52 protein-coding genes and 1 tRNA gene (2 of these 53 only partly in view) are annotated in these 56,108 nt (G+C 62.4%); 14 read left to right on the top strand and 39 right to left on the bottom strand.

What is annotated here, in order from left to right; translation table 11 throughout:
- The 5 genes from RYZ20_RS03975 to RYZ20_RS03955 all read right to left on the bottom strand — a co-directional run.
- Positions 1-427: the beginning of an ABC transporter permease gene (locus tag RYZ20_RS03975; protein ID WP_317670579.1), read on the bottom strand. 707 nt of this gene lie to the left of the window's left edge; 427 of the gene's 1,134 nt are visible here — the first part of the coding sequence; the start codon lies at positions 425-427; its stop codon lies beyond the left edge, outside the window.
- Complete coding sequence (locus RYZ20_RS03970) at positions 424-1,350, bottom strand: ABC transporter ATP-binding protein (RefSeq protein ID WP_317670577.1); 927 nt, start codon at positions 1,348-1,350, stop codon at positions 424-426. The genes RYZ20_RS03975 and RYZ20_RS03970 overlap by 4 nt, the downstream gene beginning before the upstream one ends.
- Positions 1,347-2,297: an HlyD family secretion protein gene (locus RYZ20_RS03965; protein ID WP_317670575.1), complete on the bottom strand. Its 951-nt coding sequence runs from the start codon at positions 2,295-2,297 to the stop codon at positions 1,347-1,349. Before RYZ20_RS03965 ends, RYZ20_RS03970 begins: the two co-directional genes overlap by 4 nt.
- Positions 2,294-2,929: a CerR family C-terminal domain-containing protein gene (locus RYZ20_RS03960; RefSeq protein WP_317670573.1), complete on the bottom strand. Its 636-nt coding sequence runs from the start codon at positions 2,927-2,929 to the stop codon at positions 2,294-2,296. Before RYZ20_RS03960 ends, RYZ20_RS03965 begins: the two co-directional genes overlap by 4 nt.
- Before the next feature lie 94 nt (positions 2,930-3,023).
- Entirely contained in the window at positions 3,024-3,689 is a 666-nt protein-coding gene (locus RYZ20_RS03955) for a response regulator transcription factor (protein WP_317670571.1), read from the bottom strand.
- 263 nt (positions 3,690-3,952) lie between these two features.
- Here RYZ20_RS03955 and RYZ20_RS03950 point away from each other — a divergent pair, with 263 nt between their 5' ends.
- Positions 3,953-4,471: a hypothetical protein gene (locus tag RYZ20_RS03950; RefSeq protein ID WP_317670568.1), complete on the top strand. Its 519-nt coding sequence runs from the start codon at positions 3,953-3,955 to the stop codon at positions 4,469-4,471.
- 10 nt (positions 4,472-4,481) lie between these two features.
- Positions 4,482-6,995, top strand: a complete 2,514-nt coding sequence (locus RYZ20_RS03945) for a PAS domain S-box protein (RefSeq protein WP_317670566.1) — start codon at positions 4,482-4,484, stop codon at positions 6,993-6,995.
- A gap of 296 nt (positions 6,996-7,291) precedes the next feature.
- On the opposite strand, the gene RYZ20_RS03940 is transcribed toward RYZ20_RS03945, so the two are convergent.
- Positions 7,292-7,423 carry a hypothetical protein gene (locus tag RYZ20_RS03940; protein ID WP_317670564.1) on the bottom strand — a complete coding sequence of 44 codons (132 nt, stop codon included), beginning with the start codon at positions 7,421-7,423 and terminating at the stop codon, positions 7,292-7,294.
- Between the two features lie 258 nt (positions 7,424-7,681).
- Between RYZ20_RS03940 and RYZ20_RS03935 the strand changes: the two genes are divergently transcribed.
- Entirely contained in the window at positions 7,682-8,281 is a 600-nt protein-coding gene (locus RYZ20_RS03935) for a hypothetical protein (protein ID WP_317670562.1), read from the top strand.
- Between the two features lie 332 nt (positions 8,282-8,613).
- Here the strand turns inward: RYZ20_RS03935 and RYZ20_RS03930 are convergent, their stop codons facing one another.
- Both RYZ20_RS03930 and RYZ20_RS03925 read right to left on the bottom strand, forming a co-directional pair.
- Positions 8,614-11,226: a hybrid sensor histidine kinase/response regulator gene (locus tag RYZ20_RS03930; RefSeq protein WP_317670560.1), complete on the bottom strand. Its 2,613-nt coding sequence runs from the start codon at positions 11,224-11,226 to the stop codon at positions 8,614-8,616.
- Positions 11,227-11,244: 18 nt separating this feature from the next.
- Positions 11,245-11,751: a putative pterin-binding protein gene (locus RYZ20_RS03925; protein WP_317670559.1), complete on the bottom strand. Its 507-nt coding sequence runs from the start codon at positions 11,749-11,751 to the stop codon at positions 11,245-11,247.
- A gap of 245 nt (positions 11,752-11,996) precedes the next feature.
- Here RYZ20_RS03925 and RYZ20_RS03920 point away from each other — a divergent pair, with 245 nt between their 5' ends.
- Positions 11,997-12,584: a response regulator transcription factor gene (locus RYZ20_RS03920; protein WP_317670558.1), complete on the top strand. Its 588-nt coding sequence runs from the start codon at positions 11,997-11,999 to the stop codon at positions 12,582-12,584.
- Between the two features lie 132 nt (positions 12,585-12,716).
- Here RYZ20_RS03920 and RYZ20_RS03915 read toward each other — a convergent pair whose 3' ends face one another.
- Entirely contained in the window at positions 12,717-12,923 is a 207-nt protein-coding gene (locus tag RYZ20_RS03915) for a hypothetical protein (RefSeq protein WP_317670557.1), read from the bottom strand.
- Between the two features lie 366 nt (positions 12,924-13,289).
- On the opposite strand from RYZ20_RS03915, the gene RYZ20_RS03910 reads away from it, so the two are divergent.
- Entirely contained in the window at positions 13,290-15,236 is a 1,947-nt protein-coding gene (locus RYZ20_RS03910; protein ID WP_317670556.1) for a methyl-accepting chemotaxis protein, read from the top strand.
- Here RYZ20_RS03910 and xylB read toward each other — a convergent pair whose 3' ends face one another.
- The 12 genes from xylB to RYZ20_RS03850 all read right to left on the bottom strand — a co-directional run bounded on the left by xylB (position 15,237) and on the right by RYZ20_RS03850 (position 29,844).
- The gene (gene xylB / locus RYZ20_RS03905) at positions 15,237-16,670 is read right to left on the bottom strand and encodes a xylulokinase (protein WP_317670555.1); all 1,434 of its coding nucleotides are present in this window, start codon (positions 16,668-16,670) and stop codon (positions 15,237-15,239) included. It lies immediately after the preceding gene.
- Positions 16,671-16,692: 22 nt separating this feature from the next.
- The gene (locus RYZ20_RS03900; protein WP_317670554.1) at positions 16,693-18,231 is read right to left on the bottom strand and encodes an FGGY family pentulose kinase; all 1,539 of its coding nucleotides are present in this window, start codon (positions 18,229-18,231) and stop codon (positions 16,693-16,695) included.
- Positions 18,232-18,246: 15 nt separating this feature from the next.
- Complete coding sequence (locus tag RYZ20_RS03895; protein WP_317670553.1) at positions 18,247-18,912, bottom strand: HAD family hydrolase; 666 nt, start codon at positions 18,910-18,912, stop codon at positions 18,247-18,249.
- Position 18,913: 1 nt separating this feature from the next.
- Positions 18,914-20,389, bottom strand: a complete 1,476-nt coding sequence (locus RYZ20_RS03890; protein ID WP_317670552.1) for a mannitol dehydrogenase family protein — start codon at positions 20,387-20,389, stop codon at positions 18,914-18,916.
- A 29-nt stretch (positions 20,390-20,418) separates the two neighbouring features.
- A complete protein-coding gene (locus RYZ20_RS03885) occupies positions 20,419-21,180 on the bottom strand; it encodes an L-iditol 2-dehydrogenase (protein ID WP_317670551.1) in 762 nt (253 codons plus the stop codon).
- Positions 21,177-22,175 carry an ABC transporter ATP-binding protein gene (locus tag RYZ20_RS03880; RefSeq protein ID WP_317670550.1) on the bottom strand — a complete coding sequence of 333 codons (999 nt, stop codon included), beginning with the start codon at positions 22,173-22,175 and terminating at the stop codon, positions 21,177-21,179. Before RYZ20_RS03880 ends, RYZ20_RS03885 begins: the two co-directional genes overlap by 4 nt.
- Positions 22,176-22,187: 12 nt before the next feature.
- Positions 22,188-23,018, bottom strand: a complete 831-nt coding sequence (locus tag RYZ20_RS03875; protein ID WP_317670549.1) for a carbohydrate ABC transporter permease — start codon at positions 23,016-23,018, stop codon at positions 22,188-22,190.
- A gap of 3 nt (positions 23,019-23,021) precedes the next feature.
- On the bottom strand, positions 23,022-23,894 hold the full coding sequence (locus RYZ20_RS03870; protein WP_317670548.1) for a carbohydrate ABC transporter permease: 873 nt from the start codon (positions 23,892-23,894) through the stop codon (positions 23,022-23,024).
- 72 nt (positions 23,895-23,966) lie between these two features.
- Positions 23,967-25,274 carry an ABC transporter substrate-binding protein gene (locus RYZ20_RS03865; RefSeq protein ID WP_317670547.1) on the bottom strand — a complete coding sequence of 436 codons (1,308 nt, stop codon included), beginning with the start codon at positions 25,272-25,274 and terminating at the stop codon, positions 23,967-23,969.
- Positions 25,275-25,476: 202 nt separating this feature from the next.
- Positions 25,477-26,427, bottom strand: coding sequence for a sugar-binding transcriptional regulator (locus RYZ20_RS03860; RefSeq protein WP_317670546.1), 951 nt, complete (start codon positions 26,425-26,427; stop codon positions 25,477-25,479).
- Positions 26,428-26,550: 123 nt separating this feature from the next.
- Entirely contained in the window at positions 26,551-28,752 is a 2,202-nt protein-coding gene (locus tag RYZ20_RS03855; RefSeq protein WP_317670545.1) for an NADP-dependent isocitrate dehydrogenase, read from the bottom strand.
- A gap of 192 nt (positions 28,753-28,944) precedes the next feature.
- Positions 28,945-29,844 carry a LysR substrate-binding domain-containing protein gene (locus tag RYZ20_RS03850; RefSeq protein WP_317670544.1) on the bottom strand — a complete coding sequence of 300 codons (900 nt, stop codon included), beginning with the start codon at positions 29,842-29,844 and terminating at the stop codon, positions 28,945-28,947.
- Between the two features lie 114 nt (positions 29,845-29,958).
- Between RYZ20_RS03850 and RYZ20_RS03845 the strand changes: the two genes are divergently transcribed.
- Complete coding sequence (locus RYZ20_RS03845) at positions 29,959-31,170, top strand: acyl-CoA dehydrogenase (RefSeq protein WP_317670543.1); 1,212 nt, start codon at positions 29,959-29,961, stop codon at positions 31,168-31,170.
- The gene (locus RYZ20_RS03840) at positions 31,170-32,285 is read left to right on the top strand and encodes a CaiB/BaiF CoA transferase family protein (protein WP_317670542.1); all 1,116 of its coding nucleotides are present in this window, start codon (positions 31,170-31,172) and stop codon (positions 32,283-32,285) included. The genes RYZ20_RS03845 and RYZ20_RS03840 overlap by 1 nt, the downstream gene beginning before the upstream one ends.
- Positions 32,286-32,356: 71 nt before the next feature.
- Here RYZ20_RS03840 and RYZ20_RS03835 read toward each other — a convergent pair whose 3' ends face one another.
- From RYZ20_RS03835 to RYZ20_RS03805, 7 genes are all read right to left on the bottom strand, one after another.
- Complete coding sequence (locus RYZ20_RS03835; RefSeq protein WP_317670541.1) at positions 32,357-33,313, bottom strand: ABC transporter ATP-binding protein; 957 nt, start codon at positions 33,311-33,313, stop codon at positions 32,357-32,359.
- The gene (locus RYZ20_RS03830; protein WP_317670540.1) at positions 33,310-34,290 is read right to left on the bottom strand and encodes an ABC transporter ATP-binding protein; all 981 of its coding nucleotides are present in this window, start codon (positions 34,288-34,290) and stop codon (positions 33,310-33,312) included. The genes RYZ20_RS03835 and RYZ20_RS03830 overlap by 4 nt, the downstream gene beginning before the upstream one ends.
- A 4-nt stretch (positions 34,291-34,294) precedes the next feature.
- Entirely contained in the window at positions 34,295-35,188 is an 894-nt protein-coding gene (locus RYZ20_RS03825) for an ABC transporter permease subunit (RefSeq protein WP_317670539.1), read from the bottom strand.
- Position 35,189: 1 nt separating this feature from the next.
- A complete protein-coding gene (locus tag RYZ20_RS03820; protein ID WP_317670538.1) occupies positions 35,190-36,197 on the bottom strand; it encodes an ABC transporter permease subunit in 1,008 nt (335 codons plus the stop codon).
- Between the two features lie 98 nt (positions 36,198-36,295).
- On the bottom strand, positions 36,296-37,891 hold the full coding sequence (locus tag RYZ20_RS03815; RefSeq protein WP_317670537.1) for an ABC transporter substrate-binding protein: 1,596 nt from the start codon (positions 37,889-37,891) through the stop codon (positions 36,296-36,298).
- A gap of 297 nt (positions 37,892-38,188) precedes the next feature.
- Positions 38,189-38,839 carry an acyl-homoserine-lactone synthase gene (locus tag RYZ20_RS03810; protein WP_317670536.1) on the bottom strand — a complete coding sequence of 217 codons (651 nt, stop codon included), beginning with the start codon at positions 38,837-38,839 and terminating at the stop codon, positions 38,189-38,191.
- A 73-nt stretch (positions 38,840-38,912) separates the two neighbouring features.
- Entirely contained in the window at positions 38,913-39,557 is a 645-nt protein-coding gene (locus RYZ20_RS03805; protein WP_317670535.1) for a helix-turn-helix transcriptional regulator, read from the bottom strand.
- 69 nt (positions 39,558-39,626) lie between these two features.
- Between RYZ20_RS03805 and RYZ20_RS03800 the strand changes: the two genes are divergently transcribed.
- A complete protein-coding gene (locus RYZ20_RS03800) occupies positions 39,627-40,043 on the top strand; it encodes an autoinducer binding domain-containing protein (RefSeq protein ID WP_317670534.1) in 417 nt (138 codons plus the stop codon).
- A gap of 193 nt (positions 40,044-40,236) precedes the next feature.
- Here the strand turns inward: RYZ20_RS03800 and modC are convergent, their stop codons facing one another.
- Genes modC through modA form a run of 3 tightly spaced genes read right to left on the bottom strand, consistent with a single transcriptional unit; the run spans position 40,237 to position 42,790 of the window.
- Positions 40,237-41,352 carry a molybdenum ABC transporter ATP-binding protein gene (modC, locus tag RYZ20_RS03795; RefSeq protein WP_317671336.1) on the bottom strand — a complete coding sequence of 372 codons (1,116 nt, stop codon included), beginning with the start codon at positions 41,350-41,352 and terminating at the stop codon, positions 40,237-40,239.
- Complete coding sequence (gene modB / locus RYZ20_RS03790; RefSeq protein WP_317670533.1) at positions 41,349-42,047, bottom strand: molybdate ABC transporter permease subunit; 699 nt, start codon at positions 42,045-42,047, stop codon at positions 41,349-41,351. Before modB ends, modC begins: the two co-directional genes overlap by 4 nt.
- Positions 42,044-42,790, bottom strand: coding sequence for a molybdate ABC transporter substrate-binding protein (gene modA / locus RYZ20_RS03785; RefSeq protein WP_317670532.1), 747 nt, complete (start codon positions 42,788-42,790; stop codon positions 42,044-42,046). Before modA ends, modB begins: the two co-directional genes overlap by 4 nt.
- 155 nt (positions 42,791-42,945) lie before the next feature.
- Between modA and RYZ20_RS03780 the strand changes: the two genes are divergently transcribed.
- The 5 genes from RYZ20_RS03780 (at position 42,946) to rplI (ending at position 46,797) form a co-directional block, all read left to right on the top strand.
- Positions 42,946-44,469 (top strand): aldehyde dehydrogenase family protein, encoded by a 1,524-nt coding sequence (locus RYZ20_RS03780; RefSeq protein ID WP_317670531.1) that lies wholly within the window; start codon positions 42,946-42,948, stop codon positions 44,467-44,469.
- A gap of 60 nt (positions 44,470-44,529) precedes the next feature.
- Positions 44,530-45,450, top strand: coding sequence for a DMT family transporter (locus RYZ20_RS03775; RefSeq protein WP_317670530.1), 921 nt, complete (start codon positions 44,530-44,532; stop codon positions 45,448-45,450).
- A 157-nt stretch (positions 45,451-45,607) separates the two neighbouring features.
- Positions 45,608-45,961: a 30S ribosomal protein S6 gene (gene rpsF / locus RYZ20_RS03770; protein WP_317670529.1), complete on the top strand. Its 354-nt coding sequence runs from the start codon at positions 45,608-45,610 to the stop codon at positions 45,959-45,961.
- A gap of 20 nt (positions 45,962-45,981) precedes the next feature.
- Positions 45,982-46,206, top strand: coding sequence for a 30S ribosomal protein S18 (gene rpsR, locus RYZ20_RS03765; protein WP_317670528.1), 225 nt, complete (start codon positions 45,982-45,984; stop codon positions 46,204-46,206).
- 12 nt (positions 46,207-46,218) lie between these two features.
- Complete coding sequence (rplI, locus tag RYZ20_RS03760; protein WP_317670527.1) at positions 46,219-46,797, top strand: 50S ribosomal protein L9; 579 nt, start codon at positions 46,219-46,221, stop codon at positions 46,795-46,797.
- A gap of 132 nt (positions 46,798-46,929) precedes the next feature.
- On the opposite strand, the gene RYZ20_RS03755 is transcribed toward rplI, so the two are convergent.
- The 8 genes from RYZ20_RS03755 to RYZ20_RS03720 form a co-directional block, all read right to left on the bottom strand.
- Entirely contained in the window at positions 46,930-47,226 is a 297-nt protein-coding gene (locus tag RYZ20_RS03755) for a hypothetical protein (RefSeq protein ID WP_317670526.1), read from the bottom strand.
- 240 nt (positions 47,227-47,466) lie between these two features.
- Positions 47,467-48,351, bottom strand: a complete 885-nt coding sequence (locus tag RYZ20_RS03750) for a glycoside hydrolase family 26 protein (protein WP_317670525.1) — start codon at positions 48,349-48,351, stop codon at positions 47,467-47,469.
- A 27-nt stretch (positions 48,352-48,378) separates the two neighbouring features.
- Positions 48,379-50,202 (bottom strand): glycosyltransferase family 2 protein, encoded by a 1,824-nt coding sequence (locus RYZ20_RS03745; RefSeq protein ID WP_317670524.1) that lies wholly within the window; start codon positions 50,200-50,202, stop codon positions 48,379-48,381.
- Complete coding sequence (gene galE, locus RYZ20_RS03740; RefSeq protein WP_317671334.1) at positions 50,199-51,191, bottom strand: UDP-glucose 4-epimerase GalE; 993 nt, start codon at positions 51,189-51,191, stop codon at positions 50,199-50,201. Before galE ends, RYZ20_RS03745 begins: the two co-directional genes overlap by 4 nt.
- Positions 51,192-51,193: 2 nt before the next feature.
- Positions 51,194-52,240: a UDP-glucuronic acid decarboxylase family protein gene (locus RYZ20_RS03735; RefSeq protein ID WP_317670523.1), complete on the bottom strand. Its 1,047-nt coding sequence runs from the start codon at positions 52,238-52,240 to the stop codon at positions 51,194-51,196.
- A gap of 329 nt (positions 52,241-52,569) precedes the next feature.
- A complete protein-coding gene (locus RYZ20_RS03730; RefSeq protein ID WP_317670522.1) occupies positions 52,570-53,976 on the bottom strand; it encodes a tetratricopeptide repeat protein in 1,407 nt (468 codons plus the stop codon).
- 156 nt (positions 53,977-54,132) lie between these two features.
- Positions 54,133-55,467: a trigger factor gene (tig, locus tag RYZ20_RS03725; protein WP_317670521.1), complete on the bottom strand. Its 1,335-nt coding sequence runs from the start codon at positions 55,465-55,467 to the stop codon at positions 54,133-54,135.
- 148 nt (positions 55,468-55,615) lie between these two features.
- Positions 55,616-55,699, bottom strand: a tRNA-Leu gene (locus RYZ20_RS03720).
- 230 nt (positions 55,700-55,929) lie between these two features.
- Here RYZ20_RS03720 and RYZ20_RS03715 point away from each other — a divergent pair.
- Positions 55,930-56,108, top strand: the start of a protein-coding gene (locus RYZ20_RS03715; protein WP_317670520.1) for a Hint domain-containing protein. The gene runs 337 nt beyond the window's last position; only the first 179 of its 516 coding nucleotides appear in the window; its start codon is at positions 55,930-55,932; its stop codon lies off the right edge, out of view.

The following is a 56,108-nucleotide window of genomic DNA, read 5'->3' as shown; positions in this document are numbered from 1 at the left end:
TGCCAAGCGTGGAAATCGCGCCCGAGGCGACCGAGGGGTCGGTTGCATCGGCCTCGATCAGGATCGTCGGATTGTCGCCCAGCTCGACGCGGCGGCCAAAATCGGACGGCACGGTGACGACGAAAGACACCTCGCCCTCGGCCATCATCTTTTCGGCCTCGGCCGCTTCGGCATCAGGCGCGACAAAGCGGTAATAGCCCGTCAGCTCCAGCGCCGAGACGATCGCGCGGGTGTAGCGGTCCTGCGTGGGGGCGACGAGGGCGGCGGGTAGCTCTTTCGGGTCGGTGTTGATGGCAAAGCCGAACAGCATCAACTGAATGAGCGGAATACCCAGCATCATCGCGAAGGTCACGCGGTCGCGGCGCATCTGGATCGTCTCTTTTGACAAAAGCGCGCCAAGGCGGCGGAAAGAGAAAAACCGGCTCATGACATATTATCCGTCGAGGCGCCCATGAACTGAATGAACACGTCTTCAAGGCTGGTGGGGGTGGGGTCGAAACGGTTGCCGGTCTCTTGGGCTATGCGCGCGACGGTGGCTTGCAAAGCCGCCGCATCGGACCCTACCACATGAAGCGAATTGCCAAAGGGCGCGACCTGATCGACACCCGCTTGCCCGCGCAAGGCCCGCGCGGCCTGCGCCAGCCTTGGCCCTTCAAGAACATAGGTCACAAGCCCCGCGCCTTTAACCACTTCGTCCACCGTGCCGCGCGCAACCAGCTTGCCATAAGAGATATAGTTGATCCGGTGGCAGCGCTCGGCCTCGTCCATATAGTGCGTCGAAACAAGCACGGTCAGCCCGTCGGCGGCAAGCTGGTGGATCTCATCCCAGAAATCGCGCCGCGCCTTTGGGTCAACGCCCGCGGTCGGTTCGTCCAGCATCAGAAGGCGGGGGCGGTGCATGATGCAGGCGGCCAGCGCAAGGCGTTGTTTCCAGCCGCCAGAAAGGGCGCCTGCAAGCTGATGGCGGCGGGACGCAAGCCCCAGATCCTCTAGCGTTTCGCGCACCGCGGTGCGGGCGTCTTTCAGCGAGTAAAGGCCCGCAACAAAACGTAAATTCTCTTCGATTGTCAGGTCTTCATAAAACGAAAACCGCTGCGTCATATAGCCGATCTCGCGCTTGATCGCGATGCTTTCGCGCAAGATGTCATAGCCCAGAACGCGACCCTCGCCCGCGTCGGGCGTCAGAAGCCCGCACATCAGCCGGATCGTCGTTGTCTTGCCCGATCCGTTCGGCCCCAGAAACCCCGCGATCTCGCCGCGCGCCACCTCAAGCGAGACGTCGTCAACAACCGTGCGCGCGCCGAAACGCTTGGTCAGGCCGCGAACCGTGATGGCCGGGGCTTCGGTCATTGCGCGTCTCCAAGGGCGACATCGACAATCTGGCCGGGTTTCAACCCGTCTGGCGTGGTCGGCACGGCCTCGACCAGATAAACCAGTTTTTGGCGGTTCTCGAGCGAGTAGATCACCGGCGGCGTGAACTCGGGCGCGTTCGAGACATAGCTCACGCGGGCCGACAGCCCGTCGGAGCAATTGTCGCAATGCACGGCCAGAATGTTGCCCGTGCGGATCTGCGCTATCTCGGTTTCGGGCACATAAAGACGCAGCTTCACGGCACCATCGGGCAAAAGCGTCAGCGCGGGCGCGGCGGGGCCAGCGATCTCGCCGGCTGATCGGATCACATCATGAATTATCCCTGCAGCAGGGGCAGTTAGCGCGCGTTGTTCAAGGTGCCAGCGGGCCAGATCGCGCGCGGCATGGGCGCCCTCGACGGCGGCGCGGGCGGCGGCGATCTCCTGCGCGCGGGCGGGCAGGCGGGCAACCGCCAAAAGTGCCTCGGCCTCGGCCAGCTTGGCCTGGGCGACCTCGGCGGCGGTCACGGCGTCGTCGCGCTGTGCCTCGGTCGCGGCACCGCGTTCGGCAAGGTTGACGATCCGGTCGCGGGTGCGCGTGGCCTCGGTCGCAAAGGCGCGCGCCGATGAAAGCGCGGCCTCGAGCGCGCGGATTTCCTCGGGGCGCTTGCCTTCTTGCAGGTTGGCCAGCGTGCTTTCGGCCTTGGCGAGCGCGGCTTCGGCTTCGGAAAGCGTGATTTCCGCGTCGCGCTGCTCCAGCGTGAAGAGCGCCGCGCCCGCCGCAACCCTGTCACCGCGCGCGACCTGCATTTGTGCAATCCGCGCGGTCGCGACAGGGGCGATGCGGGTATATTCGCCCTCGACATAGCCGGTCGCGAAAGGGGCAGGGGGCAGGCAGGCCGAGAACAGAAGGCTCAGGCCGGGAAGAGAACAGATCAGGGCGCTCATTTTTGGCTCCGCTCAAGCATGGCATGAAGGTTGGCGGTCAGCACCGCGATGATCGCTTCGGCCTCGGGCGGACCGATGGTGGCCCAGCCAAGACGCTTGGTCACAAAAGGGCGCGCGATGCGGAAATAGGCGGCTTGCCCGATCAGCGAAAATGCGGTCAGGCGAATCTCGTCGCTCTCGGGCGGGCGGCCGGTGGCGGCGGCCCAAAGCGCACAGATCTGCCGGTGTTTGGGCTCGAAGAACTCGGCGTAAAGCTGATCTGACACGGCGCCCGGCTCCATCAACTCGCGCAGCATGAAGGCGACAAGGTCTTCGGCGGCGGGGGAGGTCGCCATGAAGGACACAAAGGCGCGGACCAGCGCCTCAAGCCGGGTGCGCGCCTCGGGGGCGGTCAGATCGGGCAGGGGGGCAGGGTCGCCCACCGCCTGCGATACCCGCGCGCCGACCTCTGCCGCGCAGGCCGTCCGCAACCCCGCTTTGCTGCCGAAATGATAGGCGATCGAGGCGATATTCGTATCAGCCATCGCGGCAAGGTCGCGCGTCGAGGTTGCCTCGAACCCCTTATGGCCAAAAAGGTTCAGGCCAGCGCGGATCAGCCGTGAGCGGGTGTCTTGTGGTGTTTGCGGCGTCATGCAGTAATCTTAATCAAACGATTGATTAAAGTCCAGCGCAACAAAAAAGCCACCGCAAATCTGCGGTGGCTTCACGCGGGGCAGGCCCGATGTATCAAAGAATGTGGCGCGCCTGCGCAATCATCACCGCATGGGTGCGGTTGTTCGCGCCGAGTTTCGCGAAAATCGAGCGCATGTGCATCTTGACCGTCACTTCGCTCAGGCCGACCTCGCGCGCGATCTGCTTGTTGGTTTTGCCCGCCGCGACAAGGCCCAGCAGGTTGGTCTCTTGCGTCGAAAGCGCGCTTTGCTTGTTGCTGCGACCGGGCAAACCGCGCCCGCCGACATTGGGCGAGCTCATCAGGCTGACCGGCAGGAACACCTGCCCCGAGTTCACCAGGCGCAGCGCGGCGGCCAGAGATTTGAGCGGCAGGGTTTTCGGGATATAGCCGCGCGCCCCCATCTCGATCGCGGACATCACGAAGTCGGGCAGCGCATTGCCCGAGAAGATGACCACCGCGGTATCCTGCGCCAGATCCAGCAGGCGCCGGACCGAGTCCAGCCCCGACATGCCGGGCATCAGGACATCCAGCAGGATGATGTCGAAACTCTTGCCCTGCTCGATCGCTTCGATCACGCTGTCGAAGGTTTCGACGACCTGCACATGAAAGTCGTTGCCTTCTTCCAGAATGGTCGCGACCGCGTCCCCCATCAGCTGATGGTCGTCAGCGATCAGGACCTGAATTTTCTTGTTCGGCGTTTCTGGCACCATATCGGGCATAGCTGTTATCCGGTTTACCATTTCTTCAGGTCTTTCAAACCAATCGCCCCTATCTTTCGATCTAAACCGCCAGATGAGTTCATTTCAACCTGTCTATACTTAAGAGTTTATAAGGTAAGCAGAACTATACTTAAGAGACCGTTAATATCTTAAGATACCTTGCCCGAAATAAGGGTGCATTTACACATTTCATACAGGGTAAGGCAGGTGGGCTAGCGGATCAATCCGCGCCCTTCTGAAATGTATTGGGGCGTAGAAGGTTGATGACGGCGTATGTGTCTCGCGTGTTTTTCACCCTGTTAGGGGCTGCTTTCGCGGCCGGTTTTGCTCATGCCGATCATCTGTTGCCGCCCGCCAATCCCGAGCTTGTGGTGATGGTCGCGGGGCCGGATGCGGCAAAAACCGCGCGTCATGTTCTGACGCGTGCCGAGCTGGACCGGTTGCCGCAGGTCAGTTTTGCCAGCCGCAACCTCTGGTCGACCGAGGAACACGCCTATTCGGGGCCAACCTTGCAAACGGTGATCGAGGCATCCGGCGTGCCGCGCGCCAAGCGGGTGGTTGCGCGCTCGATCACGGATTACCGCTCGATCCTGAGGGACGACGACATCTGGGGGGAGGCGCCGATCATCGCGACGCGGATCGACGGCGAGGTCTTTGGCCTGCGCAAGGGTGGACCCTTCTGGATCGTTTACCCTTACGACACCGCTCTGGCGCATACTGCGCATGATTTGATCGCGGGAAGTGTCGGGCAACTGATCGAGCTGAAAATTGAACCGGAGTAACGATCCTCTCATGGTAGGGACCCAGGAATACAAGACCGAACGCTCCCGGATCAGCCAGCGGCTGATTGTTGCCGCTGTTTTTGTCGTGCCCTGTTTCGTGGCGCTCGTGTTGCAGACATTCGTTGTGCTCAAAGGCTCGAACGACCTGCGCTATACGCAGCTCGAGAACTCGACATGGATGGTAGCCGAGCTTGAGAGCGACTATAAAAACCTGCTGCTGACCTCGGGCGACATCATCGCTGCGGAAGAATTCGGACCGGCGCAACTCTCCCGGTTCCAGACCAGCTTTGACGTCTATTTCAACCGTTTCTACCTGATGCAGTCGTATCTGCATGATTTCGGCGCCGGTCTGGTGGAAAAGCGGGCGATCAACGAGCAGCTTGCCCGGATAGGCCGGAATCTGCAGGCGGCAACCCCTGTGGTCGATGCGCTTGAGGTCGGGGATGTCGGGCAGCTGCGCGAGCTCCAGAGCGCGCTGCGTGAGGTTGCTCCCGACATTCGCGGCGTGGTCGTCGATGCCCTGACCGAGATCAACGACAAAAGCCGTTCAGACCGGCTGGCGCGCGAGGATCTGATCGGCGAGTTTGTGATGCTCAGCTTCCTTGTGCTGGTCATGCTGGCGGGGCTCGTGGTGCTTCTGGGGCGCTCGTTCCGCGACACCATCCGCCGCAGCGAACAGTTCTTCCAGATGGGCGAGATGTTGCAGGCCGCCTCCGAGGCTTCGATCGACGCGATTGTCATCACCGACCAGAACGGGCGGGTCGTGCGCTTCAACCGCGCGGCCGAACGGATCTTCGGCTATACCCGCGAAGAGGCGGTAGGAGGCTATATCTCGCAGCTCTTCATGCGGCGCTACGGGCCGGATGTGCGGCGCGAAAGCTCGGAGCTATTGCGCCGTGTCACCGACCGCGGCCTGATCCGCAACCTCGCACGCCGCCGCGATGGCGAGATCATCCCCGTCGAGATTTCCGTGATTTCCGAAATCGATGCGGAAGGGGTGCCGATCTATATCGGGTTCGCGCGTGATGTCACGCAGATGGTCGCGGAACAGCGTCGCCTGCGGCAGGACCGGCGACGCGCGCGGCGTGAAGCGCAGGACAAGACGCGCTTTGTCGCCTCGGTCAGCCACGAGCTGCGCACGCCTTTGCAAAGCATCGTCGGCACGCTGGATCTGCTCAAGCGCGAGCTCGACTCGGACGAGACGCAGGAAATCCTGAATACGGCCAGCGAGGCGGCGCAAACCGCCTTGGACAAGATCGAATTCGTCAGTGAATTCAACGAATACGATATGCAAAAGCTGCATCGCGAGCCGCAGTTTTTCGACCCGGTCAAAACCATCAATGACGCGATTTCCAGCTTCCTGCCATCGGCGCGGGTGCGCGGGTTGGACTTGCGGTTAAGCAACCAGCTCCGGCTGCCGCTGACGCTGCGGGGTATGCCGGTCGCCTTCCGGCAGGCGATCTGGCATCTGCTGAGCAACGCGATCAACTATTCCGAGGAGGGGCTGGTCGAAATCCGGCTTATGCTGACCGAAACCGGACGCCTGCGTGTCGAGATCGAGGATCAGGGCGTCGGGCTGAGCGAGGAAGAGCAGGACGAGATTTTCGAGGAGTTCGTCTCGCTCGGGTCGCCTCTGGCCAGCGCGCATGGCATCGGGCTTGGATTGTCGATCGTGCGCCGCGCGGTGGATGCGATGCAGGGGATCGCGGGACTGGCCAGTATCGTTGGCGAAGGCAGCGTGTTCTGGTTCGAAATTCCGGTCGAGCTCGATCAGTCGATGCTCTCGCCCCCTGACGCGCGCCGCCCGCGCGAACTGCGGGTGCTGGTCGTCGATGACCACCCGATCAACAGGAGCCTGATCGCGCGGATGGTGCGGCTCTTGGGCCATCACGCGGAAGAGGCCGCCGGCGGGCGTGAGGCAATCCGTCTGGCGCGCGACTCGCGCTATGATGTGATCCTGATGGATCTGAATATGCCCGAGGTCGACGGGCTGGACGCGACGCAGGAAATCCGTGCGGCCGGTGCCTCGAACGACAGCGCGGTGATTATCGTAACGGCGAATATGCTGCCCGGCGACAAGGAACGGATCATGGCAGCCAGCATCGGGCACCTTCTGCTCAAGCCTGTCAGTCTTGAAATGCTGGCCGAAATCCTGAGCGAGGCCGTGCCCGGCGCGCGAATGAGCGGCCATATCGGGTCTGATCCCTCGGAGGGAGAGACCGACATCAAGGCCGAGCTGATCGAGGTTATGGGCGAGAAACGCGCCGCCACCCTTCTGGCCGAGTTCCGCAACGAATGCCGCGAGTTGCTTGATTTCGCGCAGGCCGGTGGCCGCGAGAACCGCTCGAAACTGAGCTTCCTTGCGCATCGTTGTGCGGGCGGCGCGGCTGTCTTGGGCGCCAAAGAGTTGCGCACGGTTCTTTGTCGGCTTGAAGAGGCTGCGGTGAACGGGTCGCAGGCGTCGATAGATGCGGCCATTGCCGAGAGCGAGGTTTTGCTGGCGACCCTTCCCGAGACCCTTTGATCGGGTCTCGACGCAGCGTCCCCCTGCCGCGCCGCAGGCAGGCTTGATCCAACGCGGAAAGCTGCCTCCCCGCCCAGGCGGTGAAATATCTGGATTGTCCCCTTCATTGCCGGGACAAGGGGGCGTGTCACCGTCAGCCCTATCCCCGTTTCGCTGGTGCCGGTTTCACTTGCAAGACAGACCAGGGGCTTGAAATCCTTGCGCGTGCCTTTCCGGGATGCCCTGGCCGGTATCCTTGACCTCGAGTTGCCGTCGCCCCGAGCGGTCCTCTCCGGCCCGAGAGGTCAGGCGCAGCGTTACCCTTCCCTCGGCGTATATTTGACCGCGTTTGGCACAAGATTGCCGGAGATCAGCCCAAGGCGGTCGCGCTCGGCCATAACCCATTGTGCCTCGTATTCGCACTCGGTCTGAAGCGTGTTGTCGTGCAAGATAGGCGAAAATCTCGACCATCCAGGCGACAAAGTCGCGCATGGAAACGGATCTGGTGAGCGGCCCCGGCGTGAAAGCTCGGGGCAGGGGAACCTGTTACAAACCTGAGCCAAAGGTGGGTTTTACGCATGAATGTATATTGCGATAATCCTTTAGGCGACATTGGTATACTAAAGATTTACGGCCCTTCCCAACGATACGTTGAAGAGAAGGGTTACCGGGCCGTAACCTTAAACAAAGGATAACGGAGCGTAATGATGGCTTGGGTAAACCTGAACAAGGATGCGGCGACGGAGGATCTCTTCGAGACCCTGCTGCGGCGCATGGGCGATGTTTCGCGCCGGTTTGTTGACGCTATCGGCCCCGATGATCGCACTCCCGCAATCACAGATACGCGCCTCACCCGCGAAGTGATGCCCCGGATGCACGCGCTGGACCTTGATCTTGAGCAATCCATCTATGTCGTCGCGAGCGACTCGCCATTCATGCAGACGGTGCTTGGCTGGCTGGTCTGGCAGGGCGGAGAGACAGTGACATGCCGCTCGGTCTCGCCGCGCGACCGGCTGTGGTATGCGCCCGAAGGCAGCTACGCGCTGATTGATGTCGACGCTCTTGGTGGCATCGTCGAGGCATGTGACGACATCTTGCGCCTGCGCAAGCACCGCCCAGACATCATGGTTATCCTGCTCTCGCACGACTTCTTGCGCCACGAGTTCGGCAAGGAAAGGCTCCCGCTCGCGGACGCATGTTTGCGGCTACCCTGCTCGTTTGCCAATCTCGAACTGGCGATGGTGGAGGCCGAGCTGAACAATCAGGCCTGGCAATTGCGCGTCGAAGATCTTGGGGCAGATGCCTGATAGAATGCTTGGTGCGACTGTGTGGTTTGTGTTTTCTTTAAGCGTTTCGGTGGTCGTCGGGGCATTGGCCGGAACGGTAGCGATACGCATGGGCGGTGATCTGGCATTCGGGCTGTTGATCTATGCTTTCGCGGGGGGGCTGTTGTTTTTCCTGCTCTCCATGGCGATGCGGATCAGTCGGCGATATAGATCCCGCTCGCGCTAGCTCCTTGTCCTGAAGGGGCGCGGCACACCGAAGAAGTTCCAGCAGTTGTGCGCATGTTCTGGCAGTTGTCCGGGGCACGACCGTGGGCGTTTAGAGCGGTCAGATGCGACGTGGAGGCCACCGGCGATCAGGCCGATTGGGCCGTATGCCCGGTTGCGTCCGAGGCGTCCATGATATTATTTACCCGCTTGGCAGCGTCCACCCAGGTTTCAGTCACCTCGTCGTAGCCTTCGAGCGCGGCTTCCATATCGCCTTCGCGTGAGAGGTTTTCCTGATGTTTTAACGCCATATGGAGGAGCTCCAACCCCATCAGGGCGGCAGCGCCGGAGAACTTGTGAGCGATGCTCGCGTGGGTTTGCAGATCGCCGTCCTCAAGCGTCTTTTTCAGGGTTGCGATATGCAGCTCGCCTTCGGTCACGAATTTCTCGCAAACCTGACGGAATTTCTCGGACCCAAGGGCGGCCGCGAGATCTGCTATCGTTTCATCGCCGGAGGCCGCAATCGGTGTCTTGGGCATCGGGACCCTGTTCTGCGGGCGCAGCGCGTCGTGCAGGGCTTTCTCCAGCGCTTTGCGGCTGATCGGCTTGGAAACCACCAGCCCGACACCGGCCTGTTCCAGCTCGGCCCGGGCTTCGGGCAGGATATTCGCGGTGATGGCAATGATCGCGGTGCGCTGGTTCGGCCCCGGAGCGTTGCGAATGGTCTGCGTTGCCTCGATCCCGTTCATTTCGGGCATGTTGAGATCCATGAGGATCGCGTCGAAGGGGCGTGTGTTGGCCAGCTCGACGCCCTCGCGTCCGGTGCGGGCCTCGAAGGAGGTGTGGCCCGCGCGGCGCAACATCTCGCAGAGAACGACGCGATTGATGTCGTTATCCTCGACAACGAGAATGTCGAAAGAGGGAGCCTTTCCAAGGCCGTCTTGCAGGGCGGATGCCTCGGGCGGGGTGGGAGCCTTGACCCCGGTAGCCCTGTTCGCCGGGAGCGAGAACCAGAAGACCGAGCCGTCGTCAGGCTCGCTTTCGACGCCGATAGCCCCCCCCATCGCGTGCACAAGGCGCCGCGCGATCCCCAGACCGAGCCCGGTTCCGGTCTGGCTGCGGGATTGGTCGGGGTCGAGCGTGACAAAATCGTCGAAGATGCGCTCTGCATCCGTGTGCGAAATCCCGATCCCCGAGTCGATAACCCGGAATTCCAGCTCGGATTGCGCGCCGTAATATTCGATCTCGATACGGATCGTGCCCTGAGTGGTAAACTTGATCGCGTTGCCGACAAGGTTCAACAGCACCTGGCGGATACGCATCGGGTCGCCGATGACATGGCCCGGATGGTCGCCCACGATCTCGTATTCCAGCTTGTTACCGCGCGCGGCCGCCTCGTTTCGCTGCGCCTCGATGATCTGCGTGGCCAGCGTGCCCGGGTCGAAGCCGACATGGGCGAACGATAGCTTGCCCGCGTCCAGCCGCTCCATATCGAGCACGTCATTCACATGCTGCAACAGGATATGTCCGGCCTGCTCCATCGCGTGGACAAAACGGCGTTGCTCATTGGTCAGGCGGGTTTCGCGCAGGATGTCGAGCGTGCCAAGCAATCCGTTCAGCGGCGTGCGCATCTCGTGGCTCATCACGGCGACAAAGGCGGCTTTGGCGCGCTGCCCTTCCATCGCCTTGTCGCGCGCGTTGATCAGCTCCTGCTCGGCGGCGACACGGGCGGTAATATCACGCAAATAGGAGACGAAATAGTCATCGGGGCCGATCCGCGTCGAGGAGACCGAGAGTTCGGCCGAGAACAGCGAACCGTCCTTGCGCTTTGCTTCCAGTTCGATCAGCCCGTGCCCGATGATCCGCGTCTCTTGGGTGCGCGCGTAACGGCGCATTCCCGCATCGTGCGCGGCAACCAGATGGTCAGGGATGATCAGCTCGGAGAGCTTGTGGCCGATCGCTTCGTCGTGGCTATAGCCGAAGATATTTTCGGCCGCGCCATTGAACTCGGTGACAATGCCTTTCTGGTCAATCACGATCACCGCGTCGAGCGAGGTGTCAATCACCGCTTCGAGGCGGGCTTTCGACGCCTTTTGCGAACGTGCCTGACGCAGCCCGAACTGCCACAGCCACCACATCGCCAGAAGCCCCGCAGAAAGGGCCGCCAGCAAGGCCGAAGTCAGAACCGCCAGACGGACAAGCGCGAAAAATACCCGCTCGCGTTGCCGTTTGGCCTCGGAGGTGAATTCGCGCACGCCTTGAAGCGAAATTGCCCGCACCGAAGGGGCCAGTGTCTCCAACCGCTGCGCAAGCTCGGGCAGCGCCGCGATCAGGGGGGCGGGGCCAGCATCAATGATTTTTGCAGCGTCGACGGTAAATGCCTCGACCGCAACGACATCGTCCTTGACGCCTGTATTGGCAATCACCTCGTCATAACCGCGCCCGTCCAGAACCGTGTGGACGCGCGAATAGAAGATGTCGAACCTGCGCGAAAACTCCTGAAGCGAAGCGCGATTCTCCGCATCCGTCTTGAGCGTCGCGATCCGAAGCTGGCCATATTCGACTTCGAACTGCGCCAGAGCCCATTGCAGCGAGTCCGAGTTGGCTATCGCCAAAGTGTCGATTTCCTGCTTGACCTCGACCGAATAGCGGAAAATGCCCAAGATCGCGGCGGTCAGCCCGAAAAGAAGCAGAATTACCCAAGAAACGCTCGCAAGCCTGCGAGCGTTGCCGTGCCGTGACATATCTTCAGATGGGGCCATCTATGGGGCTCCGTGGGGTTACTCGGACAGGATAATCCGATCAACCTGCCACACACTACGCGAGTATATGACCTCATTGCGGAACTTGTCATCCGCATCATAGGGATAAACCAGCCAAAGCGGCCCCTTGTCGCGGATAGACATTGCCTCGCCGTTGCGCAGATAGGCGAGAAGCGCCTCGCTTCCCAAAAGCTCCGCAACCGGAATCTCAACCGCGTAATCGTTGATTGCGGTGACTTTCACGCTTCCGGCACTGATTCCGAGGTCGCGCAGCAGATCATCGACCTTGACGCCGGTAAATTCTTGCGGGCCGTCGGTCCAGATGGTCGTGGTCGTGAACGAGCTTTGCGGCAGAGCCTGCAGCATTTCCATGTCGAATATTGCTGCGTTGTCACTGTTTTGATTGGAAAAATCGCCCGACACAGTCAGCACCGGCGTATCGCCCGGCTGAGCGAGAGGCTCAGCAGTGGCCGAAAACGGTAGCAGCAGGGCTACAGAAAGAAGTGCGGATGTAAGAACGCGCATGATGGTTACTCCCCAAAACAGACATCAGATGTTTATGTTTGGCATATCCACGGGCGATACGCTTTGTGGCAAAAGGGTATTCAAATATCCTAAAGGATAGATAAATATGGGTTTCGGGTTTATTTGTCGTCGATTTGGGCGGTAATGCCATAACCGATTGGAGAGGAACTCCTTGCAATCGAAGGGCGTATTGCCCTAATCCAAAAGGTGGGAATGCTCCCGTAGCGCGCCGCCGAGGAGAGAGAATGAAGCTTCTGATCGCCGACGACCATGATCTGGTCCGGGATGCTATTGCCGCGCTGTTGCGCAACGGTGGATGCGAAGAGGTCGTGACAGCGGGTAATTTCGACGACGCTTTCAAGATGGTTCGCGAGCAAGGTGACATTGACCTTGTCCTTCTGGATTACGATATGCCCGGTATGCATGGCCTGAAAGGGCTGGCGGATATGCGGCGCAACTATCCGGCACTGCCCGTCGCGATTATTTCGGGGATGGCCAAGCCTTCGGTCGCGCGCGAGGCGATCGACCACGGAGCAATCGGCTTTGTGCCGAAAACCCTTCCGGCCAAGTCGATTATCGGGGCGGTGACGCTGATGGCCTCGGGGGCGGTGTTCGCTCCGTTCGAATTTATCAAGCAAGAAGCGACGCCTGAAATCGGCGGCCTGACGCAGCGCGAAATCGCGGTTTTGCGCGGAATTTGCGAAGGCAAGACCAACAAGGAAATCGCGCGCGAGCTGGACCTGCAAGAGGTGACGGTCAAGCTGCATGTGCGCACCTTGTGCCGCAAGATCGACGCGCGCAATCGCACGCAGGCCGCAATGATCGCGCGCTAGCACGAGTGGTTCTGATCTGTTTCTGATTTCACACCTGCCCCCTGCGACCTTGCCGAAGCAAAGCCGCAGGGTTGCAGGCAACCAACCGAGCGCAGGTGGGGCAGGTGGGCGCCACGGCTGGATCTCTATTCTTTAGCCGTGCAGAGTTTCTCGACGCGGCGTCGGGATCAGGTGGATGATATTGGAGGTTCGGAGTTCCTGTCCCACATGCGGCCTGATCTCCGAGATGGTTTCCACCAATCTCGCGGCCGCTGCTGACATGCCCTTCGCGTCGCAATACCCTTGAAGCTCGACTAGCACGTCAACAATCCAGTCATTATTCTGGTTTTGCTTCGTCATCGTCTTGCACTCCACACTCAATCACTATGAATGCAGGTTAACCTTTCGGAGTAGGATTTTCTTTGGTGCAATACGGTATGATTTGTTCGCAAAAGAGATTGAATGCATACCTTTGATAATAGACGTGTCCGAAATGGACGTTGCGGATGTCGCGCGTCAGGGAGAGGCATCTCGTAACGGGGGGCTTTCAAACAGAATATAAAACAACAAGATAGGGGCGCCGTTGGCACCCGGAGTGACGGTTTCATACCTTTTTTCTGGGCTGCATCTCGCCTTGCAGGCATGGCGACGCAGATATTCGAATTGAACGATTTGTTTGCTTTTCGGCTCAGATGATAGCGGGATCATCAGTTTGAGGAGGCTGATATGCTGGCTTTACTCTACCGGATACCCGCGCGGATCTACGCGATCGTTATCGTCTCTGCGATTGCGCTTGCGGCGGTGTCGCAGCTTGTCATGTCCTACGCGATCGAAGACGCGCATGAGACCCTTGATGCCCATCTGGGCGAGGTCACCGATACTGCGATCAGCTCGCTCGAGGCGCTTCAGGCCGGGGTCGAGACCGGCGCACTGACGCTGGAAGAGGCGCAAGAGCGCGGGCGGCAGGCTCTGATGACGATGCATTTCGGCGATGCGGGCTATTTCTATGTGCTCGACCACGATCTCGTCATTCAGGTTCACCCGACGATCCCGAAATGGATTGGCACCTATCAGGGCGAGTATGAGGATGCGGTCGGCACGAAAATCTTTCAGGAGATGCTGAAAATCGTTCAGACCTCGGGCGAGGGGGCGATCCGCTATTATTTCAATAAGCCCGACAGCCCCCTGCCGGAGCCGAAGGTCGGCTATGTGCAGGAGTTCGCGCCTTGGGGATGGATCATCGGAACCGGCGCCTATGTGACCGACATCGAGGCCGATCAGGCGCATATGCAATCGGCTGCGATCCAGGCATTTCTTGCCTGCCTGGTCGTGCTGGTTGCGATCTCGGCGCTTCTGGCGCGCACGGTCACGGGGCCGATCCGGCACCTAGATCAGCGGATGAAGGCGATGGCGGCGGGCGATCTGGAGACGCCGGTGCCGCATCTCGGTGCGCGGTCTGAATTTGGCGAAATGGCGCGCGAACTGGATGGGTTCCGCGTGGCTTTGCTGGGCCAGGCAGAGCTGGAACGCAGACAGCATGAGCGCGATGCCGAACTCGCCGAGGCGAAGGAGGCGGCAGCGCGCCAGCAGATTGCAGCCGCCGAGCGCGAGGCCCGCGCAGCCGAAGAGCGTCACCACGAAGAAGAACGCAGTCAGGCCGAGCGCGACGCCGAACGCGCCGAGGCACAGGCCGAACGTGAACGGCTGATGGCTGAACAGGCGCGCGTTGTCGACCGGATCGCCAAGAGCCTTGCCGAGATGTCGCAAGGCGATCTGACGGTCTCGATCTCCGAGGTTTTCCCGCCCTCCTACGAACAGCTGCGCCACGATTTCAATAATGCGATCGAACAGTTCGCGCGACTTGCGACCGGCATTGTCGAGAGCGCGCGCTCGATCGAGGGGGAAACCACAAGCCTGAACCAGGCCTCGGTCGAAATGGGGCGGCGGACGGAAACGCAGGCGGCCTCTCTGGAGGAAACAGCTGCGGCGATGAACCAGTTGACCTCTTCGGTGGAAAGCTCGGCGCGGGGCGCGAAAGAAGCGGCGCAAGCGGTTGAACGGACGCGCGAAACCACCGGTGCGGGGCGTGTCGTAGTCGAGCGCACACTCAAGGCGATGACCGATATTGCGCAAAGCTCGGACAAGATCTCGCGGATCACCGGCGTGATCGACGACATTGCCTTCCAGACCAATCTTCTGGCGCTGAACGCCGGCGTCGAGGCCGCGCGGGCAGGCGAGACAGGGCGCGGATTTGCGGTTGTGGCCTCCGAGGTGCGTGCGCTGGCGCAGCGCTCCTCCGAGGCCGCGCGCGAGATTGCCGAGCTGATCGGAACCTCGGAAAAGCAGGTGCGCGAAGGGGTCACGCTGGCCACGCAGTCGGGCAACTCGCTTGGTGAAATCGAGGCGCTGGTTGCCGAACTGGACGGGCAGTTGCGCACGATTGCGGCCTCGTCGGACGAACAGGCCGTGGGGCTGAACGAGGTGTCGGTCGCGGTCAACCAGCTCGATCAGGTGACGCAGCAGAACGCGGCCATGTTCGAGGAAAGCTCGGCCGCGGTGCAGGCGTTGCGCAACCATGCGGTCGCGCTGCGCGAGGCGTCATCGGTGTTCCGCCTGCAGTCGCAGGACTGGGCAGAGAGCGGTGTGGACGAAGGTTCGCGCCTTGCGTCCTGATTAGCGCGGAGCGGCGGTGAAGCGGGCGTAACCTTCGGCGAAGGCGGCGCTCAGGTCGCGCTCTGGTTCGATGGTCGCGGCAATCGCGGGCGGGGTGCAGACCTCGTCTGGTGTGGCACCTGTTGCCGCCAGAATCCCAAGCCGCGCCGCCCCGAAGGCCGCCCCGAAATCCCCTTCTGCGGGTAACAAAACAGGCACGTCCAGCACCGTTGCAATCACCCGCAGCCAATAGGACGAGCGCGAGCCGCCACCCATCGCCAGCAAAGGTTCGGGCGCGGTGCCCGCCGCCGCCAGCGCCGCCTGATTGTCCTTCAGCGCATAGGCGACCCCTTCCAGAACCGCCCGCGTCAGGCTCTCGCGGTCTGCGCGTGCGGAAAGCCCGTCAAAGCGCGCGCGCAGGCTCGCGCTGTTATAGGGCGTGCGCTCCCCCGCCAGATAGGGCAGGAACAGCGCCTCTCCGGGCGGCAACAGATCGTCCCCAAGCGCGCGCGTCAGATCGGCAGGCGCGGTCCCCACCAGATCGGCATACCAGCCAAGCGCCGAGGCCGCCGACAGGATCACCCCCATCTGGTGCCATGTATCCGGCAGCGCGTGGCAAAAGCTGTGCACGGCACTTGCGGGGTTGGGGCGGTAGGCGGCGTTCGCGGCAAACAGAACGCCCGAGGTGCCAAGCGAGATAAAGCCGCGTCCGGGGCGGATCGTGCCTGCGCCGATGGCGCTGGCCGCGTTGTCACCCGCGCCACCAGCCACCGGAACCGCGCCCTTGATACCCCACCGTGCGGCGAGTTCCGGGCGCAACAGGCCGGACACTTCCGAGCCTTCGACAAGCGCGGGCATCTGGTCGCGGCGCATCCCCGAAGCCTCTAGCAGCGCGTCGGACCAATCGCGCGCGCCGGTGTCCAGCCAGCTTGTCCCCGCCGCATCCGACATTTCCGAGACATGCTCTCCGGTCAGCCAGAGGCGAAGGTAATCCTTTGGAAGCAATATCTTGCGGGTCTTTTCGAATGTGGATGGCTCGGTCTCTGCCACCCACATCACCTTCGGCGCGGTAAAGCCCGCAAAGACGATATTGCCCGAAATTTCACGAAACTGCGGGTCGGCATCCAGCCGCTCGGCCTGCGCCTGTGCGCGGGTGTCGTTCCACAACAGGCAGGGGCGCAGCGGCTGGTCGGCCCCGTCCAAGAGCGTCGCGCCATGCATCTGCCCCGAGAGGCCAATGCCCTTCAGCGCGGCCAGTGCGGCAGGCGCTTCGGCGCGGATTGCCTCGATCGCGGTTTCACAGGCGACGATCCAGTCGGCGGGGGCTTGCTCGGACCAGCCCTCATGCGGGCGCGAGACCGTCAGTGCCGCCGTATGCTGCGCGACGATCTGCTGCGCGTCATTGATCAACAGGGCTTTCAGGCCAGAGGTGCCTAGATCGAGGCCAAGAAACATCGGGCGCGCCTTTCGGGGGAGCCTAGAGCGCGGAAATTGCGCTGCGGCAGGATTGCAGTTGCAGGAAAATTTCGTAGTCGCGGGCGAAGGCGGCGTGGCGCTCGGGCGAGGGCGGATAGGGGCGCGTGCCAAAGGACATCGCGGCGGCAGCCGTGCGAATATCGCCCAAGGGGCCAGCGGCGGCGGCGGCCATCGCTGTGCCGGTCAGCACCGCGTCGGGCTGGTGGCACAGATGCACTTCGCGCCCCGTCACATCGGCGTAAAGCTGCACCAGCAGTTCGGATCGCCCATGCCCGCCGGTCAGGATCAGGCGGTCCGCGCGCGGCCCGCCGTGGGCCTGCATATGCTCAACGATCTGGCGCACCCCTAGCGCCAGCGCGACGGCCGCGCGCCAGTAAAGCCGACAGGCCGCTTCGAACCCGCGCTCCAGCGTCAGCCCGATGATCGTGCCGCGCGCCATCGCATCCCCGAAGGGCGAGCGGTTGCCGTTGAAATCGGGCAGAAGGTGCAGCCCGCTGGCGTAGGCCATCCCCTCGCGCGACAGACAGGTGCGGATGTGGCGCTCGATCCGTTCGTGGGTTTCGCCCGTTGGCTCTAACCCGTTGATCCGCATGACGTGATCCAGCAGCGCGCCCGTGGCAGATTGACCGCCTTCGCAAGCCTGAACGCCGGGCAGAACCGCGCCATCGAACGGCCCCCAGACACCGGGCGCGGCCCAAGGTTGCGGCGACAGGGCCATGATGCAGGTCGATGTGCCCGCAATCATCGCCAAAGCGGGGCTGGCGTCAGTCGAGTTTCCCAGCACACCCAATGCGCCTGCATAGGCGTCGATCATCCCCGCCGCGACGGGTATCCCCGCGCGCAGGCCCAGCCGTGTGGCGGCCTCGGAGGTCAGCGCGCCGATAGCCGTGCCCACCGCTGATGCCGCGTCCGGCAGGGCCGCCTTTTCGCGCAGGTCCGACAGGCCGATCCGGTCGAAAAACGCCTGCTGCCAGCCGCCCGCGTCGGGCAGGTAGGTCCATTTCGCCGCCAGCGTGCAGATCGACCGACGCGTCGATCCGGTCGCCCAAAGGGTCAGGAAATCCGCCAGATCATAGGCGCCACCAAGCGCTTCCCATAGATCGGGGCGCTGTTGCTTTAGCCACAGAAGTTTCGGCACCTGCATCTCGGGGGATATGGTTTTCCCTAGATAATCCAGAACCTTATCGCCGGTCTTGTCGATCTTGGCGGCCTCGTGCAGGGCGCGGTGATCGAACCACGGGATCGTGTCGCGCCCGTTTTCCATCAAGGGACCGCCCGATCTGTTGCGCAGCACCAAAGAGCAGGTCGCATCGAACCCAAGGGCCGCGACCTCGCGCGGCTCGACCCGCGCCATCGCAAGCGCCGCCTGCACCGCGTCGCAAATCGCCTCGATGATATTCGAGGAGGACAGCGCCGACAGCCCGCCCTCTTGCCACAGGATAATCGGGCGGGATTCGCGGCCCAAAAGCCGCCCCTCAAGGTCGAAAATCCCCGCGCGCGCGGAGGCGGTTCCAACGTCGATTGCGCAGATAAAGCTCATGTCAGAGGTGATCCGTCAGTTCAACGCATCTATCGTAGCAGGCAAATCCCGCATCGCCAGCAAGATCGCGTCGGGCCTTTCGGCGCGGACCTTTTCTGGCAGGCGGGCGGGGATTGCGTGCGAGCCGCCGGTGAACCCGATCACCCGCATTCCGGCGGCTTTGGCGGCCTGAATTCCGGCGATGCTATCCTCGATCACGACGCAATCTTCGGGCGCAACCCCCATTTCCTGCGCGGCCAGAAGGAACAGATCGGGCGCGGGTTTTCCGTTTTCAACCATCGTGGCCGAGAACACATGGCGCCCGAACAGCGCCTCCAGCCCCGTGACTTTTAGCGAGCAGGCGATGCGTTCGGGCTGTGAAGACGAGGCCACGCAGACGGGGGCGGGCAGGGTGGAGATCACCTCCGCCACGCCCGGAATCGCGCCCAGTTCCGCGCGGAACCGCGCCAGCAGACGCGCGCGGATCTGTGCCAGATGTGCCTCGCCCAGTTCAAAGCCGAAATCGTCGTGGATTGCGGCAATGACCGTGGAGATCGACCGCCCCAACAGCCGGTCCCACGCCCAATCTTCGGGCAGGGTGCAACCAGCCTCGGACACAACCTCGCGCAAAACCGCCAGCGACAACGGCTCGCTATCCACGAGCACGCCGTCACAGTCAAAGATCACGAGGCCGGGGCGCATGTTACAGGCGGTCCTCCAGATAGGTGGTGAGCGTCGCCTCGACGCCGTTTTTCCACAGCGAATTCAGCGCGGTAGCGAAGGCCGCGCGGAAGGCGTCATTCTGGCCAAGCGTGCCGTAAACCGCCTCTTGCGCAAGCCATGCCTCGGGGCGCGATTTTGCCTCGCGTGCGATCGGCACAAGGCGCTCCCAGTTCGGATCGTTCGGCGCGATCTCGTGGCCCGCCTCGTCCGTGCCATAGCAATAGCGGCACCACAGCGCGCTTTCGAGCGCGAGGCCGGTGAACTTGCCACCCTTCGCAATCGCATCGCGGATCGAGGGGACGATAAACTTCGGCTGCCGGTTCGAGCCGTCAAGGCACAGGCGGCGCTCGGTGTCGCCAATCTTCGGGTTGGCAAAGCGGTGCGAGATCAGCGCGGCATAGTCCTTGGTATCGGTGTCGGGGACCGGCGGCACGACGGGGCGGATTTCTTCTTCGGTGATCTTGTCAAGGAAGGCGCGGATCAGCGGGTGCTCCATCGCCTCGTGGACAAACTCGATCCCCAAAAGCCCGCCCGGATAGGCGATGACCGCATGGCCACCATTGAGAATACGGATTTTCATCAGCTCGAACGGCGTCACATCCGCGACGAATTGCACGCCCGCCTCTTCCAGCGGAGGGCGACCGGCGGGGAAGTTGTCCTCCAGCACCCATTGGATGAAATCCTCGCAGAAAATCGGCCATTGGTCCGCAACGCCGTGCTCTTCCGCAGCCAGACGACGCTCGCGGTCCGAGGTGGCGGGCGTGATCCGGTCCACCATCCCGTTCGGGAAGGCGACATTGGCGGCGATCCACTCGGCCAGTTCGCCGTCGATCAGCTTGGCCACGCCGCAAACCGCGTTGCGGGTGACAACGCCGTTGTGCGGAATGTTGTCACAGCTCATCACGGTGAAGGGCGCAAGGCCCGCCGCACGGCGCGCACGCAGCCCCGCCACGATCAGGCCGAAAACCGTCTCGGGCGCGTCGGGGTTCGCGGCGTCCTTCTGGATGGCAGGATGCGTCGGGTCGAAGGTGTCGGTCGCATCCAGAAAATACCCGCCCTCGGTGATCGTCATTGACACGATGCGGATCGCAGGATCGGCCATCGTTGCAATCAGGCGCGCGGTCTGGCCGGGTTCAATATAATCAACCATCGGGCCGGTAACGCGGGCGTCCGAAGCATCGGCGGATTGCTCGACTACAAGGGTCAGGAAATCTTGCGCAGCCATGATTTCGCGCGCCTTTTTGTCGGCAGGCATGACGCCCGCACCGATGATCGCGAAATCGCGGCCAAGCCCTTTCGAGAACAGCCGGTCCAGATAGACCGCCTGATGCGCGCGGTGAAAATTGCCGACCCCGAAATGCAGGATGCCGGGGGTCAGATCGCTGCGGTCATAGGCGGGTTTTGCAACCGCCTCGGGCAGCGTATCGAGCGTTTCAAGCGAGAGTTTCATGCTCATCGGCCAAGTCTTTCGAATAGGGTTTCGGGTCAGCTCATCCAGTTGCCGCCGTCGACATTGTAGGTCTGGGCGACGATGTATTCGGCCTCTTTCGAGGCAAGGAAAACGGCCATTCCCGTCAGGTCTTCGGCGGTTCCCATGCGCCCGAAGGGGACGGCAAGGCCCACCTCTTTTTTCTTTTGGCCCAAGGGTTTGTTCTCGTATTTGGCGAAGAAGGCGTCGACGCCTTCCCAGTGTTCGCCATCCACCACGCCCGGTGCGATGGCGTTGACGTTGATGCCGTGCCGGATCAGGTTCAGCCCCGCCGATTGCGTCAGGCTGATCACGGCCGCCTTGGTCGCGCAATATACCGCGACAAGCGCCTCGCCGCGCCGCCCGGCCTGACTGGCCATGTTGATGATCTTGCCGCCGCGGCCTTGCTCGATCATCAGCTTGGCTGCCGCCTGCAGGGTAAACAGGGTGCCGGCGACGTTGATGTCGAAGACGCGCTGATAGGTGGCGCGGTCGATCTCGACGATGGGGGCGGCGGTGAAGATGGCGGCGTTGTTGATCAGAATGTCGATCCCGCCGCCTGCCTGCATTTCCGCCATCGCCGCGTCGATGCTCTCTTGCGAGGTGACATCAAGTGGGAGGGCGCTCGCGCCGATCTCGGCCGCGGTTTCACGCGCCCGCGCGATGTCGATGTCACCGATCACGACCTCGGCGCCTTCGCGGATATAGCCTTCCGCGAAAGCGCGCCCGATGCCGCGCGCGGCCCCCGTGATCAGGGCGCGTTTGCCGTGAAGCCTCATGCCAGTGCGCGTCCTTCGGCGTCGAAACGGTGGAGCTGTTCGAGGTCCGGCGTCAGGTAGACTGTGTCGCCGTGGTGCAGGTTGACCTCGCCGCCCGCCCGCACGTTGATGGTGCCGAACTCGGTTGCGACATGCAGGAAGGTGTCCGACCCAAGGTGCTCCGACACGCCGACGGTGCCTTTCCACGCGCCCTCGGTTGCCGAAATGGCGATATGCTCGGGGCGGATGCCGATAGCGTGGGCGCCGTGTTTGGCGGCCTCGGCGCCTTCGATGAAGTTCATCTTGGGCGAGCCGATGAAGCCCGCAACAAAGCGGTTTTGCGGCTTGCGATAAAGCTCCAGCGGCGAGCCCACCTGTTCGATCCGGCCTGCGTGCAGCACGACGATCTTGTCGGCCATGGTCATGGCCTCGACCTGATCGTGGGTCACATAGATCATCGTGGTTGCAAGCTTCTGGTGCAGCTCGGAAATTTCCAGACGCATGTTCACGCGCAGCGCCGCATCAAGGTTCGAGAGCGGCTCGTCAAACAGGAACGCGGTCGGTTCACGCACGATCGCGCGCCCGATGGCAACACGCTGGCGCTGACCGCCCGAAAGCTGACCCGGCTTGCGATCAAGATAGTCGGTGAGGTTCAGCGCCTTGGCGGCGGCCTCGATCCGCTTTTCCTGTTCCTCGACCGGCAGCCCCGCCATTTTCATCGGGAAGGCGATGTTTTTCTTCACCGACATATGCGGGTAAAGCGCGTAGGACTGGAACACCATCGCAAGGCCGCGCTTGGCTGGTGGCAGGGCGGTGACGGGCGTGTCGTTGATCGAAATCTCGCCCGAGGTCACATCCTCCAGCCCTGCGATCAGGCGCAGAAGCGTGGATTTGCCGCAACCCGACGGGCCGACGAAGACGACAAACTCGCCGTCATTGATCGTCAGGTCCAGCGGCGGAATAACCTCGACATCGCCAAAGGCTTTGCGCACGGATTTGAGTTGAATTTTTCCCATCTTATCAAGTCCTTATTTCACAGCGCCGAAGGTCAGGCCGCGCACCAATTGTTTCTGGCTGAACCAGCCAAGGATCAGGATCGGTGCGATGGCGAGCGTCGAGGCGGCCGAGAGTTTTGCGTAGAAAAGCCCTTCGGGGCTGGAGTAGGAGGCGATAAACGCCGTCAAGGGCGCGGCCTTGGCCGCTGTCAGGTTGAGGGTCCAGAAGGCCTCGTTCCAGGCGAGGATCACGTTCAGAAGAAGCGTCGAGGCAATCCCCGGAACCGCCATCGGCGTCAGCACATAAAGGATTTCCGAACGCAGCGTCGCCCCGTCCATCCGTGCGGCCTCAAGGATCTCTGACGGGATTTCCTTGAAGTAGGTGTAAAGCATCCAGACCACGATCGGCAGGTTCATCAGCGTCAGAACGATGACAAGGCCAGTGCGCGTGTCCAAAAGCCCCATGTCGCGGAACAAAAGGTAGATCGGGACCAGCACGCCCACGGCGGGCATCATCTTGGTCGAGAGCATCCACATCAGCACATCCTTGGTGCGCTTGCCCGGCACAAAGGCCATTGCCCAAGCGGCGGGGATCGCGATGACAAGCGCTGCGATGGTCGAGCCGAAGGAAATCACGACCGAGTTCCAGAAGTGCAGGAAGTAGTTCGAGCGCTCCTGCACGGCCTCGTAGCTTTCCATCGTCCAGGTCGAGGTCAGCACGTTCAAAGGGGCAGAGATCGCGTCGCCCTCGGATTTGAACGACAGAACAATCGTCCAGAGGATCGGAAAGAAGATCAGGAAACCGACAATCCATGCAAGGACAGTGGTGATTGCCTTGCGGCGGGGGGTAACTGCGCGGGACATGGATCAGGCCTCCAGGTTCTTGCCGATCATCCGCATCAGGAAGATCGCAACGATATTGGCCAGCACGATGGCGATAACCCCGCCCGCAGCACCGCCACCCACGTCGAACTGCAAAAGCGACTGGACATAGACGAGATAGGTCAGCGTGGTCGAGGCCGTGCCCGGGCCGCCGTTGGTGGTCACAAGGATCTCTGCGAAGACGCCCAACAGGAAGATCGTCTGGATCAGGATTACCACGGTCGCGGCGCGCGCCAGATGCGGCAGCATGATATAGAAGAAGCGCGAGAAGACGCCTGCGCCATCCATTTCGGCGGCCTCAAGCTGCTCGCGGTCAAGCGATTGCAGCGCGGTCAGCAGGATCAGCGTCGCAAAGGGCAGCCACTGCCAGCTTACGATTCCGATGATCGAGGCAAGCGGCGCTTGTGACAGAAAATCAAAGGGTTGCAGGCCAAACGCCTTGGCGATGTGGGCGAAAAGACCGTTCACGGGGTTCATGAACATGTTCTTCCACACCAGCGCCGAAACGGTCGGCATGACGAAGAAGGGTGCGATCACAAGGATACGCACGATCCCTTGGCCCCACATCGGCTGGTCCAGCAACAGCGCCAGAAGCGTGCCACCGATCACGGTGATGACCAGCACGCCAAGGACCAGCGCCAGCGTATTCCAGATGGCGGTGACAAAGGCGGGGTCGGTCAGGAAGTATTCGTAATTGTCGAGGCCGATGAACGCTTCCATGCCCGGCATCAACAGGTTGTAACGCTGGAGCGAGAACCAGACGGTCATCGCAAGCGGCACAATCATCCAGCCAAGCAATAGCAGGACCGCGGGGGAAATCATCAGGCGCGCAGACGCGCGGGAGGCTTGCGTGGACATCGGGTCTCTCCGGAAGCTGGATGAGAAAAGGGGCGGCGTATGGATCACGCCGCCCCAGTCTGGGAGGGCCGGTTACTTGATGTAGCCGGACTTCTTCATTTCGCGCTCGGTCAGAGCTTGCGCGTTTGCCAGTGCGTCCTCAGCCGAGGTCGTGCCAGCCAGTGCTGCCGAGAATTGCTGGCCGACGGCCGTGGCTACGCCCTGGAACTCGGGGATCGCGACGAATTGCACGCCGACATAAGGCACTTCATCCACGGTCGGATGGTTCGGGTCTGCCGTATTGATCGAGTCGATCGTCATCTTGGCGAACGGAACCTTGGCGTATTCGGCGTTCTCGTAAAGCGAGGTGCGGGTGCCCGGAGGCACGTTAGCCCAGCCTTCTTTCGAAGCGACAAGCGCGGTGTAGTCCTTGGACGTCGCCCACTCAACGAAGGCCTTTGCAGCGTCGACCTTCTGGGTGCCAGCCGGGATACCCAGCGACCATGCCCAGAGCCAGTTGCCGCGCTTGCCCTTGCCGGTATCGGGGGCGAGAGCGAAGCCGACCTTGTCAGCCACGGTCGAGTCCTTCGGGTTGGTCACGAAGGAGGCGGCAACGGTTGCGTCGATCCACATGCCGCACTTGCCCTGCTGGAACAGCGCGAGGTTTTCGTTGAAGCCGTTGTTCGAGGCACCGGGCGGGCCGTAGTTGTTCATCAGCTCAAGATAGTCGGTGAGGGTGGCTTTCCACGCATCGCCGTTGAACTGCGGGTTCCAGTCCATGTCGAACCACTTGGCGCCATAGGAGTTCGCCATAGCCGACAGGAAAGCCATGTTCTCGCCCCAGCCGGCCTTGCCGCGCAGGCAGATGCCGTAGGTTTCCGATGCCTTGTCGGTCATCGCTGCGGCGGCTTCTTTGATCTGTGCCCAGGTCGGCGCGTCGGGCATGGTGAGGCCCGCTTTTTCCATCAGGTCCTTGCGATACATGACCATCGAGGATTCGCCGTAGAAGGGTGCGGCGTAGAGGTTGCCGTCAACGGTCAGGCCGCCACGGATCGCGGGCAGCAGGTCGTCAACATCGTAGTCCGCCGAGAATTCCAGCGGCACGAGCCAGCCCTGCTTGCCCCAGATCGGAACTTCGTAGGTGCCGATGGTCATCACGTCGAACTGGCCGCCTTTGGTGGCGATGTCGGTGGTGACTTTCTGGCGCAGGACGTTCTCTTCCAGCGTGACCCACTCGACGGTGATGTCGGGGTGCTTGGCGTTGAAGTCGTCCATCAGGCCTTGCATACGGATCATGTCGCCGTTGTTCACGGTCGCGACGGTGATCGTTTCGGCTTGTGCGGCAAAGCCGGCAGCCACAAGAGCGGTAGCGCCCAGAAGGGCGCGGGTCAGGTTTTTCATAGGTTCCTCCCGAAATGAGCAATTGCTACATTGCTGGGCAATTATTCGCACCAAGCGTATGAACCTGTCAACAGGGTTCCGTGACGCAGATAGTCACAGGATACAGAATTGTCGCGAGAAAGGGGATGCGCGGAAATGTTCGCGCTAACAATTCGGCGCGAAAACAAAGGTTTCCGAAGGGTTGTTAAGCAGGAGGGGCGGATTACAGAGCGGCAAGAATGGCGCGCGCGGTGGCCTCGTCGGTAATCAAACCGTTAATCAGCCCGCCGCGCGTGGCCCCCAGAATGCCCGGAATTTTCGAATCGCCCTTGGCTGCTGCGACGGTCAGAACGCCCTGATCCGCGCTGCGTAGCCCTAGCGGAGCCGAGGTCACGCGCTCGTTCGAGAGGCCCGAAATCAGTGTGCCTTGCGCGTCAAAGGCCCATCCGGTGATCTCGCCAATCGCGCCCGCCGCGCGCAGGCGCGCCAGATCGGCCTCGTTGATGAACCCGTCCAATAGCAGCGGCGCGCGGTCGTCCAATTCACCGATGCCGACGATATTCAGCGTTGCGCGCCCCGCCAGATCGCGCGTCGTGGCAACGGTTTTCTGGCCGGTCAGCGCCTCGCGTTCCGCGGGCGAGGCGGCCAGCACCGGCATCGGCAGCGGATAGGTGGGCGCCGTCACCTTGTCGGAAATCGTAAACAGAACGTTGTAATAGGCGGTCGAGCCATCGGCCGAGATATTGCCGGTCAGCGAGACGACCTTGTGCTGTTTGCAATCCAGATGTGGCATCGCCTGAACGGCGGCACGCAGCGTGCGCCCGGTGCCAAGCCCGATGATCTGCGGCTCGGGTTGCGAAAGCGTCTGCTCCAGCAGATCCGCCAAAGCCACCGCAATGCCCGCCGCACTATCCGAGCCGGGCAGGGTGGGGGTAATCGTGCAATAGGCCAGCCCGCAGGCCGCTTTGAGCTGCTCGGCCAGCATCAGACAATCGGTAATCGGGTGGTCGATGCGCACCTTCACCAGCCCGGCCTGCATCGCCTGACTGACTAGCCGCTGCGCGGATTGGCGCGACACGCCAAGGATCTGCGCGATCTCGTCCTGCGTCTTGCCGCCAATATAGGACAGCCACGCCGCACGGGCCGCATCGTCCAGTCGTTTGTTGGCTTCCATTGGCGCGTCTCCCGGCGGCTCTTTCCCAAGGCTTAGCGGAAGCCCGCGCCCTTTGCCAAGCGGGCAGGGCAAAAAGAAAGGGGGCAAATCTGCCCCCTTCCGTTTGTTCTATGTGCCGTTCGATCAGCCGATGATCGCGTTCAGCGTGGCCGAGGGGCGCATCACAGCGGCGACCTTGGCCGGATCGGCGTGGTAGTAGCCACCCAGATCGGCGGGCTTGCCTTCGTCGGCTTTCAGTTCGGCCAGAATAGCGGCTTCCTTTTCCACCAGCGCGTTGGCGATCGGGGCGAAATGCGCGGCGAGTTCCGCATCATCGCCTTGGGCGGCAAGGGCTTCGGCCCAGTAGCGGGCGAACCAGTAGTGCGACGAGCGGTTGTCGTTCGAGCCGACCTTGCGCTCGGGCGAGTTGCCGTTCTCCAGAACCTTCTGCGTGGCCGCATCGACCGCTGCGCCCAGAACCGCTGCCTTTGCCTTGCCACGCGAGTCCGCAAGGAAGTTCAGGCTTTCGCCAAGTGCGCAGAACTCGCCCAGGCTGTCCCAACGCAGGTGGTTTTCCTGAACCAGCTGCTGAACGTGCTTGGGGGCCGAGCCGCCAGCGCCGGTTTCGAACATGCCGCCGCCGTTCATCAGCTTCACGATCGACAGCATCTTGGCCGAGGTGCCAAGTTCGAGGATCGGGAAGAGGTCGGTCAGGTAGTCGCGCAGAACGTTGCCGGTGATGGTGACGCAGTCCTTGCCCGCGCGCATTGTCTCCAGCGAGAAGCGGGTAGCCTCACGCGGGGCCATGATCGGGATCTCGATGCCGGCTTCTTTCAGCGCGGGCACGACGTATTTGATAAGTTCCGCATCATGGGCGCGGTTCGCATCCAGCCAGAACGCGGCGGCACCCGTGGCCTTGGTGCGCGCGATGCCCAACTGGATCCAGTCGAGGATCGGCGCCTTCTTCGCGGTGCACGAACGCCAGATGTCGCCCTTTTCGACCGCGTGGTCATGGAGCACTTCACCCGATGCCAGCACGATTTTCACCGAGCCATCCGCCGGAATTTCAAACGTGGTCGGGTGCGAGCCGTATTCCTCGGCCTTCTGTGCCATCAGGCCAACATTCGACACGGCGCCTGCGGTGGTCACATCCAGCTTGCCGGTCTCTTTGAAGTAGTTGACCGTCTCGTCGTAGACGCAGGCGTAGGAATTGTCCGGGATGCAGCACTTGGTGTCAGCCGCCTTGCCATCCGGGCCCCAGCCGATGCCGCCCGCGCGGATGACGGCGGGCATCGAAGCGTCGATGATAACGTCCGAGGGCACATGCAGGTTGGTGATGCCCTTGTCCGAGTTCACCATATACATCGGCGGACGTGCTGCGAGCGCGGCGGCCAGATCGGCCTCCAGCGCGGCGTTGCCCTTGATGCGGGCTTCCAGATCGCCGATGCCCGAATTCGGGTTCCAGCCAAGCTCTTTCAGCGCGGCGTCATGCTTGGCGATGAAGTCTTCCAGATAGACGCTGACGAAATGGCCAAAGATGATCGGGTCCGAGACCTTCATCATCGTGGCTTTCAGGTGGACCGAGAACAGCACACCCGGCTCCATCGAGGCGATTTCGGCCTTGATGAACGCGCGCAGAGCCTTGGCCGACAGGAAGGTCGCGTCAACGACTTCGCCCTCGATATATTTCAGCCCGTCTTTCAGAACGGTTTCCGCGCCCGAAGTGTCGGTGAAAACGATCTTCGCGCCACCAGCCTGGGCTGCGGTGATTGTCGCGGCCTTTTCGTTTGCGAAGAAGTCGTTGCCGGGCATCGCGGCGACGGTGGTTTTCGAGGCCGAGGTCCACTCGCCCATCGAATGAGGGTTCTGCATCGCGTAGGCCTTGACAGCCTTGGCCGAACGGCGGTCCGAGTTCCCCTCGCGCAGAACGGGGTTCACGGCCGAGCCCTTGATCACGTCATAGCGTGCCTTGACCTCTTTTTCCGCGTCGGTCGTGGCAACTTCGGGGTAGTCGGGCAGGGCGTAGCCTTGCGACTGAAGCTCTTTGATGGCGGCGACAAGCTGCGGCACCGAGGCCGAGACGTTCGGTAGTTTGATGACGTTTGCTTCGGGGGTTTTCACCAGTTCGCCAAGCTCGGCCAGGTCATCGGACACGCGCTGCGCTTCGGTCAGGTAGTCGGGGAAGGCCGACAGGACGCGCGCGGCGAGCGAGATGTCGCGGGTCTCGACATTGACGCCTGCGGGCGCGGCAAAGGCGCGGATGATCGGCAGAAGCGAGCCACGGGCAAGCTCGGGCGCTTCGTCCACGATGGTATAGATGATGTCGGGGGTCTCGGTCTTGGCCATGATGTCCGTCCTCTTTCCACTGGGCCGATGCGGCCTGCGTGAGTGATTGCTGGCAACGCCGGACGGGGTGCAACCTGTCCGGTGCGATCGCCTTTGCCCCTAGCCGAGAGGGGGCGTGAAGTCAATGTGTGCCATTGTATACCGCGTGAAAAACCTGCGCCCAAGGACCGGTTTTCCGGGCGCGCGCGGATGTTAGCGGTGAAGGCTCGCGATTTCGCCGATCAGCCAGTCGCGAAAGGCAGCAACCGGCCCGCCTTGGGTTTCGCGCACGGGCCGGATAAGTGCGTAGGATTCGCCCGTGTCGAAATGGCGGGGTGTGGCCTGCACCACCGCGCCCGAAGCCAGCGCGCGTGCGGCAATCAGATCCGGCACCAGCCCCACGCCAAGCCCCGCAATCGCCGCATCCAGCACCATGTCGAAATGCGCGAACCTCGCGCCGCGCAAAATCTGGCGCGGGTCCAGCTCGGTCTCGCGGAACCAGTCCAGCCAGAGCGTCGGGCGGGTGGATTGTTGCAACAAGGGCAGCGTCAAAAGCGCCTCGTCGGTTAGCGCGACGCGCCCCGCCAGCAAGGTGGGGGCTGCCACGGTCACAAGGCGCTCTGGCAGGATCGCCTCGGATGTGGCGCCCGCGGGTTCATGCTGAGAACGCATGATCGCAAGGTCAACCGGCTCGCGGGTGAAATCCACCGGATCAAGCCGCGCGGAAAGGTCGAGGCTCACCTCGGGGTGCGCTGTCGCAAAGCCGCCAAGACGCGGGATCAGCCAGGAGCGCGCGAAACTTGGCAGGACCGCCAGACGCAGCACCGCATCACGCCCGCCAAAGGCCATCACGCCACTGGCCGCACTGTTCAGATGGCGCAGGATTTCGTCAGCCTGATCCTGAAAAGACTGGCCTGCGGGCGAAAGCACAAGCCTCTGGCGGACACGGTGGAACAGCGCCACGCCAAGCCGGTCTTCCAGCGACCCGACCGCCCGCGAAATCGCGCTTTGCGTCAGGTTCAGGTGCTCGGCCGCCAGCGTCGTCGTGCCAAGCCGCGCACAGGCGGAAAACGCCTCTAACTCGGTCACGGTCGGGATGTATCTCTTGCGCATGGCGGGCCTCCGGTCTGGAGTATTTATGCGCAAAACTCATCAACTTCGCAATTTATTTCGTTGGCACGGGCGTCCGGCCTTGGGTAGGGTGCCCCAAATATGAAAGGAACGCCGATGACCCGCCTGAAAGCCAAAGACCGCCCCGATCTGTCGACCTTCGACTGGGAAGACGCGCTGCGCCTTGCCGACCAGCTGACCGAAGAAGAACGCATGATGGCCGAAGCGGCCCGTGCGTTCGCGCAGGACAAGCTCGCGCCCCGCGTCGAGCGCGCCTATCTGGACGAATACACCGACCCCGCGATTTTTGCCGAAATGGGCGAGCAGGGGCTTCTGGGCGCGACCATCCCCGAGGAATACGGCGGCCTTGGCGCAGGATATGTGACCTATGGCCTTGTTGCGCGCGAGATCGAACGCGTCGACTCGGGCTATCGGTCGATGATGTCGGTGCAAAGCTCGCTCGTGATGTATCCGATCTACGCCTATGGCACCGACGAGCAGCGCGCGAAATACCTGCCGAAACTGGCGTCTGGCGAATGGATCGGCTGCTTCGGCCTGACCGAGCCCGAGGCCGGTTCCGACCCGGCAGGCATGAAAACCCGCGCCGAGAAAATCGACGGCGGCTACCGCCTGACCGGCGCAAAGATGTGGATCACCAATGCGCCCATCGCGGATGTCTTTGTCGTCTGGGCGAAATCCGACGCGCATGAGGGGAAAATCCGTGGCTTCGTGCTTGAAAAAGGCATGAAAGGTCTCTCGGCACCGAAGATCGAAGGCAAGCTCTCACTTCGGGCTTCGGTGACCGGCGAGATCGTTATGGAAAATGTCGAGGTGGGCGAAGACGCGCTGCTGCCGAACGTCGAGGGACTGAAAGGTCCGTTCGGCTGTCTTAACCGCGCCCGCTATGGCATCGCTTGGGGCGTGATGGGCGCTGCCGAAGATAGCTGGCACCGCGCGCGCAGCTACGGTCTGGACCGCCACCAGTTCCGCAAGCCGCTGGCTGGCACGCAGCTTTACCAGAAAAAACTGGCCGATATGCAGACCGAGATCGTTCTGGGCCTGCAAGCCGCGCTGCAAGTCGGGCGCCTGATGGACGCAGGCAATGCCGCGCCCGAGATGATCTCGCTGATCAAGCGCAACAACTGTGGCAAGGCGCTGGATATTGCGCGGATGGCGCGCGACATGCACGGCGGCAACGGCACGCAGATCGGCTATGGCGTGATGCGCCACGCGCAAAACCTTGAGACGGTGAACACCTACGAGGGCACGCATGACGTCCACGCGCTGATCCTTGGCCGTGCGCAAACCGGCATTCAGGCGTTCTTCTGATGCAGGGCCAAACGCCCCTGAACGGCCTGAAAGTCGTCGAGCTGGCGCGGATTCTGGCTGGCCCCTGGGCCGGTCAGGTGCTGGCCGATCTCGGGGCCGAAGTGATCAAGGTCGAGGCTCCCGAAGGCGATGATACCCGCCGTTGGGGACCGCCCTTTATCGAACGCGAGGGCGACCGCGCGGCTGCCTACTTCCATGCGACCAACCGTGGCAAGCGGTCGGTTATTGCCGATTTTCGCACGCCCGAGGGGCAAACGCTGGTGCGTGAACTTGTGGCCGATGCCGATGTGGTGATCGAGAATTTCAAGCTGGGCGGCCTTAAGAAATACGGGCTGGATTACGAAAGCCTCAGCGCGATCAACCCGCGTCTGGTCTATTGCTCGATCACCGGGTTCGGGCAGAACGGGCCTTATGCGGAACGCGCGGGCTATGACTTTTTGATCCAGGGCATGGCGGGCTGGATGGACCTGACCGGCGACCCTGCGGGGGAGCCGCAAAAGGTCGGCGTGGCTTTTGCCGACCTGTTCACCGGCCTTTATGCGGTGATCGGCATTCAGGCGGCGCTGGCGGCGCGCGCGGTGACGGGGCGCGGGCAGTTGGTCGATATGGCGCTTCTGGATTGCGCGGTTGGGGTGCTGGCCAATCAGGGGATGAATTTCCTTGCCACTGGCCGCGCGCCCAAACGCCTTGGCAATGCGCATCCGAATATCGCGCCCTACGAGGTGCTGCCGGTTGCCGATGGCTCGATCATTCTGGCGGTGGGCAATGACGGTCAGTTCCGGCGGTTCTGCACCGTGATCGGGCAAAATGCGCTTGGCTCTGACCCGCGCTTTGCCACCAACGAGGCGCGCGTCGCCCATCGGGCCGAGTTGCGCCCGCTGATCGTGGCGGAACTCGCGCGCTTTACCAAGGCGGGGATTCTGGCCGCGCTGGAAGAGGCCACCGTGCCCGCTGGCCCGATCAACGCGGTTGACGAGGTATTCGCGGACCCGCAGGTGCAAGCGCGGGGAATGCGGATCGAGGCCGAGGGCATCGCGGGTATCCGCACGCCGATCCGGTTTTCCGAAAGCGCGCTGGCCGAAGCCCGACCCGCGCCGAAGCTGGGGCAAGGGTAGGCGTTCCAACTCTCCTATGCCCCGCTGTTGCGCCCGCGTCCGGTCCCCCCGGAGTGCGGGCGCAATCCTGTTCAGCCCTCGGGGAAGTGGCAGGCCGCCGGGTGGGGCTGGCCTGACAGCTCGGGGCGGGTCTGGCGGCAGATGTCTTTCGCCTTCCAGCAGCGCGGCGCGAAGGGGCAGCCTTCGGGCACGTTCAGGGGTGAGGGAAGCTCGCCCTCAAGCTTGATCCGCTCGCGCCGCAGATGCGGCTCGGTTGTGGGCGTCGCTGACAAAAGCGCCTTGGTATAGGGGTGACGCGGGGCGTCGAACACCTGATCGCGGGCGCCAAATTCAACCGGACGGCCCAGATACATCACGATCACCTCATCGGCCACATGGCGCACCACCGACAGATCATGCGAGATGAACAGATAGGCAAGATCCAGACGCTCTTGCAGATCGAGCAGCAGGTTCAGCACCTGCGACTGGATCGACAGGTCCAGCGCCGAAACAGGCTCATCCAGCACCAGAAGCTTCGGTTCCAGCATCAGCGCGCGCGCAATCGCGATTCGCTGGCGCTGCCCGCCCGAGAACATATGCGGGAAGCGGTCGTAATGCTCGGGGCGCAGGCCGACCAGTGCCATCATCTCGCGCGCCTTCGCCTGCCGGTCTTGCGCCGACATCTCGGGGCGGTTGATTTTCAGCGGTTCCTCAAGGATCGACCCCACGCGGTGGCGTAGGTTGAGCGAGCCGTAGGGGTCTTGAAACACGATCTGCATGTCCGAGCGCAGCTTGTCCCAATTCGCGGGCGTGGCGGGGGTGCCACCGATGCTCAGTGTGCCGGCGGTGGGTTCCTCGATCAGGGTAATCAGGCGTGCCAGCGTCGATTTTCCGCACCCCGATTCCCCCACAACCGCCAGCGTCTTGCCCGGCTCGATAGAGAAGCTCGCGTGCGACAAGGCTTTGACGACATTGGGTTTTGAGAATAATCCGCCGCCCACCTCGTAATGACGCGCAAGGTTTTCGGCGATCACGACAGGGGCACTCATAGGGCGGTCTCCTTCAGATCGGCGCCAAGCGGGAAGTGGCAACGCGCAAGCCCCATGCGGGCATCTTGCACCGGCGGCGGTGTCATGCGGCACAGGTCCGTCGCCATCGCGCAGCGCGGCGAAAACAGGCACCCTTGCGGGCGGTCGAACTGCCCCGGAACAACGCCCGGGATCGTGGGCAGCCGCCGTTCGGTCGCGCGCTCGGGGAGCGCCGCCAGAAGCGCCGAAGTATAGGGGTGATGCGGGGTTTCAAAGAGCGTGCCGACGGGTTGCTCCTCGACCTTCTGGCCTGCGTATTGCACCTGCACCCGCTGCGCGGTTTCCGCGACCACGCCCATATCATGCGTAATCAGGATCAGCGCCATGCCGGTCTCTTTTTGCAGGTCGCTCAGCAGATCAAGGATCTGCGCCTGAATGGTCACATCCAGTGCCGTCGTCGGCTCGTCCGCGATCAGAAGCCGCGGCTTGCAGGCCAGCGCCATCGCGATCATCACGCGCTGGCTCATGCCGCCCGAAAGCTGGTGCGGAAAGGCCGAAAGCCGCTTTTCCGGCGCCGGAATGCCGACCAGATCAAGCAGTTCCACCGCGCGCGCATGGCGTGCCTTGCGGTCCAGATTGAGGTGCTGCTTGAGCGACTCTTTGATCTGGAAGCCGACGGTGAAGCAGGGGTTTAGCGACGACATGGGTTCCTGGAAAATCATCGCCATGTCGCGCCCGATCACCGAGCGGCGCTGTCTCGCGCTGAGTTTACGGATGTCGCGGCCGTCAAAGCTCATTTCATCGGCGGTGATCGTGGCGGTCCAGGGCAAAAGCCCCATCATCGCCAGCATCGACACGGATTTCCCCGAGCCGCTTTCGCCCACAATGGCCAGAACATCGCCCTGATCGACGGTAATATCGACCCCGTCCACCGCGCGGAACTGCCCGCCTGCGGTCGCGAATTCGACGGTGAGATTGCGGATGTTGAGAAGGGACATGATCTCAGCTCCGTTTCAGTTTCGGGTCGAGCGCATCGCGCAGCCCGTCACCCATCAGGTTGATCGACAAAACGGTGATCAGGATCGCAAGGCCAGGGAAGGTAACCACCCACCACGCGCGCAGGATGAACTCGCGCGCCTCGGCCAGCATCGTGCCCCATTCGGGCGTTGGCGGCTGCGCGCCCATCCCCAGAAAGCCAAGAGCCGCCACATCTAGGATCGCGTTTGAAAAGCTCAGCGCCGCCTGCACGATGATCGGGGCAAGGCAGTTGGGCAGCACGGTAATGAACATCAGCCGCCCCAGTTTCGCACCCGCGACGCGCGCGGAAATCACATAATCCTTGCTGCGCTCGGTCATCACGGCGGCGCGGGTCAGGCGCACGTAATGGGGCTGCAAGACGATGGCGATGGCGATCATCGCGTTCAAAAGCGACGGCCCCAGAATGGCCACCAGCACCAGCGCCAGCAACAGTGAGGGGAAGGACAGGATGATGTCCATGATCCGCATGATGATCGTATCCAGCCAGCGCGGCGCAAAGCCCGCCACCAGACCGACCAGAATGCCGCCCGTCGCCGCAATAACCACAACGACGATGCCGACGAAGAACGAATAGCGCGCCCCATACAGGAGCCGCGAAAGGATGTCGCGCCCCAGGGGGTCGGTGCCAAGAGGGTGGCTCCAGTTGCCGCCCTCGGTCCAGCCGGGTGGCAGAAGGGTTGCCGCGCGGTCCTGCACCGTCGGGTCGAAGGGCGCGATGACATCGGCGCCAAGTGCCAGAGCGACGAAGGCGGCGAACACATAAAGCCCGATCACAGCGCCGCGGTTCTCGCGGAAATAGCGCCAGAACTCTTGCAGGCGGCCGGGGCGGGCGGGGGTGTTGGTGATCGTCTCGGCCATATCAGCGCTTCCGGATCTTGGGGTTGATGAGGCCGTAGAGCAGATCCACGACAAGGTTCACGACCATCACGGCCACCGCGACCAGCAACAGGCCGCCCTGCACGACCGGATAGTCGCGCCGGAAGATGCTATCGACCATCCACTTGCCGATGCCCGGCCAGCTAAAGATCGTTTCGGTCAGGATCGCGCCGGCCAGCAGCGTGCCGACCGACAGGCCGATCACGGTAATCACCGGGATCATTGCATTGCGAAGGGCGTGCAAGCCATTGACACGAAACGGAGAAAGCCCTTTCGCGCGGGCGGTGCGGATATAGTCCTCGGACAGCACCTCCAGCATCGCCGAACGGGTTTGCCGCGCGATGACCGCCAGCGGGATCGTCGCCAGAACGATCGAGGGCAGCACGAGATGCGACACCGCCGATGCAAACGCGCCCTTCTGCCCCGACAAAAGGCTGTCGATCAGCATGAAGCCCGTCACATCGGGGAAGAAATACAGCAGATCAATGCGCCCCGACACCGGCGTCCAGCGCAGCATCCCCGAGAAGACGATGATCAGCAACAGCGCCCACCAGAAGATCGGCATCGAATAGCCGACAAGGGCGGTGGACATCAGCGTGCGGTCAAAGAACTTGCCACGATGCGTCGCCGCAATCACCCCCGCCGGAATGCCAAGCGCGATCGCGATGATGATCGCGCAGATCGACAGCTCCAGCGTCGCGGGGAAGAGCGCGAAGAACTCGTCCCAGACCGGTTTCTTGGTTACGAAAGAGGTGCCCAGATCGCCATGCAGCACGCCGTTCATATAATCCCAGAACTGCGCCAGCATCGGACGGTCAAAGCCGAATTGCTCTTGCAGCTCTTTGTAGCGCTCGGGTGTGACGCCGCGCTCGCCCGCCATCACGATGATCGGATCACCGGGCAGGACGCGGATAAAGGCGAAGGAGATCAGCGTCACCCCGATAAACGTGGGGACGAAAGTGAATATCTTTTCAAGCAGATAGCGAAGCATCTATGTGCCTTTCGGACAGTGGCCACGATGGACCTCTGGTGTGGCAAAAGGCGGGGCCGGTTGCCCGGCCGCCGCCCGATGATAGGGTTAGCCCGCGCTTATTGCTTCAGGCCGACTTCGGTGAAGATGTGGCTGCCAAGCGGGTGGACCACATAGCCCTCGACCTCGGGACGCATCGGCATGAACACGACCGAATGCGCGATGGTCGCCCAAGGCGCCTGATCCTTGAAGATCGCCTGAGCCTCTTCGTAAAGCCTGGTGCGCTCTGCCGCGTCGGTCACGGTTTTGGCCTTCTGGATCGCATCTTCGAAGGGCTGGTGGCACCATTGCGCGCGGTTCGACCCGCCCACGCCATCGCAGCCCAGAAGCACGGCGAGGAAGTTGTCCGGATCGCCATTGTCGCCCGTCCAGCCCAGAAGCACCGCGCCGTCGCGGTCGGTCGCCTTCGAGCGGTCCAGATACTCGCCCCATTCATAAGAGACGATCTCGACCTTGACGCCGATTTTCGAGAAATCCTCTTGAATCAGCTCGGCCATGCGGCGCGCGTTCGGGTTGTAGGGGCGCTGCACCGGCATTGCCCAGACCTTCATCGACAGATCCTTGACGCCCTCGGCCTCAAGCATGGCCTTGGCGGCTGCCGGATCATAGGCATCATCCTGAACCGCGTCGTTATAGGACCACATGGTCGGCGGGATTGGGTTTTTCGCAACCTGACCCGAGCCCTGGAACACGACGTCGATGATCGCCTGCTTGTCCATCGCCATGTTCAGCGCCTTGCGGACCTTCGGGTTATCGAAGGGCGCAACCTGCGTGTTATAGGCCATATAGCCGACGTTGAGACCCTCTTGCTCCATCATCACCACATCGGCGTTATCCTTCATGCCGGCGATGTCGGCCGGGTTCGGATAGGGCATGACATGGCATTCGCCTGCCTGAAGCTTCTGATAGCGCACCGAAGCGTCGGGCGTGATCGCAAAGACAAGGTTATCCACTTTCGGTAGACCGTCGCGGAAGTAGCTCGGGTTCTTGGCGTAGCGGATGACCGCGTCTTTCTGATAGGCGACGAACTGGAACGGGCCGGTGCCGACGGGCTCCTGGTTGAGCATCTCGGGCGTGCCGGCGGCCAGCATCTGATCGGCATATTCCGCCGACATGATCGAGGCAAAATCCATCGCGAGGTTGGCGATGAAAGGCGCCTCGGGGCGGTTGAGCACGAATTTCACCGTCAGATCGTCGACCTTCTCGATCGACTTGATGAGATCCCCCATCGACATGCCCGCGAAATATTCCCAGGTGCCGCCCGATACGGTGTGATAGGCGTTGTCGTCGCGCAGCTGGCGCTCGAACGAGAAGATCACGTCATCGGCGTTGAAGTCGCGCGAGGGCGTGAAGAAGCCGGTGGTATGGAATTTGACGCCCGGGCGCAGGTGGAAGGTGTATTCCAGACCGTCCGCCGATGCCTCGTAGCTTTCGGCGAGGCCCGGGATAACCTCGGTCGTGCCGGTCTTGAACTCGACGAGGCGCGAATAGACCGTCTGGCCCGAGGCGTCGAAGGTCGTCCCCGAGGTGTAAAGCGCCGGGTCGAAGCCTTCGGGCGAGCCTTCGGAGCAATAGACAAGCGTCTGTTGTGCCGAAGCAGCCCCCGCCAGCGCCATCAGAAGGCCGGTGGTGGTCAGTAGTTTGCGAAAAGTCATGAGTGACTCCCTGTTTACATTTGTTTAGCCCGAACAGGTGCCTGAAATCCGACGCCTCGCCTTTGGCGTTATGCTGTCGGGAAGAGTGTCCTGCCCCGGATGTTTCGCGGATCTGTCGCCCGCTTTTTGGGCCGGTCTGACAACCGGAGGCACAAAGTGAACTGCGCCTGCTTAATCTTTGAACAAGCGGTCAGGAAAATGCAACACAAGGCTTTTCCCTTGTAAAACAAGGGGAATGAAAGGTCTTTAGGGAGCTTGGCGCCCGGATTTCGGGGCGACTCACCGATTTATGCGGCTTTAGGCCGCGGTTTCGAGGGGGCGCGCGGTTTGTGACGTTGCGTCAGAGCCTCGCGAGAGGGCGGAAAGCGCGGCGGGCATCCGCAAGGCCGCATAAATCCGACCGTCCTCGTCGTTGCGATAGGTCGGTCCCGCGCGCGTCACATCATAGCCCAACTGCCGGAGCGCCCGCATAAGGGCAAGCGACGAGAGGCAGATCATCTCGGTCGCGCCCTGCGCCTGCGCACATTCAACCAGACCGTCCACGATCATCCGCAGGCAGGTTGCGCGCGCCTCATGCGTGGTCAGCCGGTCCGAAATAACAAGTCGCGTGCATTCCCAAACCTGCGGCGTCGCGATGTCATGGGGCAGAATCTCGGGCGGGATGTATTTCAGCTTTCCCAGATGGGCATCGCGCAACATATAGCTGTGCGGCCCCCAAAGCGCGGTGGTCGCCATTGCGCGTGCGCCGCCGACCAAATGGCCGTCTGCGTCAAGCACGACCGAATAATGCGCCTGCGGCGTGTCATACTGGTCCATCTCGACCAGGTCGTCATGGGGAACATCCCAGCCCATCTGGTCAACGAATACGGCTTTGCGAAGCCTGAGAAATTCGTAGAACGCGGTGCCGTGGCGGTGAAAATCGGAGAAATCGAACGTGATGCTTTGCATGAGTGCCTCCATTCTGGATGGCAAAACTCAAGCACGGAATGGTTAATGAATCACCATTTTAGGTTGATAAAACCTAAATAAGTCGCTTCTGGGTTGCAATCCGCAGAAGCTCGGACGGGGTTTTGGCGCCCAGTTTTCGTTTCGCGCCGGAAAGCCGCGCCTTGACCGCCGAGTGCGATATGCCCAACTCGCCCGCGATCTGTTTGATACGCAGCCCCTGCGCCTGATAGGTGATTGCCTCGATTTCGGCAGGGGTCAGCTTGGGTTCGTCGTCTTTATGGCAATGCGCCCTGCGGACCAGATCGAAGAGCTGTGCAAGCTCGCCCTCGGTCAATTCCCGATCGTCGCGAAACACGGTTGCATAGCTGCGCAGCCCCGCATCGCCCTGCCGCATGAACGAGGCCGTCGCCCCGAACCGCAGCCCCATCGCGCGCGCAAGACGCAAGACATTGGCCGGGTCGGGCAGGGTTATCTCGCTCCAGCGGGTGACGCCGACATTGCCGTAAAGCCAGCGCATCACCGGATCGAACACCACCAGGCCGCGCTCGGTATAGGCTTCGATCCACTCGGGTTTCAGCTCGTTAAGGTCCTCCTCCGGGAAGGCATAACCGACGCGAAGCGCAACATAGAACCCTGCGGTGGCAAGGCTTGCGAACTCCTCCCGGAGATCGTCGAGCGTTTTTATCGGCTCAAATCTATTGCGAAGGTGTTGCGTCAAATTCTAAAGTGCACTCAAAGGACAGGGAAAGACGGACTGATCCACCCATCTTAAGGTTGAATACGCGATATGAAAACGGAAAATATCGGTGAGGTCGATGCGCTGTGTGCCGAGTTGGATGCTCTGTGCGACACGGGCTATGCCTTCGCCCTGCATATCCGGTTCACGCGGCCGACCACGATGATCCGCACCTACAGCGAGGACTGGCTGGCCGAGTATTCGGAAAAAGGTCTTATGATTCAAGATCCTGTGGTGATCTGGGGGATGCAGAACTCGGGCGTCGTCTATTGGAAGGATCTGCCGGATCCTGCTGGTGTCTTCTCAGGCGCGGCGCGTCACGGCATTGAAAACGGGCTGACCTGCTCGGTCGGACCGGCAAGTTCCCGCTCAATTTCAGGGTTTTCACGCTCGTCAGGGCCGTTCTCGCCCGAAGAGGCCGCGCATTTGCTGCATCTGACTGAAAAAATGCACGAAGTTACGGCCTGAAGGTTCTGGAATAAAACGGGTTTTAGCATTCTTCCGAAAGGTCTGGCTGGCTGTCCTGTCATGCGCCAACGGTTCCGGCGGCGCGATGAAACCAGGCAGCAGGCGTCAGTCTGGGGTGTTTGAGGTGCCCGCTAGGGTTGAATTGACCTGGGGTAATGTCAGGGCGTTTCGCGAATCCTCGGATGACGCCACGTTAACCGCTTTGGCGGCTGAGCTTTCCCGCGCCCGGTCCGACATCTTCTGCCGCCAGCGAAACCGATTTCACAACGGCGGTGACGGGCAGCCCCTCGTGCAGCCCCAGTGCATCGACCGAGCGGCGCGTCACCTTGCTCAGCAGCTGCTCGCCCCCGAGCGTAAGCTGGACATAGGCGCTGGTCTCGCTGATCGGTGCGATTTTTGAAACCGTCGCCGCAAGCATGTTCAGCGCCGACAGCCCCTCGGGGCGGGTGCGGGCGAGGGTGACGTCCTGCGCGTGGATGCGCAGCGAAACGGTGGCGCCAAGGCGCAGTCCGTGCTGCTCGGTGAAAATTGGCCCGCCCGCCGTGTCGATGCGGGTCAGCCCGTCCGGCTCCGGCCCGGCCACGCGCCCCGACAGGATCGCGCCTGCCTCGCGCGGGCCAAGAACGGGGGCGGTTTCGGGGGCGGCCAGAACCTCGGCTGCCGGACCGCAGGCGCGCACGCGGCCTGCCTCGATCAAGACAAGCGTCGTGGCCAGTCGTGCAAGCTCGGCCGGAGCGTGGCTGACGTAAAGGATCGGCAGCTTCATCTCGTCGCGCAGCCCCTCGATATAGGGCAGGATCTCGGCTTTGCGGGCAGGGTCAAGTGCTGCGAGTGGTTCGTCCATCACCAGCGCGCGCGGGTTCGACAGCAGCGCGCGGCCAAGCGCGACACGCGCGACCTCTCCGCCGGAAAGCCGCGCGGGGCGGCGGGGCAGCAGATGCCCGATGCCCAGAAGGCCGGTGATCCGTTCAAGGCTTGGCGCACTTTCGCTTTGCGGCGCAAGCTTTTGCCCATAAAGCAAATTTTGCTTCACGCTCAGGTGCGGAAACAGCCGCGCATCCTGAAATACATAGCCGATCCGGCGGCGCTGCGGCGGCAGGCAGATGCCCGACTTGGTATCCAGCAGAACCTCGCCATTCAGCACAATCCGCCCTGCGTCGGGCCGCATTAACCCCGCGACCGAATGGGTGATCGTGGTCTTGCCCGCGCCCGATCGTCCAAAGAGCGCGGTCAGCCCCGCAGGCGCGGCAAAACCGAGATCAAGATCGAAGCCCTCGAACCGGTGGCGCAGGGAAACCTCAAGCATCAGCGCTCCCCCCTGATCCGCGCCGCCACTCGCCGCGCCAGCCACTCCGAGGCAACCAGCGCCGCCATCGCGATACCCACCGCGACCAGCACCAGCCGCGTCACGGTGCCTTCGCCGCCTGGCACCTGTAAAAAGCTGTAGATTGCCGAAGGCAGGGTCTGCGTCTGGCCGGGGATGTTCGAAACAAACGTAATCGTCGCGCCGAATTCGCCCATCGCCTTGGCGAAGGCAATCACCGCGCCCGCCACGATGCCGGGCAGGATAAGGGGCAGGGTGATGGTGGCGAAAATCCGGCTGCGCGAGGCGCCAAGGGTCGCGGCGGCCTCTTCCAGCCCCGGATCGACCGCCTCGATCGCAAGACGGATCGCACGCACCATCAGCGGGAACGCCATGACCCCCGCCGCCAGCGCCGCCCCCGTCCAGCGAAACGCCAAGGTGATGCCAAGCGAGGACAGCGGCGCGCCCAGCCACCCCATCCGCCCGAAGGTCAGCAGCAGCAGATAGCCCGTCACCACCGGCGGCAGGATCAGCGGCAGATGCACCAGCCCGTTGACGATCTGCTTGCCCGCAAAGTTCCACCGCGCCAGCGCATAGGCGGTGAAAATGCCAAGCGGCAGGCTCAGCGCCACCGCGACGAGCGAGACGCGCAGCGACAGCGCGACGGCCTCCCACGCTTCGGGGGGGAGCCAGCTGCTCATGGCGCGCCCTTCACGGCAAAGCCTTCGGCGGCGAAAATGGCCGCCGCCCCGGGGCTGGAGAGGGCATCGAAGAACCCCGCCGCATGGGGCGCGCCCTGCGCCAGAGCCGCCGGGTAGGTGATCGGCGGGTGTGCGCCTTCGGGGAAGGTCGCGATCACATGCACGCGAGGCTCGGCGCGGGCATCTGTCGCATAGACGACCCCCAGCGGAGCCTCTCCGGCCGCGACCAGTGCGAGTGCGGTGCGGGCATTGTCTGTTTGCGCAAGGTAAGGCGCTGTTTTTTCCCAAAGATCAAGGGATTGCAGAGCGATCTTGGCATATTGACCAACGGGAACCGCCTCGACCAGCCCCGTCGCGATCCGCCCGCCATTGGCCAGCGCGACGAGGTCGGTCGCGGGGGTGATCTTGGTCGCAGGCAGCGGGGGGTGCGCGACCAGAACCAGCGTGTTACCCAGCAGATCATGGCGCGACCCTGTTGCGATCCAGCCGCTTGCCGCGACCGCATCCATCCAGTCGGTGTTGGCGGAAATGAAAATATCGGCGGGCGCGCCTTGCAGGATCTGCCGCGCCAAGGCTCCCGAACCGGCATAAGACACCGCGACGCGATCCCCGGTTTTCAGCTCGTATTCGCGCGCGACCCGATCCAGCGCGGTTTTCAGCGAGGCAGCGGCGAAAACGGTGATCGTTTCGGCGCTGGCAGAAACCGGCAGGGCGAGTGAAAGCAGAAGGGGCAAAAGGCGCATGGGGCATCCGTTATGTCTGTCGGGGAATATCGTTCGTTTCATCTCGCCATGCAACCGTTATTTCCGATCCGACACAACGCGACGCAGCGGAGTGCTTGCCAAATGCCGCGTGCGCCGCAAAACTCGGGGCTGCGCAGGAAGAGTATGAGGCGGCAATGAGTGACGAGCAGGATCCGATTGAAGAGGCAATTGCGGGGATGATGGCGGGGGCGCCGGAGGGGCTGGTCCCTGCGCCGACCCCGCGGCCTGAGCCGGTCAGGGGGGGCACGCAGGCCGATATTCGCGCGCGCTTTCTGGCGATGCGCGAGGGCGAGGTCGACCGCCGCGCGGGGCTGGACTATACCCACCGGCGCACCGCGCTGAGGCGTCTGTCGGCCGCGATCCGGCGCTATGAGCCGCAGATCATCGCCGCGCTTGCCGCCGATCTGGGCAAGCCCGAGGCGGAGGTCCGGCTGACGGAAATCCTGCCGGTTCAGGCCGAAATTTCCCATACGTTGAAATATCTTAAGCGCTGGATGCGACCCCGTCGGGCGACCTCGACGCTGCTGACCTTCGGGACGCGGGCGAAGATTGTCTCCGAGCCGAAGGGGACCGTTCTGATTATCGCGCCGTGGAACTATCCGTTCGGCCTGTTGATGGGGCCGTTGAGTTCGGCGCTGGCGGCGGGGAATGCGGCGATCCTGAAGCCGTCGGAGCTTGCGCCCGCGACCTCGGCCCTGGTGGCGAAAATCATCACCGAGACCTTCGCGCCCGATTTCGTCTGGGTGGCCGAAGGCGCGGTCGATGTGGCGCAGGCGCTGCTGGATCTGCCGTTCGACCATCTGTTCTTCACCGGCTCGCCCGAGGTGGGGCGCAAGGTGATGGCGCAGGCCGCGCGGCATCTGACGCCGGTGACGCTTGAACTTGGGGGCAAGTCGCCGGTCATCATCGGGCCGGGGGCAGACCTGAAGGCGGCGGCGCAGGCGGTCGCGTGGGGCAAATTCTCGAACGCGGGGCAGACCTGTATCGCCCCTGATCATATCTACGTCGCCTCAGCGCAGATGGAGGCGTTTCTGACCCATCTCAAAACCGCCATCCGCAAGATGTATGGCCGCTCCCCCGAGGCGCAGGCCAGCGGACGCGATTACGCGCGCATCGTCAGCGAGCGGCATTTCCGGCGCCTTGATGCGATGATTTCCGCCGCCGAGGCAGGGGGCGCGACGGTGGTCGAGGGCGGCGCGCGGGATGCCGCGACCCGCTTTATCGCGCCGACCGTGCTGACAGGAGTCCGGCGCGACGCGGCTCTGATGCGCGAAGAGATTTTCGGCCCCGTCCTGCCGGTTCTGCCCTTCGAGGATGCCGGCGCGGTGATCGCGGCGATCAATACCGGCCCCAAGCCTTTGGCGCTCTATATCTTTGAAAAGGATAAGGGTTTCATTGAAGAGATCACCCGCAAGACCAGTTCTGGCGCGGTGGGGGTGAATGTGACGCTGGCGCATTACATGCATCTCAACCTGCCGTTCGGCGGGATCGGCAATTCCGGCATGGGGGCGGCGCATGGCGAATGGGGGTTTCGCGCGTTCAGTCATGAAAAGCCCGTGCTGCGTAACAGTTTCGCACCGCTGTCGGGCTTTATGCCGCCCTATCGCGGGATGAAGCGGCGGCGCATCCGGTTGATGGCGCGGCTTTTGGGGCGGTAATGCCTTGTTCCCTCACGGGGAATGGGGGATACCGTCTGACACAAGAATGATGAGGGTCGCATGACGCAATCTCGGGCAGAACAGCCGATGAAACTTGGGCTTTTGGGAGTGCTGACGCTGGCGCTGCCGCCTCTGTTCTGGGCGGGCAATTTCATCGTTGCGCGCGCCGCGCGGGGCGAGGTGCCGCCGGTTGCGCTGTCTTACGGGCGCTGGCTGATCGCGTTCCTGTGCCTATTGCCCTTTGCGATTGGCCCGATCCGGCGCGACTGGCCGCTGTATCGTGCGCATTGGAAGCGGGTTGCGCTTATATCCGTGCCGGGGGTTCTGGCCTTCAACTCGCTGGTTTATCTGGGGCTGCAATATACCGCCGCGACCAACGGGATGCTGCTGAACTCGACGATTCCGGTGCTTATTCTGGTGCTTGGGGCGCTGTTCTGGCATCAGTCTCTTGGGGCGATGCAGGGGATCGGGCTTGCGGTCTCGACCTTCGGAGTGGCGGTGGTGATCTTGCATGGCGAATGGGCGCGGCTTGTGGCGCTGGAGGTCTCGCAAGGTGACCTGATTATCTTTGCGGCGATGGTCTGCTGGGCGATCTATACGATGTGGCTGCGGTTTTTCCCCGTGGCGCTGAACCGGATCGGTTTTCTGACGGCGCAGATCGCGGTGACGCTGGTGCTGTTGCTGCCCTTCCTGCTGTGGGAGGTCGCCTCGGGGCGCGTGCCGGTCTGGTCGCCCGCATCCTTTGGCGCGCTGGTCTATGTGGGGATCGTGCCCTCGGTGCTGGCCTATCTGCTATATATGCGGGGCGTGGCGATTGCGGGACCTGCGCGGGCGGGGCTGTTTATCCACCTATTGCCGGTCTATGGCGCGGTGCTGTCCACGCTGTTTCTGGGCGAGGCGCTGGAGGCCTATCACGCGGTCGGTTTTGCGGCCATTCTGGGGGGCATTCTCATCGCCTCACGCGCCAGCCGCACGGCCTGAAAAACAAAGAGAATTGTGGCGCTTTTCCCTTGCATCACGGGGCGCATCCTCTATAAGGCCGCATCTTCCGCATTCACGTGAACCGGCGATGCCTCTCGTGGTGGGCCGCGGAAGTTTGGCCCCACCGTTGAAGCCGCCTTGAAAAACAGGAGCTTACATGCCGCTTTACGAGCATGTCCTCATTGCGCGTCAGGACCTGTCCAACGCGCAGGCTGAAGGCCTTATCGAACATTTCTCGACCATTCTCGCAGACAACGGCGGCAAAGTCGTTGAGCACGAGTACTGGGGCGTGAAAACCATGGCCTACAAGATCAACAAAAACCGTAAAGGCCACTATGCCTTCCTGAAAACCGACGCCCCCTCGGCTGCGGTGCAGGAAATGGAGCGCCTTGCCGGTCTGCATGACGACGTGATGCGCGTTCTGACCATCAAGGTCGACGCTCACGAAGAGGGCCCGTCGGTCCAGATGCAGAAACGCGACGAGCGCGAACCGCGCCGTGAGCGTCGTTGATCCGAGAAAGGGATAAAACCATGGCAAAACCGTTTTTCCGCCGCCGCAAGGTCTGCCCGTTCTCGGGCGAGAACGCGCCGAGCATCGACTACAAAGACACCCGTCTTCTGCAGCGCTACATCTCTGAGCGCGGCAAGATCGTCCCGGCCCGTATCACCGCCGTTTCGGCAAAGAAGCAGCGTGAACTCGCGCGCGCAATCAAACGCGCCCGTTTCCTCGCTCTGCTGCCCTACGCTGTGAAGTAAGGAGAAAGCACGATGCAAGTTATCCTTCTGGAACGTGTGGCCAAGCTTGGCCAGATGGGCGAAGTCGTGTCCGTCAAGGACGGCTACGGCCGCAACTTCCTGCTGCCGCAGGGCAAGGCGCTGCGCGCCTCGGAAGCCAACATCAAGGCCTTCGAAGCCCAGAAAGCCCAGCTTGAGGCCCGTAACCTCGAGACCAAGAAAGAAGCCGAAGCTCTTGGCGAAAAGCTGAACGGTCAGCAGTTCGTCGTGATCCGCTCGGCTTCCGACGCTGGCGCTCTGTATGGTTCGGTCACCACGCGTGACGCTTCCGACGCAGCGACCGCGGCTGGCTTCACGCTCGACCGCGCACAAGTTGCGCTGGCCAAGCCGATCAAAGACCTCGGCCTGCACGACGTGCACGTTCGCCTGCACCCCGAAGTCGATGTGGTCATCGTTCTGAACGTTGCCCGCTCGGTTGAAGAAGCAGACCTGCAAGCGACCGGCAAGTCGATCCAGGAACTCGCAGCCGAAGCCGAAGCTCAGGCCGAATTCGAGATCGCCGAACTGTTCGACGACATCGGCGGCGCGACCTCGGACGAGGACGAAGAGTAATCTTCCGCCCTTAGCGACAATCGGAAAACCGCGCCTTTCGGGGCGCGGTTTTTCTTTGGGCCGAAACCGGCAAAGCAAAACGCCGCCTGCATTTCTGCGGGCGGCGTTTTGGGTCGGTGGGGGAGGAAAGGGTCAGCGCTTGTAGCACTTCGACTTGGAGCCGAAGCCCGCGGGCGAGCAGATCCAGCTGCCATTGCCCAAGGGCGCTTTGACCTTGGTGACGCTCAGGCTGACCTGCGGCTGTGCGCCCTGGCCCTTGCGCCAGTCAAAGCGTGCCGAGCCTTTGCCAGCATAGCTTTTTGCCGCTGTTTCGACTAGAATGTTGGTATCTGCTCGGGTTTCCGCTTGAACGGCGAAACCGGTGACAGAGAGGCTAACGCCGACGATCAGCGCCAGCGAGAAACGTTTGAAAAGCTGAATAGCAGGCATTGCTCGACCCCTTACATTTGGCGCAGAACCTTGGTTTATGGTCCGTTAACGCTCTTTCGCTTATGAGATGCGCATTTTCTCGTTAAGGGTCAATCTGAGCTTAGGTATGTCCTCTTTGTGTCAAAAGAGAGCGTGATCGGCAAAAGGTAACGCGCGGAAAACTTTTCCGCGCGTTACCAGTTGTTTGGGGGCTATACTTTAGATCAATATATAGTGGCGAATTTTTGCTCACCCACTGAATTATTTCAGCACCTGGTTCTTCACGCGCCAGTCAGGCGTGCCAAAACCCTCGGGCCAGGGGTAAACCTCGGGTTGGTTGAAGTAGGACACCCCCACCAGATTCGGGTATTGCGGCTTCTCCTGACGCACCGCGTTGTTCCACATATCGACATAGGCCTGATCGCCGACAAACCCGAGTTCCGCCACGGCGATCGGCTTGCCAAAGGCGGCGGCGCGTTCATAGCGTGGCCCGAAGATCTCGTCGAAGCTGCGGTCATGGCCGTATTTCGCGCGGTCCCATGCCTGAAGCCCGAACACCGTCAGCCCGATGATGTCGGCATAATCGTCGCCCGGATAATAGCGCGCCATCTCGCCATCGCCCAAGGGCGACCACATGACCGAGATATTCGGTGCGCTCGCGCGGCAGACGTCGATCATGTGGCGATAGGCGTTAATATAGGTTCGCGGCTCCCATCCGGCCCAGATGAACTGGCCCGAGCGGTCGTCCATCTCATGCGCGAAACGCAGCGTGACCTGACTTTTCAGCGTCGCCAGCACATCGCAAACCGCTTTCATATTGGCGTCATAGGTGCCGTTCTCGATCCCGCGGCGCAGATATTGCGCGGTGTTGCGTTCGCTGCGCGACCACGTCCACGGCTCCAGCGTCACCAGAAGCGCGCGCTCGCGCTCCATCGCATAGGCGTCAGCGTCGTTCAGTGAGGGGAGGTAGACGTCCTCCCACGGCAGGAACAGATGCTCGATCACCACCTGCCGGTCGCCCGAGAAATCCCCGTCCGGGTCATAGACCCCGAAGGGCAGCGTTCCGGGAGGGGCCGCGTTCACGACCGATCCCCCAAGCAGCGCGGCCAGCGCGCCGACGGCTATCCATTTACCAGTCTGTTTCATCGGATTACCCCTTATCTACTGCCGGTTTCATTCAAGCCAACCCGGCAAAAAACGAAGTCTCACATCACCCGGCCGCCCCATTCCGGCGCCCGAAACCACATACTCCACACTCGAAAGCCGCATCGGCATCAGGCCCACGGCCAGCGCGTGCAGGCTTTCCTCGGCCCGAAGTGTGGTTGCCCACGCTCCGAGTGCGATAATCACGCTCAACCCCGCCAGATAGCCCGCCACCATCCCCTGCATCGCGCGCATCGCGGCGATGCCCCTGTGCTCCCAGAGGTGGCGCAGAAGGATCGTGGCCAGCAGCGCGCAATAGAGAAACGCGTTCACCAGCGAGAGCAGATAGAACCCGCGCGCCTGCGTGACCTCCGAGACCGTCAGCACCGGCAAAAGCGCGCCAAGCGCCAGCCCCGCGTAAAGCAGCATGATCCTGGCGGGCAGCGCGACGGACGCGGCCTCGCCCTTCGGCGTGATGCGGAAATCGACGAATTTGCCGGTGATCCGGTCGCGCAGAGCCATCAGGCAGCCCCACATCACCCACGGCCATTGGAGCACCACGAACAGTGCTTTTTCCCAGGCGATGACCTTGGCGTCTTGTGGGCGGAAAAACCCGTCGCGCCGGATTTCCCGCGCGAAGGCCACCATAACCGCGACGGCGGGCAGCGAATGGCCCAGAAACGCCGGATAGGTCACATCGGCGAAACGGATGTCGAAGGTGACCGCGAGGATCGGCACGAAATACATCAGCGCCATCGTGATCGCGAAGAACGCATACCAGCTTTGGCAGAGCAAAAAGAGCAGCTTCAGCCGCAGCGGCAGCCGGCCCAGATAGGCGGGCGTGTAGCGCAGCAAGAGCGTCATCAGGGAGCGCGACCACTGGAACTCTTGCGTCACCAGATCGGGCAGGGTGGCAGGACCGTCGCCAATCGCAATCGCGTCCATCGCATGCACGCCCCGCCATCCCGCCGCCGAGATCAGCATCGTTGTCGAATGATCCTCGGCCAGTTCGGGCCCAAGCCCGCCCGCCTGTCGCAGCGCCCTGGTGCGCACCGCGTAATGCGAGCCGATGCACATCGGCGTCAGGACGCCTGTGTAGCCCGCCTGAAAGATCCCGTGAAAGGCGGCCTCGGAGAACAGGCGCGTGCGCGCGGCCCAGCTTTCGCGCGCATTCGACGAACAGATCGAGGGCGCCGAGACATAGCCCACCGCCTCATCGGCGAAGGGGCGCAGTATCTCGCGCAGGTAGCCCTTTTGCGGCACATGATCGCTGTCAAGCTGGCTGACGATGTCGTAATTCGCATAGCCCCAAGTATCGTAGAAATAGGCAAGGTTGCCCTCTTTGCAGCGCGTGCGGCGGGGCCATTCGGCGCGGTGATAGGCGTCCTGCCCCTTACGCGTCGAAACCTGAACCCCGTTCGCTGCGCACCATGCCAGCGTGGCCTCGGACGGGTCTTCATCGGCCAGCCATGTGTCATGCGGGTAGTCCTGCGCCAGCATCGCCTCCAGCGTCTTGCGCACCACGGGGAAAGGCTCGGACGGGGTTTTCGTCGTCACCATCGCGACGCGCCACTGCCCCGCCACGGGGTCGGGCGCTGCCGAGCGGCGCGCGTGCAAAAAGACCAGCACGAAATAAAGCTGCATCCCCCAGATCCACAGCATCGCCGCAGTGACGCCCCAGTATCTCCACGCCCCGATGATATGCGAGGGCATCAGCCACCAGAGCCAGAACCACGCCGCGGCGATCAGCCAGAGCGCCACAATCGCGCGGTATTTCCACGCCTTCCGGCCGCTGAATACCGGCGCCAGCAGGGGGCGCGGATCAAGGGCCGGATGATGGGGGCGGGGGGTCATGCGGCACTCGTGAGTATCCTGTGTCCGAACCATGGGGCGGCATGGGCGACGATCCGGTCGAGGTCGCGAAACTGCGCGGAGAACCCAAGCACGGCTTCGGCGCGGTGCGGGTCGGCGGTCAGTTCCGCCGGATCGCCCGTGCGGCGGGGTTCAAAGGTGACGGGCACCTCGCGCCCTGTGACACGCTCGACCGAGGCGATGACCTCGCGCACCGAAACCCCGCGCCCCGTGCCAAGGTTCAGCGCCACGCTCTCGCCGCCCTTGGCCAGATGCTCCAGCGCCAGAAGATGCGCGCGCGCCAGATCGTGCACATGGATATAGTCGCGGATGCAGGTGCCGTCGGGTGTCGGGTAGTCCGTGCCAAAGACCCTGAGCGCCGGACCCATCCCCGAGGCCGCCATCAGCGCCAGCGGGATCAGATGGGTTTCGGGCAGGTGGCGCTCTCCGATTACGCCGTCAGGGTCAGCGCCCGCCGCGTTGAAATAGCGCAGCGCGGCGAAACGCGGACCCTTGGCAGCTTGGGCATCGCGCAGCATCCATTCGCAGACCAGTTTCGTCCGGCCATAAGGGTTGATCGGCGCCTGTGCGCAGGTTTCGGCAATCGGCAGATGCTCGGGCGTGCCATAGGTCGCGCAGCTTGACGAGAACACGATCTGCCCGACATGCGCCTTTTCCATCGCCCCCAGAAGGGCGCTCATGCCGCCCAGATTGTTGTCGTAATAGATCTGTGGATAGGCTGTGCTTTCTCCGACATAGGCGAGGGCGGCGAAATGGATCACCGCCTCGATCCGGTGCGCGATCAGCGCGCGCGTCAGGGTCTCGCGGTCGCGCAGGTCGGCCTCGACCAGCGGGCCCCATTTCACCATATCGCGATGCCCGCGCGAGAGGTTGTCATAGGTCACAGGCTCGCGCCCGGCCTCGGCCAGCGCCTTGCAGCACTGCGCGCCAATATAGCCCGCGCCACCTGTGACCAATATCCTGTCGGGCAGGGTCATGCGACGGCCCCTCCACGGCGCAGGGTCTGGCCCTGTTCGATCTGCTCGCGGAAATAGGGGATCGTCGCCATCAGCCCCAGGCGCAGCGGCACATGCGGCTCCCATCCCAGCAGGCGTTTCGCGCGCCCGATGTCGGGGCGGCGCTGGTGCGGGTCGTCCTTGGGTAACGGATGGAACACGATGTCCGCGCGCGCATCTGTCATCTCGCGCACCATCTGCGCCAGCTCAAGCATGTTGAACTCGCCCGGATTGCCAAGGTTCACAGGGTCCGAGATCGTCGGCAGGTCGCTATCGGCCTCCATCAGCGCCATCAGCCCGTCGAGCATATCCTCGACATAACAGAACGAGCGCGTCTGCGAGCCGTCGCCATAGACCGTCAGCGCCTGATCCTGCAGCGCCTGCACGATGAAATTCGACACGACGCGGCCATCTTCGGGGTCCATCCGCGGGCCATAGGTGTTGAATATCCGCGCGATCCGCACGTCGATCTGGCGCTGGCGGTGCATCTCGTAGAACAGGGTTTCGGTGGCGCGCTTGCCCTCGTCATAGCAGGCGCGCGGGCCGACGGTGTTGACCTGCCCGCGATAGGTCTCGGCCTGCGGGCTGATCTCGGGATCGCCGTAGACCTCGGAGGTCGAGCTTTGCAGGATGCGCGCGCTTTTAAGCTCGGCCACCCGTAACAGGTTCACCGCCCCGATGATCGAGGTCTTGAACGTGTGGATCGGATCGCTTTGGTATTTCGGCGGAGACGCCTGGCAGGCCAGATTGTAGATCTGGTCAACCGGCCCCGAGATACCGAACGGCTTGACTATGTCGTGCAGATAGAAGGCGAAATTCGGATGCGCGATCAGCCCGGCGATATTCTCGCTTCGCCCCGTGCTCAGATTGTCGATACAGATGACGCGCTCGCCCGCGTCGATCAGGCGTTTGCACAGGTTCGAGCCGATAAACCCCGCGCCGCCCGCGACGATAATGGTCCGTCTGGCTGCGGCGTGATCGAATGCGCTTGTGAAACCCGGCTTGAAAAAGCTCTTGTCAGACATCGCTACCCCCAAATACCACCCAAGAAACTGGGAACGGATACCGCTGAACGCCGGAACGAGGGTTACTCACACTAAGGCAAAAGAGCGTTCAAAGATGATGGTAACGAGTTTACGTTTTCTTCACCTTGATTCAGAGCATGAAAACATACGAAAGATATATACTTTTGGTTATTTAACATACGAAAGTTTCAACCTTTGGTGGAATTTCGGTTAAAACAGGCCCGAACTGGCCGGTTCCGCACATTGGTGCGCTGATTGAGTCGAAATGCCGGAACGGATGAAAACCGGAGCCGGTCCCCCCCACGTTCTGCGCAAGGGGGATCGGCTGGTTATCTACCCTGAAAGATCGCGCCGACAATATCGGGGCGCAGCACGCTGTCATTGCATCCCGGATCGTCCATCAACGCGCGGCAGGCGCGGTTCATCGCGCGGATCGTGCCTTTGCCAGCGTAGCCATCCAGAGGGCCGGAGTAGGTGCCTTGTGCGCGAAAGCGCGTTTGCAGCACATAGATCAGCGCATTCGGGTTGGCCTTGTAAAGCTCGACCCCGAGCCATGCCTCGCTATACCCCGGCGTGTCGGCCAGCTTGGCGGCCAGCGCCTTGCGCGCGGCGGATGTGGTGGCCTTTGCGGCCTCCAGCGTGACGCCGTATTGCCATTCCTCTTTCGGGCTAAGGAGCTTGGCATAGCGCGCCAGCAATGCCTCGGCCCTGGCGCGATCGCGGCGCACGTTCAGCCCGTTGCCATCGCGCAAAAGCGCAATCAGGAACCTGGCGGCTTCGGGGTTGCCTGCTTCGGCGGCGGTCTCCAGCCGCGCAAGCGTTTTCGGCCCGCTGGCGCGCATCGAGATCCCCCACATCTGCCGGATCGCATCGAGCACCTCGATCTTCTGGTTGCCCGCCGCACGCGCGGCCCCGGCATAGGCGTCGAACTTGCGCCGCGAGGCCGAGCCGCCACCCAGATAGCCATACATCGCCCCTTCAGCGAGGGTTGCAAGCGCGCTGGACTGGCCCATATCGGCGGCATCATTCAGATAGCCTTCCGCTTTGCGCGCGTTGCGTTCGCTCCACATCAGCATCTCGCCATATTGCCACAGCCCTTTGCCCTGATCCTTCTGGGCCGCCGCCTCGAACAACTCCAGCGCGCGCTTGTCGCTTTGCTTCACGCCGATGCCATACAGATAAAGCCCTCCAAGCGCGAGTTCGGCCTTCGGTTCTCCGGCGGCAATCGCCGCGTTCAGATAGCGCCGACCGGCGGTCACATCGCGCGGCAATATCCAGCCGCCGATCAGTTGCTCGCCAAGGGTTGTCTGGGCGGCGGTGCTGCCTTTCGCGGCGGCCTCGGCCAAAAGCGCCTGCGCGCGCGGCGGATCGGCCGGAATCGCCCCTCCCCACAAAAGCGCGCCGCCAAGCGCGGTTGTCGCCTCAAGGTCGCCCGCCTGCGCGGCCTCTTCCAGCAAGGGCAATCCGCGCGCGATGTCGGCGGGCAGATAATACCCGTCCGTCAAAATGCGCCCGAGCGCGGATTTCGCTTTGAGATCTCCTGCCTCGGCAGCTTGCCCCATCAGGGCAACCCCCGCGGCGATGTTTTGTGGCGTGTCATCCAGACCGTAGATCAATGTCTCTGCCTGCGCCCGCAAATCCGCCGCTGTCTGCTGCGCAGAACAGGGCAGGGGGGCAAGACAGATCAAAGCTACGACCGATCTCAGGACGGCCCCACCAAGAGCATTCCCCACCATCGTCGGCTCCTATTGTAACCGCGGACAGAGTCGCGCCGGAGCGCGGGGTCTGTCCATGATCCGGAACAAACTATTGCGAATTTTGCGGACGGAAAGGTCTGAAACGCGAAAAGCCGCCCCGAAAGGCGGCTTTTGCTATGGTCGATCCGGTTGGGATCAGAGCTGGTCGAGCGCCTCGATGGCTTTCTCCAGATCTTCTTTCGAGACGGTTTTCTCGGTCACTTCGGCGCCATCGGCGATGAAATCGACAACCTTGTCCTCGAAAATCGGTGCGCGAAGCTGCTGTTGCATCTGCTGGTTCTGCTGCACAAATTCGAAGAATGCGCGTTCCTGGCCCGGATACTGGCGAGCCTGGTTCATGACAGCCTGCGTGAACTCGGCGTCGGTCACTTCGATCTCTTGCTTGCGGCCAACTTCGGCAAGCAGCAGGCCAAGGCGCACGCGGCGCTCGGCGAGCTTCTTGTGCTCGTCGGTGGTCTCGATCGAGCCGTGGTCATGGCCGTGGTGATCGGGGTTTTCCTCGTGCCAGAGCTGGTGCGCGATTTGGCCGGCCTCGGCCTCGACGAGGGTCGGCGGCAGGTCGAATTTCACCTTGTCGTCAAGCTGGTCCAGCAGGCCGCGCTTGAGGATCTGGCGGGCAGCACCGGTGTATTCGGCTTCCAGACGCTCGGCGATCTGGCCTTTCAGCGCAGCAAGGTCTTCAGCGCCGAATTTCTGGGCCAGCTCGTCGTTGATCTCGGCCTCTTTCGGGGCTTTGACGTTATGCACGGTGCACTTGAACAGGGCTTCTTTGCCAGCCAGATGCGCGGCACCATAGTTCTCGGGGAAGGACACGGTCACTTCGACGGCTTCTTCGGCTTTGGCGCCGACGAGCTGGTCCTCAAAACCCGGGATGAACGAGCCGGAGCCGAGAACGAGCGGGTAGCCTTCGCCCTTGCCGCCCTCAAAAGCTTCGCCGTCGATGAAGCCTTCGAAGTCGATCACAACCTGGTCGCCGTCTTTCGCTTTCGAGCCTTTGCGGCGGTCAGCGAAGTCTTGCACGGTTTTTGCGAGGTTTTCCAGAGCCTCGGTCACAGCGGCGTCTTCTGCCTTGACGACCAGACGCTCGAGCTTGAGACCCTTGACGTCGAACTCGGGGATTTCCGGCAGCGCTTCGTAGGACACGTTCACGACAACGTCGTTGCCCGGCTTCCAGGTTTCGCCGTTTTCCATTTCGATCTTCGGCTGCAGCGCGGGGCGGTCGCCCGACTTTTCGAAATGCTCGGACATCGCGCCGTCGACAGCTTCCTGCATCGCTTCGCCGATCAGGCGGTCGCCGTAGGTCTTGCGCAGCATCGCCATCGGAACCTTGCCCTTGCGGAAGCCTTTCATCTCGATGTCGGGCTGAGCCTCTTCGAGTTTCGCGGTGACTTTGGCGTCAAGTTCTGCGCCCGAGATGGTGATCTGGTAGCCGCGCTTGAGGCCGTCGTTGAGGGTCTCGGTGACCTGCATGGGATGTCCTTTGTTCTTGGGCCGCGGGCAAGGCCGCGGGGCAAACAGAATTTCAGGCGCCCTTCTATTGGGCGCGCGCCTTGGAAGCAAGGCGAAATCGGGGAATTTCGTGGCTCCCACCACGGCTTTCGCCGTCGCTTGGGAAAGATGGTGCGGGTGAAGGGACTCGAACCCCCACGCCAAAGGCGCCAGAACCTAAATCTGGTGCGTCTACCAATTCCGCCACACCCGCATCTGGCGCGCCTTCTAGCAATTGCGCGGGGCGGCATGAAGGGGAAAAACAGCCTTTGGCAAAAAAAGTCTCGCGTCGTGAATCGAAGTTGAGTAGGCTTTGGTTAATAAAGGTTAACGGGCGTAAGACCCGTCGTGTGTAAAGAGTAAAAAGACCGGACGAACGACCGGCATAAAAACAAAGCGGGCGCAAAGCCCGCTCGGGCAGGCAGTAACAGAGCAGGTGATCCGATGGTGGAAAATACCATGGGAGTGGGTGTGGGGCAGAATGCCTCTCTTTTTCTCTATGATAATGAAACGTCCAATGGCTCCGCGCCGATCGGCGGGGTGGCGCAAGGCGCGCTGGTAATGACGCTGGATGGCGAATTGCCGGTCGAGTTCCTGAGCGTCGGGGATCGGGTGATTACCCG

It is taken from the genome of Pseudothioclava alba (assembly GCF_033100795.1).
Taxonomy (GTDB): Bacteria; Pseudomonadota; Alphaproteobacteria; order Rhodobacterales; family Rhodobacteraceae; genus Pseudothioclava.
Note: the sequence above shows the minus strand (reverse complement) of the source record. Positions and strands in the feature narration are given on the sequence as shown.

Excerpts from the sequence above, each read along its gene's own strand:
- RYZ20_RS03925 (WP_317670559.1), bottom strand. The coding sequence starts at position 11,751 with ATGCGCGTTCTTACATCCGCACTTCTTTCTGTAGCCCTGCTGCTACCG.
- RYZ20_RS03730 (WP_317670522.1), bottom strand. The coding sequence starts at position 53,976 with ATGGTGGGGAATGCTCTTGGTGGGGCCGTCCTGAGATCGGTCGTAGCT.
- RYZ20_RS03840 (WP_317670542.1), top strand. The coding sequence starts at position 31,170 with ATGCAGGGCCAAACGCCCCTGAACGGCCTGAAAGTCGTCGAGCTGGCG.
- RYZ20_RS03870 (WP_317670548.1), bottom strand. The coding sequence starts at position 23,894 with ATGTCCACGCAAGCCTCCCGCGCGTCTGCGCGCCTGATGATTTCCCCC.
- xylB (WP_317670555.1), bottom strand. The coding sequence starts at position 16,670 with ATGTTTCTTGGCCTCGATCTAGGCACCTCTGGCCTGAAAGCCCTGTTG.
- RYZ20_RS03955 (WP_317670571.1), bottom strand. The coding sequence starts at position 3,689 with ATGCCCGATATGGTGCCAGAAACGCCGAACAAGAAAATTCAGGTCCTG.
- RYZ20_RS03965 (WP_317670575.1), bottom strand. The coding sequence starts at position 2,297 with ATGAGCGCCCTGATCTGTTCTCTTCCCGGCCTGAGCCTTCTGTTCTCG.
- rpsR (WP_317670528.1), top strand. The coding sequence starts at position 45,982 with ATGGCAAAACCGTTTTTCCGCCGCCGCAAGGTCTGCCCGTTCTCGGGC.
- RYZ20_RS03860 (WP_317670546.1), bottom strand. The coding sequence starts at position 26,427 with ATGGAAGCCAACAAACGACTGGACGATGCGGCCCGTGCGGCGTGGCTG.
- RYZ20_RS03800 (WP_317670534.1), top strand. The coding sequence starts at position 39,627 with ATGAAAACGGAAAATATCGGTGAGGTCGATGCGCTGTGTGCCGAGTTG.
- rplI (WP_317670527.1), top strand. The coding sequence starts at position 46,219 with ATGCAAGTTATCCTTCTGGAACGTGTGGCCAAGCTTGGCCAGATGGGC.
- RYZ20_RS03910 (WP_317670556.1), top strand. The coding sequence starts at position 13,290 with ATGCTGGCTTTACTCTACCGGATACCCGCGCGGATCTACGCGATCGTT.
- RYZ20_RS03825 (WP_317670539.1), bottom strand. The coding sequence starts at position 35,188 with ATGGCCGAGACGATCACCAACACCCCCGCCCGCCCCGGCCGCCTGCAA.
- RYZ20_RS03900 (WP_317670554.1), bottom strand. The coding sequence starts at position 18,231 with ATGAGCTTTATCTGCGCAATCGACGTTGGAACCGCCTCCGCGCGCGCG.
- RYZ20_RS03820 (WP_317670538.1), bottom strand. The coding sequence starts at position 36,197 with ATGCTTCGCTATCTGCTTGAAAAGATATTCACTTTCGTCCCCACGTTT.
- RYZ20_RS03745 (WP_317670524.1), bottom strand. The coding sequence starts at position 50,202 with ATGACCCCCCGCCCCCATCATCCGGCCCTTGATCCGCGCCCCCTGCTG.
- tig (WP_317670521.1), bottom strand. The coding sequence starts at position 55,467 with ATGCAGGTCACCGAGACCCTCAACGACGGCCTCAAGCGCGGCTACCAG.
- RYZ20_RS03855 (WP_317670545.1), bottom strand. The coding sequence starts at position 28,752 with ATGGCCAAGACCGAGACCCCCGACATCATCTATACCATCGTGGACGAA.
- RYZ20_RS03885 (WP_317670551.1), bottom strand. The coding sequence starts at position 21,180 with ATGAGGCTTCACGGCAAACGCGCCCTGATCACGGGGGCCGCGCGCGGC.
- RYZ20_RS03810 (WP_317670536.1), bottom strand. The coding sequence starts at position 38,839 with ATGCAAAGCATCACGTTCGATTTCTCCGATTTTCACCGCCACGGCACC.
- RYZ20_RS03880 (WP_317670550.1), bottom strand. The coding sequence starts at position 22,175 with ATGGGAAAAATTCAACTCAAATCCGTGCGCAAAGCCTTTGGCGATGTC.
- RYZ20_RS03830 (WP_317670540.1), bottom strand. The coding sequence starts at position 34,290 with ATGTCCCTTCTCAACATCCGCAATCTCACCGTCGAATTCGCGACCGCA.
- RYZ20_RS03960 (WP_317670573.1), bottom strand. The coding sequence starts at position 2,929 with ATGACGCCGCAAACACCACAAGACACCCGCTCACGGCTGATCCGCGCT.
- rpsF (WP_317670529.1), top strand. The coding sequence starts at position 45,608 with ATGCCGCTTTACGAGCATGTCCTCATTGCGCGTCAGGACCTGTCCAAC.
- RYZ20_RS03895 (WP_317670553.1), bottom strand. The coding sequence starts at position 18,912 with ATGCGCCCCGGCCTCGTGATCTTTGACTGTGACGGCGTGCTCGTGGAT.
- modB (WP_317670533.1), bottom strand. The coding sequence starts at position 42,047 with ATGAGCAGCTGGCTCCCCCCCGAAGCGTGGGAGGCCGTCGCGCTGTCG.
- RYZ20_RS03755 (WP_317670526.1), bottom strand. The coding sequence starts at position 47,226 with ATGCCTGCTATTCAGCTTTTCAAACGTTTCTCGCTGGCGCTGATCGTC.
- RYZ20_RS03815 (WP_317670537.1), bottom strand. The coding sequence starts at position 37,891 with ATGACTTTTCGCAAACTACTGACCACCACCGGCCTTCTGATGGCGCTG.
- RYZ20_RS03945 (WP_317670566.1), top strand. The coding sequence starts at position 4,482 with ATGGTAGGGACCCAGGAATACAAGACCGAACGCTCCCGGATCAGCCAG.
- RYZ20_RS03890 (WP_317670552.1), bottom strand. The coding sequence starts at position 20,389 with ATGAGCATGAAACTCTCGCTTGAAACGCTCGATACGCTGCCCGAGGCG.
- RYZ20_RS03750 (WP_317670525.1), bottom strand. The coding sequence starts at position 48,351 with ATGAAACAGACTGGTAAATGGATAGCCGTCGGCGCGCTGGCCGCGCTG.
- RYZ20_RS03930 (WP_317670560.1), bottom strand. The coding sequence starts at position 11,226 with ATGGCCCCATCTGAAGATATGTCACGGCACGGCAACGCTCGCAGGCTT.
- RYZ20_RS03970 (WP_317670577.1), bottom strand. The coding sequence starts at position 1,350 with ATGACCGAAGCCCCGGCCATCACGGTTCGCGGCCTGACCAAGCGTTTC.
- RYZ20_RS03775 (WP_317670530.1), top strand. The coding sequence starts at position 44,530 with ATGACGCAATCTCGGGCAGAACAGCCGATGAAACTTGGGCTTTTGGGA.
- RYZ20_RS03845 (WP_317670543.1), top strand. The coding sequence starts at position 29,959 with ATGACCCGCCTGAAAGCCAAAGACCGCCCCGATCTGTCGACCTTCGAC.
- modA (WP_317670532.1), bottom strand. The coding sequence starts at position 42,790 with ATGCGCCTTTTGCCCCTTCTGCTTTCACTCGCCCTGCCGGTTTCTGCC.
- RYZ20_RS03850 (WP_317670544.1), bottom strand. The coding sequence starts at position 29,844 with ATGCGCAAGAGATACATCCCGACCGTGACCGAGTTAGAGGCGTTTTCC.
- RYZ20_RS03915 (WP_317670557.1), bottom strand. The coding sequence starts at position 12,923 with ATGACGAAGCAAAACCAGAATAATGACTGGATTGTTGACGTGCTAGTC.
- RYZ20_RS03835 (WP_317670541.1), bottom strand. The coding sequence starts at position 33,313 with ATGAGTGCCCCTGTCGTGATCGCCGAAAACCTTGCGCGTCATTACGAG.
- RYZ20_RS03735 (WP_317670523.1), bottom strand. The coding sequence starts at position 52,240 with ATGTCTGACAAGAGCTTTTTCAAGCCGGGTTTCACAAGCGCATTCGAT.
- RYZ20_RS03875 (WP_317670549.1), bottom strand. The coding sequence starts at position 23,018 with ATGTCCCGCGCAGTTACCCCCCGCCGCAAGGCAATCACCACTGTCCTT.
- RYZ20_RS03935 (WP_317670562.1), top strand. The coding sequence starts at position 7,682 with ATGGCTTGGGTAAACCTGAACAAGGATGCGGCGACGGAGGATCTCTTC.
- RYZ20_RS03920 (WP_317670558.1), top strand. The coding sequence starts at position 11,997 with ATGAAGCTTCTGATCGCCGACGACCATGATCTGGTCCGGGATGCTATT.
- RYZ20_RS03780 (WP_317670531.1), top strand. The coding sequence starts at position 42,946 with ATGAGTGACGAGCAGGATCCGATTGAAGAGGCAATTGCGGGGATGATG.
- RYZ20_RS03950 (WP_317670568.1), top strand. The coding sequence starts at position 3,953 with ATGACGGCGTATGTGTCTCGCGTGTTTTTCACCCTGTTAGGGGCTGCT.
- RYZ20_RS03865 (WP_317670547.1), bottom strand. The coding sequence starts at position 25,274 with ATGAAAAACCTGACCCGCGCCCTTCTGGGCGCTACCGCTCTTGTGGCT.